The following is a 56,459-nucleotide window of genomic DNA, read 5'->3' as shown; positions in this document are numbered from 1 at the left end:
AGCCTTTGACAAAGCATCATACTCCAACCTGGGGCCGGACAAGCTGGACAAGACGATGTCGTTCATGTTCGAAACCCGCTTCCCGCAGCATCTGACGCCATTTGCCGCCACCGAAGCGCCGTTGCAGGATGATTATATCGACTGCTGGACATCGCTGGAGAAGAAGTTCGACGGAACGCCGGGTAAGAAATGAGCTTGGATATCTGGTTCACCTATGTGGCAACAGTCCTGCTGCTGATGAGCACACCGGGACCCAGCCAGTTGCTGATGTTGTCAAACTCGGCCACCAACGGGCTTCGGCGCGGGTTGTTCACCGCTGCCGGAGATCTGACGGCGAACTTCCTGCAGATGTTGGCAGCAGGGCTGGGTCTGGCCGCCCTGATTGCCACATCCGCAACCGCGCTGACCGTCATCAAATGGCTTGGTGTGGCCTATTTGGTTTACCTTGGTGTCAAACAGATCCTCAAGGCGCGCGTATCTGAAGCGCAAACCGCGCCCAAGGCAAGTCGCAAATCGCTTTGGATGCAGGGGTTTATTACCTCTGCCGCGAATCCCAAAGCCGTGGTCTTTTTTGCAGCGCTGTTCCCACTGTTCATTGACGGAGCACTGCCTTTCTGGCCGCAATTCACCATTCTTTCGGCCACCTATCTGGTCATGGACGGGATGTTCCTGACCGCATATGGCGGCAGCGCAAGTTGGCTGGCCCGCCGTTTGCAAGGTCCTGCAAAGCTGTGGCTTGACCGCATTGGCGGCAGCTTCATGATCCTGGCTGCTATCTTGTTGGGGCTGAAATCCCTTCGCCCCTCAACTTAACCAACAAAACAGGGACATCGTATGCCTCTAATGACATCCTGGGTGACGTCGGCCAATGACGCGACACACCCGTTCCCACTGAACAACCTGCCTTATGGAGTCTTCTCGACCGAGGGCGACGATCCGCGCTGCGGCGTGGCCATTGGGGACATGATCCTCGACGTCACAGCTGCCGAAGCCGAAGGGTTGATCACCCTGAGCGATGAGCCTCTGTTCGACATGCCGTTCTGGAACCCGTTGATGGAGGAAGGCCCCGCCGTCTGGGCCGCCCTGCGGGAACGTCTGATCAGCCTTCTGGCCGAGGGCTCGGACGAGCAGAGCAAGGTTGAACCACTGCTTGTCAAACAAGACGACGCCGAGATGCACCTGCCCTTCGCGGTCAGCGAATACACCGATTTCTATGCAGGCCGGAACCATGCCTTCAACGTAGGCACCATGTTCCGGGGGCCGGAAAACGCGTTGCCGCCAAACTGGCTGCATATTCCCATTGGGTACAACGGGCGCGCGTCTTCGGTCGTGGTATCGGGCACGGATATCCGCCGCCCATGGGGGCAGCTAAAAGCGCCCGACCAAGAGCTGCCCGCCTTTCTGCCCAGCCGCCGTTTTGACATCGAGCTTGAGATGGGCGCGATTGTCGGCACCCCTTCGGATGGCCCAATCTCGGTGCAAGAGGCGGACGACAATATCTTTGGCTACGTCCTGCTGAACGATTGGTCTGCGCGTGACATCCAGGCCTGGGAATACCAGCCGCTGGGCCCGTTTCAGGCCAAGGCCACCGCAACCTCGATCAGCCCTTGGATTGTCACCAAGGCAACGCTGGAGCCATTCCGCTGTGACACGCCTGCACGTGAGTTCGAGCTACTAGATCACCTGAAAGACTGTGGCCCGATGCTCTATGATATTGATCTGTCGATCACCATGGCACCCGCAGGGCAGCCTGCTACGACAATTGCACAGACCAACTACAACCAGATGTACTATTCCGCCGCGCAGCAACTGGCCCATCACACGACATCCGGCTGTCCGATGAATGCAGGTGATTTGCTGGGCTCGGGCACCATTTCCGGACCAACCAAACCTGAACGCGGTTCGTTGCTGGAACTCAGCTGGGGCGGAAAGGAACCTCTGACGCTGGACGGCGGTGAAACCCGCAGCTTCATCGAAGATGGCGACACGCTGACCTTGACCGGCGCGGCCAAGGGCGATGGTTACACAATCGGCTTCGGTGATTGTGTTGGCACCGTCTTGTCCGCTCTTGAAAACCCATACACACTATAAGGAACCCATCATGGCCAGAGCATTCGCGTCCCAGGGGGACATGTCGGAGAAAAAGATCAGCTTCACCGAGGTGGGCGAAGGGCTCTATGCCTTTACGGCCGAAGGCGACCCGAACTCGGGCGTCATCATCGGCGATGGCAGCGTGATGATTGTCGAGGCGCAGGCGACACCGCGTCTGGCCAACAAGGTGATCGAGTGCGTTCGATCAGTTACAGACAAGCCGATCACGCATGTGGCCCTGACCCACTACCACGCTGTACGCGTTCTGGGCGCAAGCGCGTTTGGCGCTCAGCAAATCCTGATGTCAGACATGGCGCGCGCCATGGTCGTGGAACGCGGGCAAGAGGATTGGGACAGCGAGTTCCAACGCTTCCCACGTTTGTTCGAAGGGCATGAAAGCATCCCCGGTCTGACCTGGCCCACCACCACGTTCAGCGACACAATGACCGTCTATCTGGGAAACCGTCGCGTTGACCTGATGCATCTGGGCCGAGCCCACACTGCCGGGGACATCGTAATTCATGTGCCAGATCAGAACGTGATGTTCACAGGCGACATAGTTGAATATCACTCGGCCTGCTATTGTGGTGACGGGCATTTCAGCGACTGGGGTGACACGCTGGATGCGATCAAATGGTTCGACGTGGATGCAATTGCACCAGGTCGCGGCGACGCGCTGGTTGGTAAGGACATGGTCAATGCGGCCATTGAAAACACCCGCGATTTCGTCAGCAGCACCTACCGCCCGGCCGCCAAGGTGGCTGCACGCGGCGGCAGCCTGAAGGAAGCCTGGGACGCCGTACGCGCCGAGTGTGATCCGAAATTCGCTGACTACGCAATCTACGAACACTGCCTGCCCTTCAACGTCGCCCGCGCCTATGACGAGGCACGCGGCATCGACACACCCCGCATCTGGACCGCCCAGCGCGACCTTGAGATGTGGGAAGCCTTGCAGGGCTAAGGAAAAACGGCTCGGTTTGATCCAGATCGTTTTACGCGTCTGGATAAAATGAAACCATAAGCCAAGGCCTCCGGCGCCTGTCGCCGGGGGCAGGACATGCCGCACATTGGTGCATCTGCTTGGGGGAGCCCATGAACAAGATCTTTGAAACGCCGCTTTACGGCTATGAACGCAGCCCGGACCAAGACAGCCCCACGCCCGTCAGGCACAAGGTCATCGTGATTGGTGCCGGTCCGGTTGGATTGGCCGCCGCGATTGATCTGACCCAACAAGGTGTCGAGGTTGTGGTTCTGGACGAGAATGACAAGGTCAGCTTCGGCAGTCGCGCCATCTGTTTTTCTCAACGTACTTTGGAAATTGCCGACCGCCTGGGATGTGGACGCCACTTGGTCGACAAAGGCGTCATGTGGGATCGTGGCAAGGTCTACTTTGATGATCGTCAGGTCTATGACTTCAACCTGCAACCGGATGAAGGCTATGCCAACCCCGCCTTCATCAACCTGCAGCAATACCACTTTGAAAACTACTTTGTAGAACGTGTACGCGAGCTGCAGGCAGAAGGCGCACCAATTGAAATTCGTGGCCGCAACAGGGTCGAGGCCATTGGCACGCACGAAGATCACGTTCGACTTGAGGTCGAAACCCCCGAAGGTCCCTATACGATTGAGGCCGAGTGGCTGATCGCCTGTGACGGAGCAACCTCTCCCACCCGCCGGATGCTGGGTATCGATTTCGAAGGGCGCGTGTTCGAAGACAACTTCCTGATCGCTGATGTAATCATGGACGCCGATTTCCCATCGGAACGCTGGTTCTGGTTCGACCCACCGTTCAATCGGGGACAATCTGCGCTGCTCCATAAACAGCCTGACAACGTCTGGCGCATCGATCTGCAACTGGGGTGGGATATCGACAAAGAACGCGAAAAGCGCCCCGAGAATGTGATCCCCCGCCTAACGGCGATGCTGGGCGACGACGTGGATTTTCAGCTGGAATGGGTCTCGATTTATACCTTCCAGTGTCGCCGCATGGAAAGCTTCCGCAAGGGGCGTGTTCTGTTTGCGGGCGACAGTGCGCATCAGGTCAGCCCCTTTGGCGCACGCGGGGCAAATTCGGGCCTGCAAGATACCGACAATCTGTGCTGGAAACTGAAGCTTGTGCTCGACGGCAAAGCGCCTGAAAGCCTGCTGGACAGCTACAACGCGGAACGTGTGTACGGGGCAGACGAAAATATCCAGAAATCCAGCCGGTCCACCGATTTCATCACGCCAAAATCCGAGATGTCGCGGGTTCTGCGCGATGCGGTTCTGGATCTAAGCGAAAAGTATGAATTTGCCCGACCACTGGTGAATTCCGGGCGCTTGAGCCAACCCTGCACCTATGACGGGTCTTCGTTGAACTCGGCCGATGCGCTGAACGGCCCAGCCTGCACACGCCCGGGGTCGGCCTGCCCGGATGCCCTGCTGGGCGATGAATTCCTGCTGCCCAAGCTGGCGGGCAAATTTACCTTGCTGACCATTGATGCCGATGCCCCAGACACTCTGGAAGAGGATGGGATTGAGGTCACTCGGCTGGCGTTGTCGGTCAAAGACGATCTGACGCTGGCTCTCAAACGTCGTTACTTGGGTGATGCAACCAGCGCTGTGTATCTGATCCGCCCGGATCAGCACGTGGCCGCTCGGCGGGACAGCTTTGAAGAAAACAGTTTCCGTCATGCGATCCGCAGAGCTTGCGGTAAGGAGTAAGCGCAATGTCAGACTTGATCCTAACCCCCAATTTCGACAACGCCGACGACTTTTACGCCACCCTTTTGGCGGCGCATGAAGGGCTTGAGAAAGCCGACAGCGACGCGCTGAACGCCCGACTGGTGTTGGTACTTGCCAATCACATCGGAGACGGCACCGTTCTGTCTGATGCCATCCGCGCCGCTGCTTTGTCCAACGATTGACAGGATCCCGTGTGAGCGAAGTTGTCCTCTTTGACTATTGGCGGTCTTCGGCCAGTTATCGGGTGCGGATCGCCCTGAACTTGGCCGGGATCGACTATGACTCGGTTGTTGTCGATCTGGTAGGCGGCGAACACAAGAGCACTGAGCATTTGTTACGCAATCCGCAAGGGTTTGTGCCAGTTCTGGAAATTGACGGGCTGCGATTGACGCAATCGTTGGCCATCCTTGAATATCTGGATCAAACCCGAGGTCTTGGCCTTTTGCCATCCGACCCGGTGCAGAAGGCAAAAGCTCAGGCGTTGGCATATGCGATTGCAGTCGATATTCATCCGGTCTGCAACCTCTCGGTTGCGCGACATGCGACCTCGCTCAGCACTGACGCCGACGACATGCCCGGAGATTGGATGCGGCACTTCATCCGGCCCGGCTTGCAAGCCTTTGAGACCATGTTGGGCACGTTTGAACAGGCCCCTTATTGCGTCGGTTCGCAGCCTGGCCTCGCTGACCTCTGCCTGATCCCTCAACTCTACAACGCACGCCGCTGGCAGGTGGACCTGTCGGACATGCCACGTGTTCTGGAGGTTGAAACAGCCTGCGCTAGTCATCCGGCCTTTGTTGCAGCGCACCCTGACGCGCACGCCCCCCAATAACACTGCACAAGCACTGTGTGCTTGTGCGCCTAGTCGTTTTTCCTGTTTGACCTTAGCTTGGATACACCAAAGCTATGAGGTCACCATGCCTGAGATCACCGGCTACCACGCCCATGTCTATTTCGATGCCGACACACAAGCGACGGCACAACAGGTCTGTGAAGAGGCCGCACGCCTATTCCCGGTTCAGATGGGGCGTATGCATGCCCGCAACGTCGGCCCCCACCCACGCTGGAGTTGCCAGTTGGGCTTTGACGCCGATGCATTTGATCAAGTCATGCCATGGCTGATGTTGAACCGGCAGGGCCTGACCGTGTTCACCCACCCCGAAACCGGTAATCATCTGGAAGATCACCGTGATCGCGCGCTCTGGATGGGTGAGATGCTGGATCTGGACCTGTCGATCTTCGACAGGCTTTAACCTAACGCCCGCGCCTGATCCCGCAGGACGAATTTCTGCACCTTGCCGGTTGATGTCTTCGGCAGGGTGCCGAAAACCACGGTCTTTGGTGCTTTGAAATGGGCCATGTTGTCTCGGCAGAAGGCAATTAGGTCTGCCTCTGTAGCGGTGGCATCCGGTTTCAGCTCGACAAACGCACAAGGCGTTTCGCCCCATTTCTCATCCGGTCGCGCGACCACAGCCGCCTCCATTACCGCCGGATGTTTGTAGAGGATACCCTCGACCTCGACGGACGAGATATTCTCGCCACCCGAAATGATGATGTCCTTGGATCGATCCTTGAGTGCGACATAGCCGTCAGGGTGCATGACGCCCAAGTCACCGGACGCAAACCATCCGCCTTTAAAGGCCCCGTCCGTGGCGTCTTGGTTCTTTAGATACCCTTTCATCACCACGTTACCCTGCATGAAAATCTCACCCATGGTTTCACCATCCGCCGGAACAGGTTCCATGGTATCGGGATCAGCCACCATCAGGCCAGACAGCGCCGTGTACCGCACACCCTGGCGTACTTTCAGCGCGGCGCGGTCTTCGGGGCCTTTTTCATTCCATTCGTCTTTCCAGGCACACACGACCGAAGGCCCATACGTTTCGGTCAGGCCATAGACATGCGTGACCTCGACGCCCATCGCCTCCATCGCTTCGATCACAGCTGCAGGCGGCGGTGCACCCGCCGTCATCACCTTGATCTGATGATCAAAGTCTTTCAGCTCATCCGGCGCATGGGCGAGCATGTTCAAAACGATGGGCGCCCCGCAGAAATGCGTGACTTTCTCATCGCGGAAAGCCGCATAGATCGGCTCGGCCCGTACGGCACGCAGACAGACCGACACGCCTGCATTGGCGGCCATGGCCCAAGGGAAACACCAGCCATTGCAATGAAACATCGGAAGGGTCCACAGATAAACTGAATGCTTGGGCATATCCCAATCCAGCAGATCCGACTGCGCATTCAGCGTGGCACCTCGGTGATGATAAACGACACCTTTCGGATTGCCTGTAGTACCCGAAGTGTAGTTCAGCGTGATTGCGTCCCATTCATCCTCGGGCAGAGACCAGCTGAATTCCGGGTCGCCTTCGTTCAGAAGGGCATCGTAGGTCAGGTTGCCCAGCTTTTCACCACCTTCAAAGCCGGGGTCTTCGATGTCTATGATCAGAATGTCATGGTCGACCTGCTTTAACGCTTCTTTCACGACGCCCGAAAACTCTGGATCGACCAGCAGCGCCTTAGCCTCGGCGTGGTTCAAAATGAAGGCAACAATCGGCGCATCCAGGCGCGTGTTGATGGCGTTCAGAACAGCTCCGGCCATTGGAACGCCGAAATGCGCTTCATACATCTCGGGGATGTTCGCTGCGATTATGGAAACGGTATCGCCTTTTCCTATCCCGCGCGCGCTCAACGCGCCCGCCAAACGTCGACACCGGGCATAGGTTTCAGCCCAAGTATACCTGCGTTCACCATACACCACCGAAGGATAATCTGGGTAAACCTGCGCCGTCCGGTCCAAGAAGGTCAGCGGTGACAAGGGTGTGTAGTTTGCCCGGCATTTATCCAAATGACGCTCGTAGATGTTTGTGGCTGTCATCTGCTCATCCTCCCAAATCGCAGTACGCGCGACTTGAACATAAACTTGGTGGCCTGACAAATCCGTAGTAATACGGTGTGCACCCATTCTGGTAATACGGGATGGTGTTATCTGGCCCTACTTACAAAGGGCCTTTCGCGGTGATTTGGAGCATCTTAAACACATGCAGGGGTCTCGCTTGACCATCGACCCCAGAAGCGCATCTCAGTGAAAGGACTTGTCATGGACGGCACGTTCAACGAAAACGATCTTTCCCGCGTGGTCGAAGCCGACCGCGCCCATATCTGGCACCACCTGCTGCAGCATAAACCCTTTGAAACCAATGACCCGCGTATCATTGTCGAAGGCAAAGGTATGCGCGTCTGGGATCAGAAGGGCAAGGAACACCTGGATGCTGTTTCGGGTGGCGTCTGGACTGTGAACGTCGGCTATGGCCGCGAATCAATCTGTAAGGCAGTCTATGACCAGTTGATGAAACTGTGCTATTTCGCCAATACCGCAGGTTCGATCCCCGGCTCCATCTTTGCGGAAAAGCTGATCGAAAAGATGCCCGGCATGAGCCGCGTCTACTACACCAACTCGGGATCCGAAGCGAACGAGAAGGCGTTCAAGATGGTGCGCCAGATCGCGCACAAGAAATACGGCGGCAAGAAAACCAAGATCCTGTATCGCGACCGCGACTATCACGGCTCGACGCTGGCGACCATGTCGGCGGGTGGTCAGGACGAGCGTACCGCGCAATACGGTCCCTTCGCACCTGATTTTGTACGCGTGCCGCACTGCATGGAATATCGCAAGCATGAACTCGACGGTGCACCCGTCGAAAACTTCGGCGAATGGGCAGCAGACCAGATCGAAGAAGTCATCCTGCGCGAAGGCCCTGACACCGTTGGCGCCCTGTGCCTTGAGCCCGTTACCGCCGGTGGTGGTGTGATCGAAGCGCCTGAAGGGTATTGGCAGCGCGTGCAGGAGATCTGCAAAAAGTACGACGTGCTGCTGCATATCGACGAAGTTGTTTGCGGCGTAGGCCGGACTGGGACATGGTTCGGGTACCAGCAGTATGGCATCAAGCCTGACTTCGTAACCATGGCCAAGGGCGTTGCATCGGGCTATGCCGCTATTGCTGTGATGGTCACGACCGAGGAAGTCTTTGACATGTTCAAAGACGACGCGTCGGACCCGATGGGCTATTTCCGCGATATCTCGACCTTTGGCGGTTGCACCGCCGGTCCGGCAGCGGCGATTGAGAATATGCGCATCATCGAAGACGAGAACCTGTTGGGCAACTGCACCGACATGGGCAACCGCATGTTCGACAACCTGCAAGCGCTGATGGAAAAGCACAAGGTTATCGGCGACGTGCGCGGCAAGGGCCTGTTCCTGGGGGCCGAACTGGTCACCGACCGTACGACCAAAGACCCGATGGATGAAAAGCGGGTTCAGGCCGTTGTCGCCGATTGTATGGCGCAAGGCGTGATCATCGGTGCCACCAACCGCTCGATCCCCAGCCGTAACAACACGCTGTGCTTCTCGCCCGCACTGATCGCAACGGCGGATGACATCGACCAGATCACTGACGCCGTTGACGGCGCGTTGGGGCGTGTTTTCGGGTAAGCTGACCAAATATTAAAAAAAGAAAAACCGGCACATCGAGTGTCGGTTTTTTTGTGAATGGTCGAAGTGCGGACGAAGCTGCCGATTATGATCACTTAATTGATGTCCGCTTTTGGGATCAGTGATCTTGATCACACAGGTCGTGGTCTGCAAGCGAAGCCAAGACATAACAGTCTTCTACTACGCCACGACCGTCGCATCCTTGAGCAATACGCTTCAGTTCATTCTCCAGCGCCTTTAGCCTTTTGATCTTCGCTCGCACTTCGGACAACTGACCTTCGGCAATCTTGGTGGCGGCTTCGCATGACCGGTCCGGATGATTTTGCAACTCGATCAGCGAAGAAATCGCTTCTATGGAGAAGCCAAGATCACGCGCATGACGGATGAAGCTCAGGCGTTCCAGACCCTCATTTGTGTAACGCCTCTGGTTGCCAGCTGTACGTTCCGGCTCTGCCAGCAGCCCCATTTCTTCGTAGTAGCGGATGGTCGGAACTTTGACTTTCGTGCGCTTTGAAAGCTCTCCGATGGAAAACATGAAAATACCTCTTGAACCTCTAGTCACTAGAGGCACTACACTATGATCAAGACAGATTCAAAAAGGCTTTCCAATGTCAGGATGTTGTGGGCATGACGCCAAGTTCGATGGCGTGTCAGATGATTACAAAAGGCGGCTATGGATCGTCATTGCGTTGAACGCGACGATGTTCGTAGTCGAGATGACCGCTGGTCACTACGCAAAGTCACAGGCGCTTCAGGCTGATGCTCTCGACTTCCTCGGCGACGCACTGACCTATGGTATCTCGCTCGCTGTGATCGGTGCCTCAGTTCGCGCCCGCACCAATGCAGCTTTGGCCAAAGGGGTGAGCTTGCTTTTGATGGGCCTTTGGGTATTCGGATCGACCGTATACCGCGTCTTCTATGTCGGCGTCCCTGAAGCTGAGATCATGGGCATAATCGGAGCTCTTGCACTGGCTACAAACCTTGCCAGTGTGTTGTTGCTTGTCAGCTACAAAGACGGCGATGCCAATGTCCGCTCTGTCTGGCTCTGTTCGCGGAACGATGCCATCGGCAATGTGGCCGTTATGTTTGCGGCCTTGGGCGTCTGGGGAACGGCAAGCGGTTGGCCAGATCTGATTGTCGCAGCGATCATGGCAACGCTGTTTCTTTCTTCTGCTTTCCAGATCGTGCGCCAAGCGCTCGCCGAGCGCCGGGAAGTTGGAGAACATCAGCATGCTTACCGGGGATGAAGACAACCTATCACGAATGATGCGAAATTTGCTCAATTGAGTCGCAAGTAAAGAGGACTCTCACTATGCACCTGAAACGCCGCCAAATACTGACTTACGCCGCAGGCTTCGCCAGCACAGCACCATTTGCCACGTTTGCGCAAAACACACCTTCCATCCATGTTCTCAAGGATCCGAATTGCGGCTGTTGCAGTGCTTGGATCGATATCCTTCGGCAGGAAGGCTTTCGCGTTACCGAGGAGCGCAGCTTTGGAACACTGCTCGTCCGCCACAAATTGGACAACGGCATTCCCGAAAAAATGATCTCCTGCCATACAGGCGAGATCGATGGCTACATGATCGAGGGGCACGTACCGGTTGCCGACATTCGTCGTCTGTTGGAGGAGCGACCTAGCGCCATTGGACTTGCTGTTCCTGGGATGCCTTTCGGTTCGCCTGGGATGGGGCCGGAAGATCGTCGTGAGGCTTACGATGTGTTTTTGTTCCGTCGGGACGGCGCTACCGAGGTATTCACGAGTTACGAAGCGGCCTGAGGCGACAGTCATCGAGCGGAAACAGTACGAAGGAGGAGAAGATGACACGGAGTCGATTACGCATTCTTGCCTTAGGCGTTTTGTCTATCACTATCGCCGGAGTGGCCATTGCCCAACAGCATCGAGGAGACTGGTGGGGTCATGGGCCAATGGGACCGGGCCACATGTGGTCTGAACGCATGGATGGCTGGGGACATGGCAACATGGGACCGGGCCAGCAGCAACGCATGCAGCGACACTGGACATACATGAACGAGGGTGTGCCCGCAGCCTATCGCGGGGCTCGGAGCACCATTCGTGCAACGCCCAGCAATGTTTCGGAGGGCAGGACGCTATACACGGAAAACTGCGCAAGCTGTCATGGAGCAGAGGGCTTGGGCGACGGTGAAGCCGGACGTTCGCTCGTGCCCTCTCCCGCCCTCCTTCGATGGTTCGTTCAGATGCCTATGTCGGGGGACGAGTATCTTCTTTGGACAATTTCCGAGGGCGGCGAACGCTTCGGAACAGACATGCCAGCCTTCAAGGAAGTGCTGAGTGAAGAAGACATCTGGAAGATCATCGCCTACATGCGCGCGGGGTTCCCTTGAACTGTCATCAATCTGCTGGTCGTCAAAGAGATTTTTTGCTGTCGATACGCCACGACAATTCTCAGCGGACATAAATCTATCAACGCGCCATTCTGATAAGTTTCACGGAAGCAGACCTTTAAGTAAGTCGCAGCACTAGCAGGTTAGGGCTCAAAGCCGACATTCTCTACGTTCAAAAAAGGCCCCTCCAATCGGGACGGCCTTGAACTCGCAATCTCTCGAAAGAGGATCAGGCAGTCAGAGCGGCCAGCGTTTGGGCCACTCTCTGCTTTGCATTTTGCCCAAAGCGGTTCGTCAATGCCTCAGGCTGTTCCTGCTATTTCAACATGACGCTGTTCCAGCTCGATTTGCCTCTGCACCGCCACAGGATCAAGATCGCTTTCAGCGGGAGTGTCGATGCCAAAATGGCCGAAATTGTCTTCGCCGCGTACCAGCATTGCCGTATCGAGATCATGTTTGGTCTGACGTACATGCGCCGCAAGATACTGGATATTCAGCCCAATTCGGCGATCCTTGCTTTTGTTCGGCATCGAGGCATGTAGCGTCCAACCATGGTGAAAACTCGCCTCGCCCGGACGCAGCGGACAAAGCTTGGCTTGGCTCTCATCAACTCCAAGAACAGTCTGCCCCTGCAAAAGAACGTTATCGTCGTCTTCCGTTGTTTCATGGCTCATCACACCGTTCGCATGACTTCCCGGGAGCATTCGCATGCAACCGCTTTCCTCGTCCGCTGGCGACAAGGCGAGCCAAGCGGATACCTGGTCGTCATGACTCAGGCCCCAATAAGTCAGATCCTGATGCCAACTGACATGCGAGGTCGAGCCAGGTTCTTTGATGATATAGGTAACATTGTACAAAAGAATGTCGGGCCCGATCAGCGCTTCGATGAGATCAAGCATCAGAGGGTGCGTAGCAAGCTTGTAGGGCGAAGTTAAGATTGTGTGTGCTTTGGACTTGTAATGCATGGACGCACCCAGTTGGCTCTCGGCCCATTCCAGTCCGGCCCGGTGTTCTTGCGCTTCGACTTCAGTCAGGATCGGAACACCACCTACATAACCGTCCCGATTGTAAGCGTTCGCCCAAGTTCTTACCCTTTGGTCTACTCCCATAGTCGCCTCCCACGAAATGACTAAGCAATCGTTAGTGGAAAAACATGACCTGCCAAGCCTGTTTCGGCTCTGGTTTGCGTCGGCGCCAATGAAAATTGAAACATACCGTACCGAATGCGCGCTTGGAGCTTTTCGACCCATGATGCAAAAAAGCCGCCCCAACCGGGACGGCTTTTCTTTCACTGTCTCTTTTCAGAGGATCAGGCGGTCAGAGCGGCCTGAGCTTTGGCGACGATCGCGCCGAACGCTTCCGGTTCGTGCACGGCCAGGTCGGCCAGAACTTTGCGGTCCACTTCGATACCGGCCAGGTTCAGGCCGTTGATGAAGCGGGAATATGTCAGTGCTTCGTCATGCGAACGGACAGCAGCGTTGATACGCTGGATCCACAGCGCGCGGAAGTTGCGCTTGCGGTTCTTACGGTCGCGGGTTGCGTACTGGTTGGCCTTGTCGACGGCCTGACGGGCAACCTTGAAGGTGCTCTTGCGGCGGCCATAGTAACCTTTGGCAGCCTTGATGACCTTCTTGTGACGGGCGTGAGTTACGGTTCCACCTTTAACGCGGGACATCTCTTAATCTCCTCTTAGCGGTCGTAGGGCATGTAGCCCTTGACGATCTTGGCGTCGGGGGCGGACAGTGTGGTGGTGCCACGGGCGTCGCGGATGAATTTCTTGGTCCGCTTGATCATGCCGTGCCGCTTACCGGCCTGGCCTGCCATGACCTTACCGGTCGCAGTCACCTTGAAGCGCTTTTTAGCGCTCGATTTGGTCTTCATCTTAGGCATTTCCGTCTCCTTTTTCGGGTTCGGTTTCAAACGCGACTCGGCATGCCATCTCGGCCGGTCACGCGATCAGACGCGCCATTTACGCAAGTTCCGTCATACTGGCAAGGGGGATTCGACCAGAATCTGCGCTTTGTGCGCGGCTGGTCTGGCACCGGGGCGACATTGGCCGCCCCGGTGGATTGGATCAATGCTCGAACTTGCGGATTTCTCCGCTTTTCAACCGCTCAGCATAAGACGCCAGTTCCTGACGCACGACTTTCATCAGGAAGTAAAGCGCAAAGACGTTCACCACAGCCATCGCAAAGATCGCCGCATCCGAGAAGTCGATGACCGGGCCCAGATTGGCCGCCGCACCGATGACAACGAAGATGCAGAAGATGATCTTGAACACCAGCTCTTTGGTGTGACCTTCGCCGAACAGGTAAGTCCAGGCTTTGAGGCCGTAGTAGGACCAGCTGATCATGGTCGAGAAGGCAAACAGAACCACGGCAATCGCCAGGATGAAGGGGAACCAGCTGAACGCGCTACCGAAGGCGGCGGAGGTCAGGCTGACGCCGGAGTTGCCATCAACGGTGGCAATGGCGTTACCCGCCTCGTTCAGCATGTAGTTGCCCGTCGCCGGGTCAACGATGAGCTGCTGCGTGATGATGATCACCAGCGCCGTCATGGTACAGATCACAACGGTGTCGATGAATGGCTCCAGCAGTGAAACGAACCCTTCGGTGATCGGTTCCTTGGTCCGAACAGCCGAGTGGGCGATGGCAGCCGAGCCCACACCCGCTTCGTTCGAAAACGCAGCACGGCGGAAGCCCTGGATCAGCGCACCGACCATACCGCCCGCAACGCCAAGGCCGGTGAAAGCGCCCGCAAAGATCTGGCCAAAGGCCCATCCGATCTGATCAGCGTGCATGATGATGATGACCAGCGCTGCCAGCACATACATCACGCCCATGAACGGTACGACCTTCTCAGTCACACGCGCGATCGACTTCAGACCACCTACGATTACTGCAAAGACGATGGCCGCAAAGACCAGACCAGTGATCCAACCGGGGTAATCCCCCACGATTCCTGCAATCTGTTGATGTGCCTGATTGGCCTGGAACATATTGCCCCCGCCCAGCGCGCCAAGAATACAGAAGATCGAGAACAGAACCGCGAGGATTTTACCACCGGGCAACCCAAGTTCAGCAAAGCCCTTGGACATATAGTACATCGGACCGCCCGAGACGGTGCCGTCCTCGTATTCGTTGCGGTATTTCACGCCCAGCGTACATTCGGTGAATTTCGACGCCATGCCCAACAGGCCCGCGACAATCATCCAGAACGTCGCTCCCGGCCCGCCGATTCCGATGGCAACCGCCACACCGGCAATATTACCAAGGCCAACCGTTCCGGACAGCGCCGTGGCCAGAGCTTGAAAGTGGCTAACCTCACCGGCGTCATTTGGATCGGAATAGTCGCCTTTGACAAGGCTGATCGAGTGTCCAAAGAAGCGGAACTGCACAAACGCAAAATAAAGCGTAAAGACAGTGGCCGCGATCACCAGCCAGCCGACGATCCACGGAAAACCGGTTCCCGGGAAGGGTGCAAAAATAAAGCTGACAAAGGGCCCGGTTGCATCTGCAAAGGCTTGATTGATCTTATCATCCAGGCCCGGCGCCTCTTGCGCCGAAGCTGCAGTGGCCATGAAGGCGGCAAGCGCCGCAAGGTACAGGTGTTGTAGCGTTTTCATTCTTCTGCCCACCTCAATTTACAACTGTAACCGGAACATCGGCATGCATCACAAGGTTCTGTGTTGAACTGCCGAAGATACGTTTCTTGATGCCGTCCGCTGAAGCCCGGCCCACAACAATCTGAGAGGCTTCGTTTTCAACGGTGATGGCGTTCAACGTTTCCGCCACATCGCCATGGCGCACAACGCCCTGCGCCGCGAAACCAGCTGCCTTGAGGGCGTCAACGGCGGGCGTCACAATACGTGACGTCGCCAACTCGACCTCTTCCTCACGCCGCTTGTGGCGCTGTGCGTTTTCTTCCGGTGTCTGGAATGTATAAGGGGACCATTCAATCACATATGCGACCAGCAATTCACATGATCCGATCAGCTTTGCCAGGTCCGTGGCAAAGGCAATCGCGCGCTCACCGGTCTCTGTCCCGTCGAGTCCTATGACAATCTTTGTTGTCATCTTGTTCCTCCTTTTTTGTTGTTTGGTCCGGGGCCCGTGCCCCCGGCAGGGCAGCCGGAACTTGGAACTTTGGCTGAGACTGCCCCTAGGTCATTTATCAGGAAATTCTACCCACGAATGAAGACCATTGTGCCAAATTCGCCCATACCGGTCAAATTTCGCTTATAAATCAAGTTTTTCACCCGTCGCACAACAGGAAAACGGCAGCTTAAACAGCAGCCGTTTCCTTAGTTCTGATGTCGACTTGGGCCCGAACTACTCGGGATCGGTGCTGTAAATCAGGCGTTCGTCACAGGGGGCGACTCGTAGAATGTTGGTGGTGCCGGGAACATTAAACGGCACACCCGCCGTGACCACAATCTGATCCGCCTCGGATGCAAATCCACCGGCCCGCGCAGCGCGGGCTGCGTTCACCACAGCGCCCTTAAACCGTTGCAGTTCAGGTGTCATCACACAGTTGCAGCCCCAGCTCAGACACAACCGCCGGGCGGTTCCCCGTTGCGAGGTCATGGCGATGATCGGCACGCCCGGACGTTCACGCGCCGTCAGCGAGGCTGTTGTGCCGCTTTGGGTGAAACAGCAGATGGCCTTGATGTCGGTCTTTTCCGCAATCTCGCGCGCGGCAGCGACGATACCATCGGCCACGGTGCTGCCCTTGGCCGTCCGGGATGCCGCGATAATCTGGGTGTAAGTCGGGTCTGCCTCGACCTCGATAGCGACCTTGTTCATGGTTTGCACGGCTTCGACCGGATAGGCCCCCGCCGCCGATTCCGCGCTAAGCATGATGGCGTCCGTGCCTTCATAGATCGCCGTCGCCACATCCGATACCTCGGCGCGGGTTGGCATCGGGCTTTCGATCATGCTTTCCAACATCTGGGTCGCCACGATCACCGGTTTGGCCGCGCCACGGCACCTGCGGACCAGCCGTTTCTGGATCGGCGGCACAGCAGAGACCGGCAGCTCCACGCCGAGATCACCCCGCGCCACCATGATCCCATCTGACGCATCGAGAATATCGTCAAACGCCTCAACCGCAGCGGGCTTTTCAATCTTTGACAGGATCGCAGCACGACCGTCAGCCAGAGACCGGGCCTCGAACACATCCTTGGCACGCTGTACGAAGCTCAGCGCCAGCCAGTCGACACCCAGCTGACAGACAAACTCCAGATCGTCCCGGTCCTTGGCCGACAACGCTGCCAGCGGCAGCACAACATCCGGGACATTCACGCCCTTTCGGTTTGAGATGGTGCCGCCAACTTCGACCGTGCAGTTGGCGAAATCCTGACCGCAGTCCTGAACCGTCAGGCGGATCTTGCCATCATTCACCAACAGGCGCGCACCCGGCTCAAGCGCCGCAAAAATCTCGGGGTGCGGCAGGCATACTCTGTTTATGTCTCCGGCGGCGGGATCAAGATCAAGGCGGAAGGCCGCGCCTTCCTCCAACTCTTCCGCCTCGTTTGCAAAGACGCCAACGCGCAGCTTTGGCCCCTGAAGGTCAGCCAGAATGGCAATCGGGCTGTCCAGATCCTTTTCGACCTGCCGAATAATCTTGTGCCGCTCGCGGATCTCATCATGGCTGCCGTGACTCATGTTCAGTCGAAACACATCGGCCCCGGCCTCATGCAAGGCGCGAATAGTATCGTAGTCACTAGACGCCGGTCCCAGCGTCGCCACGATTTTTACATTTCTCAGGCGTCGCATTGGTCTTGATCTCCTTACGTCGTCTTACTTGCAGATTAGGGTGCAGCAAAATGTTACCGCAAACATTGGCTGAGTGCTTATTGCCCAATTCCCTTTTCAAAGCAACTGCCCTACACCTGCGACAAACTAGATGACAGGCTCATGACGTACACCCCATTTTTTGTTCACGGCGCGGATCGCCCGTCGCGCTGGTTGATTACATGTGATCACGCAACCAATACCGTCCCCCCCGAAATAAACGGCGGCGACCTTGGTTTGCCACGTGAAGATATGGAACGTCACATTGCTTATGATGTTGGAGCATACGAAGTGTCCAAACATCTGGGTGAGATTTTGGATGCACCAGTGGTTGCCGCCAATTTCTCGCGCCTTGTCATTGACCCCAACCGTGGCGAGGACGACCCGACCCTGTTGATGAAGCTCTATGACGGTTCGATCATCCCCGGCAACCGCCACGCGGATGCATCCGAGCGCGAAAGACGCCTGAACATGTGCTATCGCCCTTATCATGATGCGCTGGCGCAGATGGCCGCCCTGCCCCACGCGGTGATTGTCTCGATGCACTCCTTCACCCGCCAACTGCGCGGGCGTGAGCCACGTCCCTGGCACATCGGCGTCTTGCACACCCCAGACGAACGTTTTTCACGCCCCCTGATCGAGCGGCTTCAGGCCGAAGATGATCTGTGTGTCGGCGTCAATGAACCCTATACCGGTGTGCTGCCCGGAGATGCGATTGACAAGCACTGCACCGCTTTTGGCCGCCCCAACGCTTTGATCGAGCTGCGAAATGACCTGATCGGCGACCACGAGGGGCAGCGAGAATGGGCCGAACGGTTGGCGGTTGTCTTGCAGGACGCGCTGGAGTCCAGCGACCTTTGAAGACGCAGGTCGTGCACCTGCGATCCGCACTTCACGCTATTGTGAGCGCACAGTCTGATCCCCATATAATGAACGAAAGGGGATCGTCGTGACACATGAGTTTCTGACAACGTTCTTCGGCTGGATGGCCGCCCTCAATATCGCGGTTCTTCTGTTCACCACTGTCATGGTCCTGATGCTGCAGGATTGGATTGCGGGCATTCACGGCAAGCTGTTTCAGATGGAGCACCCAGACGTGAAACGTGCGTATTTCAGGTATCTTGCCAACTATAAGATCCTGACCCTTATCTTTTGCATTGTGCCATGGTTGGCTTTGAAACTGATGTAGGTGGGGCAGCCCGCTTATTGTAACAAGTCTGCTGGATTGTTAGGTCAAGCACAGCACACCAAACCACCCGGAGCAGCCTTATGGACAAGCAAACCGAAATCGAACTTCAGGCCGCCGCGTTTCGTCGGTTGCAAAAACACCTGATGGAAGACCGCACCGACGTTCAGAATATCGACATGATGAATCTGGCCGGATTCTGCCGCAATTGCCTGTCGCGCTGGTATCAGGAAGCCGCCAATGAAAAAGGCATCGAGATGGGCAAGGATGAAGCCCGCGAAGTGTTTTACGGCATGACCATGGATGAATGGAAAGCCAACTATCAGACCGATGCCAGCCCCGAAAAACAGGCAGCCTTCAAGGTCGCGTTTGAAGAGAATGTAACCAAAAAAGGCTAAGTCCAAAATGAACAAGGCCCGCCAAATCGGCGGGCCTTTTCTTTAGATCGCCGCCTTGCGACTTTCATCCAGATAAATTTCGCGCAGACGTTTGGCAATCGGCCCCGGTGTGCCGTCGCCTAGCACGACTCCGTCAATCTCGACCACCGGCATGACAAAGGCGCTGGCCGAGGTTGTGAACGCCTCATCCGCTTCTTTGGCCTCATCAATGGTGAACAGACGCTCTTCGATTTCCATTTGCGCTTCGGCCGCCATGCGCAGCACAGCCTTACGTGTTATCCCATGCAGGATGTCGTTCGACAGCGGGCGGGTGACAATCTTGCCGCTCTTGACGAAATAGGCGTTGTTGCTGGTGCCTTCCGTCACGTATCCGTCTTCGATCAACCAGGCATCATCACAACCCGCTTTCTTGGCCATCATCTTGCCCATCGACGGATAGAGCAGCTGAACGGTTTTGATATCGCGACGGCCCCAGCGAATGTCGTCGATCGAGATGATTTTGGCGCCTTTCTTCGACGCCGGGCTGTCAGCCAAACCCGGCTTGTTCTGTGTAAACAGAACAAGGCTGGGATTGGTATCTGCCGATGGGAACACAAAATCACGGTCGCCATCGCTGCCGCGCGACACCTGCAGATACACCAGGCCTTCTTCGATGCCATTTAATTCCACCAGCTTGCGGTGTATCTCAAGCAATTCGTCTTTGGTGCAAGGCTCGGCCATCTCCAACTCGTCCAGCGAGCGCTTCAGGCGAACCGCGTGGCCTTCGAAATCGATCAGCTTGCCGTCCAAAATGCTGGTGACTTCGTAAACCGCGTCTGCAAACAGAAAGCCACGGTCAAAGATCGACACCTTGGCTTCGGTCTCGGGCAGGTATTCGCCATTTACGTAAACGGTTCGGGTCATGTTTGTCTCCTCAGCCCCAGAGCGCGGACACCGAAGGGTGCACTCCGGCGTCGTCAAAAATCAGCGGGGTGTCGCGGTCTTCGGCCAACAGAAGCGGGCCGTCAAGGTCTGTCACCATCGCACCCTGCGCCAGCAGTGTCGCAGGAGCCATGGCAAGCGAGCTTCCGACCATGCAACCCACCATGATGTCATAGCCTTGGGCAATCGCGGCTTTGCGCAATTCCAGCGCCTCGGTCAGACCGCCGGTTTTGTCGAGCTTGATGTTGATGACATCATATTTGCCCTTCAGCTTAGGCAGGCTGTTGCGGTCATGGCAGGATTCGTCTGCACAGACCGGTACCGGACGATCCATTCCGATCAGCGCATCGTCGTCTCCGGCCGGCAGGGGCTGTTCAACCAGTGCCACTCCCAGACGCACCAGATGCGGGGCGAGGTCGGCATAAACCTCAGCCGACCAGCCTTCGTTCGCATCTACGATGATCTTGGATTTAGGCGTCCCTGCACGCACGGCTTCAAGCCGGGGCATGTCGTCAGGTGTACCCAGTTTGATCTTCAGCAACGGGCGATGCGCGTTATCGGCAGCCTGTGCCCGCATCGCTTCGGGCGTATCCAGCGACAACGTGTAGGCGGTAATCTCAGGCCCCGGAACCGGCAGACCTGCCAGTTCCCAAACCCGTTTACCGGCGCGTTTGCACTCCAAATCCCACAAGGCGCAATCCACGGCATTTCGCGCAGCGCCAGCGGGCAGCAAGTCCATCAGCGACTGTCGGGTAAATTCCGCAGGCAACCCTGCAATCTCGGCCTCAACAGACTCGAGCGTTTCGTCGTAGCGCGCATAGGGGACACATTCGCCCCAACCCTGATAGGTTCCATCTGATATGCGAACCGTCAGAACTTTTGCTTCGGTCCGCGACCCGCGCGAAATGGTAAACACCTGCGCCAGTCGAAACACATCGCGAGAGACCTCTATCTGCACGCAACCGCTCCTTCATTTCTTTTCTAATGCTCTTACCGGAGGCGGATGACCCCACCTCCGGCATGTTGTTCAGCTCACATCGCTGCCAGCGCGTCCACCAGCTTGCCGGACCCGAAGCGGAACGGGTCGGTTGCAGGCAAGCCCATGTCGGCTTCGATCTTGGCCAGATAGGCAACCGCGTCTTCTTCGGACATATGCTGGGTGTTAACCGAAACGCCGACAACCTGACAATCAGGGTTCGCCACTTTGGCCAGTGCCAGCGCGGTGTCGCGCAGGGTTTCCAGTGACGGTTGCTGATAGGTGGGCAGACCGCGCATGTGTTCGCGGGTCGGTTCGTGACTCAGGATCAGGGCGTCTGGCTGGCCACCATGGATCAACGCCATTGTCACACCGGAATAGGACACGTGGAACAAAGAGCCCTGCCCTTCGATCAGGTCCCAGTGGTCCTCATCATTGTCGGGCGTCAGCCACTCGATTGAGCCCGCCATGAAGTCCGCAATGACCGCGTCAAGCGGCACACCATCGCCGGTGATCAGGATGCCAGTCTGACCGGTCGCCCGGAATGTCGACTTCATACCGCGCTTGCGCATTTCAGCATCGATCGCCATGGCTGTGTACATCTTGCCGACAGAACAGTCGGTACCCACAGCCAGGCAACGCTTACCCTTACGCTTGATCCCGTTGGCAATCGGGTATTCGATTTCGGGCACACGCACGTCGTGCAGCTTTTGACCAGTTGCTTCGGCTACGGCCACCAGATCGGGTTCGTCGCGCAACAGATTGTGCAGGCCAGAGGCAAGGTCAAATCCTTCCTCAAGCGCCATAACCAGAACCTTCTTCCATTCTTGGCTGATAACGCCGCCACGGTTGGCCACGCCAATAACCAGCGTCTTGGCGCCGGCTTCTTTCGCCTCGGTCAAGGTCATATCTGTCAGGCCCAGATCAGCCTTGCAGCCGTCCATGCGATACTGGCCGACGGCGTTTTCTGGACGCCAGTCCTTGATGCCCACAGCCACTTTGGCCGCCAATTGGTCGGGCGCATCGCCCAAAAACAGCAGGTACGGTGTCTCGATCATTGCGGTCACTCCTTTGATTCCGGCTTAAGCTAGAGAAACGGCAAAACGAGCGTTTCGCGTTTTGATCCGCTTGATACGACTAAGGCGCGATATTCTTGCACAAGTTTACTTTGATGCGCAAAAATATTCGAAGTTTTCAAAATGATTAAACTTTAATCACCTTTTCGCAGTTATCCAATACCTCCATTCTGCAGCCGCATTGCCGCAGATGCATAATCGCCCTTGCGCCACGCCGCGCAATTTAATACCTCATTGAGCAGGAAAATCGCAATTTCATTACTCGCACGAGGTCTCGATGAGCTTTCGCATCCAACCTGCCGCACCGGCACGCCCCAACCGTTGTCAGCTGTTTGGCCCCGGGTCGAACACCAAACTGTTCCCTAAGATGGCAGCGTCGGCTGCGGATGTGATCAACCTGGATCTAGAGGACTCGGTTGCGCCTTCGGACAAGGATGCGGCACGCGCCAACGTCATTGAGGCGCTGAACACAGTCGACTGGGGTACCAAATACATGTCCGTCCGGATCAACGGGCTGGACACGCCCTACTGGTACCGTGACGTTGTCGACGTGTTGGAGCAGGCAGGCGACCGTCTGGATCAGATCATGATCCCCAAAGTCGGATGTGCGGCGGATGTCTATGCGGTCGATGCGCTGGTCACAGCGATCGAGCGTGCCAAGGGCCGTACCAAACAAATCAGCTTCGAGGTTATCATCGAGTCTTCTGCTGGTATCGCGCATGTTGAAGAAATTGCAGCCTCATCCCCCCGCCTGCAGGCCATGAGCCTTGGGGCCGCCGATTTCGCAGCCTCGATGGGAATGCAGACCACCGGCATCGGCGGCACGCAAGAAAACTACTACATGCTGCGTGAAGGCGAGAAACACTGGTCTGATCCATGGCACTGGGCGCAAGCTGCCATCGTGGCCGCCTGCCGCACCCATGGCGTGTTGCCGGTGGATGGGCCTTTCGGCGATTTCAGCGATGACGAAGGCTATATCGCGCAGGCTAAACGTTCAGCGACTTTGGGTATGGTTGGGAAATGGGCGATCCATCCCAAGCAGATCGCATTGGCCAATCAGGTCTTCACCCCATCTGACGAAGCCGTTTCCGAGGCCCGCGAAATTCTTGCCGCGATGGAACAGGCCAAGGCAAATGGCGAAGGCGCGACTGTCTATAAGGGGCGCTTGGTCGACATCGCCTCAATCAAGCAGGCGGAAGTCATTGTGGCGCAGGCCGAACTGATTGCGGCAGGCAGTTAAGTCAAAAAAGGGCGCTCAATCGAGCGCCCTTTTTGTGTTATTTCAACGACCAAAAACCTCGTTCGGTGTCCATGTGAAGCGTTCACCCTTCTTTCCTGACTTCATCATCAGGCACGATGTTCCCAGTTTTTGGAAATAGACGATCTTTAATGGATACCAGCCCGCTTTGGGTACTTCTACTTCGGTGCGTTGATTGGCTTCACAGCCCTGAATGCTTGTAACACGGCCAATCTGTTGGCCGCCAACCCAAGCCTCGATCCCGTCATTTGACCAAGTTTCCAACTCGTAAACCCCAGGCGAGTCGAACCGCATATACCCCGTCACCTCGGCGGCAACATTGTAGGCTTGGTCGAAGGTCATGACGTCCTCGCCCTTGCTGGTGTCCCGGTAATCCAACCCACGCAACGGTTTTCCCGGCTTCGCCTGAGACAGCAAGCTTTTGGCCTGGCTCAGATCGCGGATCTTTTTGTGTTGGTTGCCAGTACCATAGTATTTCACATTCAGCCCCGCTTTCGGAGCAGGTTGCGGGCTGGCAGGTTGCAGTTTCAGCGGGGCAGTCAAAGCAGCCCCGGCAACAAGCGACATGGCTACTGCGGTCGCCACTGTTCGAACGAGTTTCATCGTAATCTCCCTGTTTGCGCGCCGTTTTGGCTGGGCCTATCCCCTGGCAACGTCATTACCATGACACTAGGCTGTGAATTTTTACCCTGCAAGAGAGTGAAACTTCACAATTTCAAGGGTTATGCCCTCAAATCCTTGGGTGATCCCATAACCACATACGACGTGATCGACGTAACATGGGGCAGCGTTCCCAACACCTCGGTATGAAAAGTCTTGTAGGACGGCAGGTCGGCGCATTCGACCCGAAGTAGGTATTCGATAGTGCCAGTGATGTTGTGGCATTCGACAACCTCGGGGGCTTGTTGCAAGGCGCGTTCAAACCCCTCCTGCGCGGCTTTTGTGTGTTCACCCAAGCCAACACCGATGTAAGCAACAAAGCCCACACCCATGGCGGCAGGGTCCAGAACGGCGCGATAGCCGGTGATCACCCCAGCCTTTTCAAGCTCTTGAACACGACGCAAGCAAGCCGAGGGAGACAGGCCGATCCGTTCCGCCAGTTCCAGGTTGCTGATGCGCCCGTCGCGCGTTAGTTCACGCAATATCTGGCGGTTAATTTGATCATTCTTCATCATAAGTTGTGTAATTACCGGAAACACGCACAAATAAGCAATTTCATTTTCATGAGCACGATCAATACTACGCGCTATGACCTATGACATCCTTATGGCCCTGATCGTCTTTGCCTTTGTGACCTCGATCACGCCGGGACCCAACAATCTGATGCTGATGGCATCTGGCGCGAACTTCGGTTTTCGACGCTCGATCCCGCATATGCTGGGCATTGGCCTGGGGTTCACGGTCATGGTGCTGCTGGTTGGTGCAGGGTTGGTGCAGGTGTTCGACAGATACCCTATCAGCCACACCGCGTTGAAGATCGTTTCAGTCGTCTATCTTCTGTATCTGGCGTGGAAGATTGCCCATGCCGCGCCAGCCAAGGGATCAGAGGCGTCGGGCATCCCGATGACATTTCTGCAAGCTGCCGCCTTTCAATGGGTGAACCCCAAGGCCTGGGCCATGGCCCTGACGGCCACGACTGCATACGCCCCCAATCAGACGTTGCACGCGATCCTGCTGGTGGCCCTTGTCTTTGGCGCGGTCAATCTGCCCTCGGTCAGCACCTGGACGGTCCTTGGTCAGCAGATGGCACGCCTGCTGACAAATCCGCGCAGGCTGGTTGCTTTCAACTGGACGATGGCCGCGCTGCTTATTGCCTCGCTCTACCCTGTGCTTTGGCCACACTGAGTGATGATGACAAGCATTGGCACTTAGGCTATTCCGCATGGCATCTGACACGCGACGCGGCATGCAAGAAAGGTACCCCTGATGGCCAACCCACTTTACGATGGTTTGTTCGGCGTTCACGCAGGAAAAGACACAACTTTTTTGTATTTGCCTGATGGTAAAACCCTCAGCTATCAAGCGTTTTTGCACACCGCGGCTCAGATCGCCCATGTGACCGTTAAGCTGGGCCTGAAACCCGGTGATCGTGTCGCCGCACAGATTGAAAAATCACCCGAGGCGCTGGCGCTTTTTGCGGCCTGCGCGCAAGCGGGCCTTGTGTTTCTGCCGCTCAACACCGCCTATACTGCGGACGAGCTGACCTATTTCATCGAAAACAGCGGTGCGTCGCTAGTTGTTTGTGACAGCGGCGCCCTAGACAACCTTTCGCCTATTGCAGCCCGACTTGACGCACAGATCGAAACCCTGAACGCCGATGGCTCGGGTTCTCTTTTAGATCAGACAGCAGGGCTGCCCGCGCATTTCGAAACCGTTGACCGGGACGAAGAGGATTTGGCCGCCTTCCTCTATACCTCTGGCACCACCGGTCGATCCAAAGGCGCGATGCTGTCCCAGAACAACTTGCTATCCAACGCACAGACATTGGTTGACGAGTGGCGCTTTACTTCTGACGACGTGCTGCTGCACGCCTTACCGATCTTTCACACACATGGGCTGTTTGTGGCGACCAACGTCATGTTGGCGGTAGGTGGCAGCATGATCTGGCTGCCCAAATTCGATCTGGACCAGATCATCGACTGGATGCCGCGCGCCACGTCGATGATGGGCGTTCCAACTTTCTACACCCGCCTGCTGGGAGACACGCGTTTCACCAAGGACCTGTCGGCCCATATGCGGTTGTTCGTGTCCGGCTCGGCGCCTTTGCTGGCAGACACCCATGTGCAGTTCGAGGATCGTACCGGCCACCGTATCCTGGAACGCTATGGCATGACCGAAACCAATATGAACACGTCAAACCCCTATGACGGCGAACGGCGCGCAGGAACCGTTGGCTTCCCGTTGCCCGGGGTCGAGCTCAAGGTCTGCGACACCGATGGCAACACCCTTCCGCAAGGAGAAATCGGTGTCCTAGAGGTACGCGGCCCCAACGTCTTCAAGGGCTATTGGCAGATGCCCGAGAAGACCGCTGCGGAACTGCGCTCAGATGGATTCTTTATCACCGGTGATCTGGGCCGTGTTGATGAGGACGGATACGTTCACATCGTTGGCCGCAACAAAGACCTGATCATCTCGGGCGGGTACAACATTTACCCCAAAGAGATCGAACTGGTTTTGGACGACCAACCCGGTGTGCTGGAAAGCGCGGTGATCGGTGTGCCGCACCCGGACTTCGGCGAAACCGTCCTGGGCGTGATCGTGGCCGAGCCCGGTGCGAGCCCCGATTTGGATCAGATACAGACCTCAGTGTGCAAAAGCCTGGCCCGGTTTAAGCATCCCCGCGAACTGATCCTGATGGACGAACTGCCCCGCAACACCATGGGCAAAGTTCAGAAAAACATCCTGCGTGATCAGTACAAGGACATGTTCACAAACGCCTAAGGCCGAGCGTCTTTACACCCTGCCTTGGGATTTCCATCCAAGGATGCTGAGGCAGGCAAACAAAACTGCCGCCACACAGACAATCGATGGCCCCGCCGGGGTGTCGAAAACGTAAGCTGCTCTCAGCCCAGCAACGGCTGAAAACGCGCCGATCCCGGCGGCAATCAGGGCCATGGACTCGGGTGAACGCGCCAAGTTGCGGGACGCTGCGGCCGGAATGATCAGCATGGCCGCAATCAGCAGAACGCCCACAACCTTGATCGCCACCGCCACGGTGACAGCTAGGGACAGTGTCAGGATCAACTGCTCTCGCTTAGGATCAAAGCCACTGGCATAAGCCAGTTCTTCGTTCAGAGTGGCCGTCAACAGCTGCGACCAGCGCCAGGTGATTAGCGCGACAACCAACGCCGCACCGCCCCAGATCACGATGAGGTCCGAGCGCGATACGGCCAGAATATCCCCGAACAGGTAAGCCATAAGATCAATGCGTACACCGGACAGGAATGAAACGGCGACCAAGCCAAACGCCAGGGCAGAATGCGCCAGGACTCCCAAAAGCGTATCCATCGCATAGCCACGACCAGCCAAAAGGGTCACGGTCAGCGCCATCATCAGTGCCACGGCCAGCGCACCAGTGAAGATTGACATTTGAAAGGTCAGAGACAGCGCCACACCCAGAATTGCGGCATGTGCGGTTGCATCTCCGAAATACGCCATGCGCCGCCACACGACGAAACACCCAAGAGGGGCCGCTGCAAATGCCACACCAACACCGGCGAGCGTCGCGCGGGTCATAAAATCATCAAGCATTATTCCGCCGCTTCTTTAGGGGGGTGGTCATGATCATGTTCATGATCGTGATGGTGGTCATGCTCATGGCGATACAGCGCCAACGCCCCACCGGTGCCTGTACCAAACAACGCACGGTATTCCGGCGCCGACGCAACAACCGCCGGAGAGCCTTCGCAACAGACATGCCCGTTGAGGCATATCACCCTGTCCGAGGCGCTCATGACCACGTGCAATTCATGGCTGATCATCAGGATGGCACATCCGGTTTCACGGCGCACCGCCTCAATCTGCTGATAGAAGCTGGCTGACCCGCGTTGGTCCAGACCCTGGGTCGCCTCGTCCAGCAACAGAATGTCCGGACGGTTGATCAACGCCCGCGCCAGCAGCACCCTTTGGAACTGTCCACCGGACAACTGCGACATCTGGCGGTGCAAAAGATCCGGCACGCCCGCAGTTTCGAGCGCCAAACCGCATTGCGTGCGAGACACGCGGTCGGTCAGGCGCATGAACCGTTCAACGGAAATGGGCAATGTCGGGTCGACATGCAATTTCTGCGGCACATATCCGATTTTCAACCCTGGCTTCAGGGACACTTGCCCAGAAGACGGACGCGTCGCACCGATAATGGCACGCAGCAAGCTGGTTTTTCCCGATCCGTTGGGACCAACGATGGTGACGATTTCACCCGGTTCGACGGCCATGTCCACACGACTCAGCACGGTATGCGCGCCATAGCGCACGCTGAGGTTCTCAACAGTGATAAGGGCCATCTTTACGCCTTTTCGGTGCAGTCAGGGCAGAGACCTTCGGCTTCTACAACCGTTCGTTCGATCTCGAAACCCGCTGCGCGCGCTGCAGCACCCAGAACACCCTTGGCGGGGGCTGATTGCGCTTCGGCCACTGCATCACACTTTCTACAGATCATGAACGCCGGAGAATGCGACTGCCCCGGATGCGAGCACGCCACAAACGCATTCAACCGCTCGATCTTGTGGACAAATCCGTTCTGCACCAGAAAATCCAACGCGCGATAGGCAACGGGCGGCTGCGAACCAAATCCTTCGGCGCGCAACCGATCCAGAATTGCGTAAGCCCCAAGCGCACGGTGTTCTTGCAGCAGCATCTCAAGCACCTTGCGGCGCACTGGTGTAAGACGCAGCCCTTCGGTGCTGCATCGAGCTTCGACCGAGGCCAAGGCTGTTTCGACGCAGGTTTGATGGTCATGTTCCAGAAACCCTACCGGAGCCGAGTCCTTGACCGGCGCAGGGCGCGCATCACTTGTCATGTTATTTCATATCATGTATTGCCACTCGCAACGTTATAAAATCACACAGAGGGTCTGATGTCCAGAAAGCTTCTTCCATTGTCGATCACGGCTGCATTGATGGGTGGAACAGCCCTTGCGGACGCGCCATACGTTGCGGTTGATATTGCACCAATCCATTCGCTGGTCGCCCGCGTCATGGACGGTGTCGGAACCCCGGACCTGATCGTTGCACCAGGTGCTTCGCCGCATGAATACAACCTCCGCCCTTCCGAGGCCGCAGCGCTGCAAGAGGCCGATCTGGTGTTCTGGATGGGCGAAGATCTGACGCCATGGATGGAGAATGCGATCGATACGCTGGCTGAAGGCGCAACCGTTACATCCATGCTGGAGGCCGACGGTACCGTTCTTCTTGAATTCCGCGAAAACGCTTTGTTCGAAGCGCATGATCACGGCGACGAAGATGACCACGACGACCACGCCGAAGACAAGGATCACGACGATCACGACCATGACGATCACGCCAAAGAAGATGGGCACGATCATGAGGATCATGACGGACATGACGAGCACGATCATGACGATCATGCCAAAGATGACGACCATGATCACGAAGAACATGCGGACCACGATGGGCATGACGAGCACGACCACGAAGATCACGCCAAGGATGACCATGATGATCACGACGACCATGGCCACGAAGGGCACGACCATGGTGACCATGATCCACATGCCTGGCTTTCACCGGCAAACGCAGAAACCTGGCTGAATGTGATCGCGGCGCAGCTGTCTGCGGCGGACCCTGAAAATGCTGGCACCTATTTTGCCAACGCCGCCGCCGCGCGCGAGGAAATGGCTGCACTGTCTGCTGAAGTGGCCGAAACGCTGGACCCTGTACGGGGCGGCAGCTTCATCGTGTTCCACGACGCCTATCAGTATTTTGAAGACGCCTTCGACTTCCCCGCCTCTGGCGCAATCTCACTCAGCGATGCGTCCGACCCCAGCCCAGCACGCATTGCGGAAGTTCAAGGACGTATCCGCGATGAAAGTATCGACTGCGTTTTGGCAGAACCCCAGTTCGATCCGGGGATCGTTGAAAGCGTTATGGGTGGCGTCGAGGCCAAAACCAGCGTGATGGACCCCCTTGGATCCGATCTTCAGCCAGGCGCGGATCTTTATCCTAACGTCATTCGCAACCTTGCGAAATCCTTGGCCGAGTGCCTTTGACTCTATTGCTACAGCCCGACCATGGTCGGGCTCCTTGCAGCCCGGGGTAATGCGTTCAACGAGTGGTCCTGTTACGTGACTGCTTCGCCCCGGGCGCTCAGCCTTGCGGGTCCACCTCTGGTACGAAATCGACCCATTATTTCATCTGTGGCAGTCTGAAACCTGTTCAAACGCGCATCACAGAAAACCCGCGATCTTGTCGAGCGTCGCGCGACTGACCGCGACCCCCGACTGCCGAGATGACAGGCGCTTGGTACGGCGGCCGTCTCCGGGCAGATGCGCAGCCTCCTGCGCACGGATCGCCCCGACCAGTTCGGCAACACCGGTCTCAAACACACCCGACGCCGTTATCGTGGGATCAATCGCGATGAAGAATTGACCTGTCTTCGGAGGGCCGCCCACAGTTCCGGAAAACGGGGACGCGTTGATGCCCAAACTGGCCCCCGTCAGCGCTGCGGCCATGAGCTCTACCATGAGCGCGACGCCGACGCCTTTATATCCACCTGACGGTGCCATAGAGCCCTTCAGACCAACTTCAGGATCGGTTGTTGGGTTGCCATCCGCATCCAACGCCCACCCAACCGGGATTGGTTTGCCTTCGCGCGCATGTTTCATCACTTCGCTTTTGGCTATGGTACTGGCGCTCTGATCGATCAGCAGGGCGGGTTCGCCATCGGGGCCGGGCGCGGCAATGGAAAACGGATTGGTTCCAACCACAGGCTTCGACCCACCGGAAGGCGCGATCGAAGCGGGGGCGTTGGTGAACCCCAGTCCCACCAGCCCGGCCTGGGCCAAACGATAAGTGTGGTAGCCCAAAACGCCACAGTTATAGCTGTTTTTTATGGCCAGCACCGCGACGCCCTGTTCTCGGGCCGCCGGGATCAGGGTCTCGAACCCTGTGTCAATGGCCGAATGCGCAAAGCCGGTTGCGGCGTCAACCGCCACAACACCGGGTTTGGGGCGTGATAGAACGGGAACCGCTAAACCATCGACCTTGCCGCATTGCACATGCTCGCAATAGATCGGGATATAGGCGAGCCCGTGACTTGCAACGCCATCGGCTTCGGTTGCCGCTGTGGCCTGCGCCAGCGGGCGGGCATTTTCTTCGGATGTGCCAGCCGCAACGAGCGCACGGAAAGACAGGTCTTCGATCTCAGCAAGGGTCAGGGTTTGTGTATCGGTCACTTTGGCGTCTCTTCAATCATTGTCAGAAAGCCCGGACCCTGCACCCAGCAGGCGGGATTCCTCGGTTGCGGGGGCATAGGTGCGGTGGGCATAGCGGTTCAGCATGTCCCAATCCTGCGGGTCAGGATAGGCGCGTGTCTCTTGTTCACGTGTTGCGGTCGGTGCACCGCCTCGGGAAACCACGACCGTGTGGGCCGTTTTTGGCAAACTGTCCGGGGCCATGAGCCAATCCTCGCCCACGACATTCTGAACCGTGTCGATCTCAATCGTCAGCGCTTCGTTCAATTTACGCGCGGCGTGGCGCGCAAACGGCAGCATCAAGGCGGGCACTGCGACGTTCCGCATCTCGATTGGACTCGTTTTCAGCAAGTGGGCCGCATCAGACAACAAAGGCCCCGCAGACAAGGGGCACAACGCCTCTTCGCCCTGCCAGAGACGATCAATCTGCCCAGGGCGATGCGTCGCCGGGTCCGAAGCCAGCCCCTGCTCCAACAACGAGGACAAAATCCCGGCCCCATCCAGCCCCTGCGCGCACAGCCAGCGGGCCGCCTTCGACGCCTCCTCGGCCTGGCCCCAGGAATAGCCCGCGCCACGGGTGGCCCGTTTTGCGGTTGCTTCCATCTCGTTGAGCGAAAAATTCATGTTGGTTCCTGCGGGTAGACCCAAAGATCCGCGTTTTCAGAAGTCAGCTCCTCCGGGTACGGCGCACCGGAATACATGCAGATTCGCACCCATCGATCCGAACGGGGGTCAAAATGGGTTGCTCCAAAGAAAGACAGCTTTGCCCGCAGCATGTCGATAGGCAGCACCTTTGACCCAATCGTGTTATCCCGGATTTCACCATAGGGTGCGGATGGGGTCATTTGTACGCGCCGGATGGTGTGGCGATGTTCCGGGTGACGCAACAGAAATTCGGCCACGGGCTTGGTGTCTTCCCACCCGCCCAGCGCGTCATAGACAGCCGCTGCATCCCGCGCCGGAGCCAGAGGTTGTTCATAGTCAGAAATCGGTTCATCAAACCGTTCCCCCATGCGGGGTTCCAGCTTTTCTTCAGAAACATACCACGCCCGCGCGCAATTCTCGCGGACGTCCCAATCCAGATCCAAAGCCCAGGCATATGTTTCCCGGATCAGATCACGAACTGTCCCGATGGACATGGTTCCATCAATTACAAACGCCTGCGAACGGGTGTCTGCCATGCACGAGGCCAGCCCGTCCACCAAATCGCTATAAGGCTCCAGGATCAGCGACGCCAGCAACTCCTGACCTTCCTCGCTCAACGCGGTTTCTGACCAGTCCACCAGTCGATTCCACGGTCGATCTGCGGTCAAATTATCTTGGCGCAGATACTCGGAGATCAACAACAGGTCAGCCTTCAATGCCTCGAGCTTTTTGACCTGTATCGGATGTTCAGACCGCCACCACGAAACCGACAGTCGGCTGCGTTCGAAAACATCGCGGAACCGTGCGATCTCGGCTTCGCTGGCCACGTCCACAGACCGAACCCGCGCAATCGCTTCTTCCCGTACCATGATCCAGTTGTTGAACAGAACAGGGTGGTTGACGATAAACGGCGCCATGCCAAGCCCGGTAGAGTTACCAATCCCCAGCCAGCGGGAAATTTCTGGGTCCAAAGTTGCAGCCTGATCGCCGCCTTGGACGTTCGCCATGTGTTGCACCAGATCCCGCACAAACGCCCGGGTCAGAAAGACCGATAGCATCTCGACCTGAAACGGGGCCTGCGTCTCGGGCCGGTCGGCAACTTTTTCCCGATCCGCCGCGCCAAATTTGCCCGAGCCATATACAGCAGTTGTCCGCATCAGGTACCCAACCTGATAGATCTGCTCTACATCCGGCTGCTGGCCTGCGGCCAAGGATTTCACAACATGGTCCCAAAGGCGGACCGAGCGATTGGCACGAGACAAGGACAGCTCGCTCTCGCTCACCCGCCCGGCCTCTTGCAGGGGTACGTTTTGGGAAAGGCGGTCGATGTCGGCCTCGGTCGGGATGCCGTCGAACAAAGCAAAGGTGGCATCCCACGCTTCGGCAATCACACGATCCGAGCGTTGCTCCGGCGGCAAGTCATGAGCAAAGGCCACCAGCGAATATGTCCGATCCGGCCCTTGAGCGGTATAGACCGCCCGACCAACACCATTGGCGTCAATGTCGAAGAGAGGCCGTGTGAACGACCAGTTTTCCCGTGCCATCCGGCGGGTCAATTGCCGCATGAAACTCAGTCGACACTGATGCAAAGAACCCAACCGCGACAGCCGCATAACTGTGGCCGGGTCTCGTCTTTCGATCTGTGTCTGCGTCTGAGCGTCCATTCAACTACCCCTGAGCACCGAAATTCTCGGCAAAGAACCTGTACCAGTTTTCACCCATGATACCGGCCACTTCTTCATCGTTCAGACCGGTCGCACGCAACCCGGATTCGATGTTTCCAAAATCCCGATTGTCCTGAAACCAAGACGGCATCGGGGGGAATCCGGGGTTACTTGCCGACCCCTCACCATAATCGATCTGCTTCGACCAACGACCGACCCGCATCCATTCGACAACGCTGTCGGGCTGATCCTGGCACAGATCCGTTCCGATCCCGAGATGTTCCGCTCCGTATTTCTCAGCCTTCCGCGCAATCATCTCGCAGAAGCTTTCAAGGGTGCAGTCCGACTTGTCCTTCAGATGATGAGGATAGACCGAAAACCCCAACATCCCACCGTTTTCAGTCACCGCACGGATCACTTCGTCTCGCTTGTTGCGCAGGGCCGGGGCCCAATCAAACGGGTTAGCGTGAGTGATCGCAATCGGACGCTCGGACAGCTCGGCCGCCTCGATCGTGGACCGGTCGGCTGAATGGCTCATGTCAACGACAAGCCCGACCCGGTTCATCTCTTTGATCACCTGACGCCCCATGCGGGTGATCCCGGTGTCTTCGGCTTCGTAGCAGCCTGTCGCCAACAGCGATTGGTTGTTGTAGGTCAGCTGCATAAATCGCGCGCCCAATGTATGCACGATTTCGACCAAGCCGATGTCGTCTTCGATGGGCGATGGGTTCTGAAACCCAAAGAAAACTGCTGTGCGCCCGGTTTCCCGCGCCGTGTCAATGTCGCTGGCCCATTGACCCTTCATGATCAGGTCCGGGTATTGTTCGAACCAGCGGTTCCACTTTTCAAAGTTCAGAACGGTTTCACGGAAATTTTCATGATAGGCGATGGTGACGTGGATCGCGTCCACGCCCCCTTCGCGCAATTGCCGAAAGATCTTTTCGGACCAGTTGGCGTATTGCAGCCCATCGATCCGCATCAGATCGGCTTTCCGGCGCTGATATATGCAGTTTTGACCGTCGTGTAGAATTCGGCCGCCGCCTTGCCCTGTTCACGTGGGCCATAAGAGCTGTCACCACGCCCGCCAAAGGGTACATGATAATCCGTGCCCGCTGTGGGCAGGTTCACCGTCACAACCCCGGTGCGCGCATTGCGCCGGAAATGTGTGGCGCGGGCCAGATTTTGCGTGACGATGCCCGAGGTCAGACCGAAATTGGTATCGTTGACCGTGGCCAAGGCCTCATCATAGCTGTCGACCTTGATGACCGAGGTCAGCGGCGCGAACATCTCTTCCCGGTTGATGCGCATGTCGTTGGTGGTGTTCAGGAACACGCCGGGGCTCATGTAATACCCATCATGCGGCATGTCCAAACGCTGCCCGCCGCAGGCCAGTTCAGCGCCTTCGGATCTACCCAGATCAACATAGGCCAGGTTCTCGGCCAGTTGCTGCGCGCTGACGACAGGGCCCATCTGAGTCCCCTCTTCCAGCGCGTGACCGACTTTCATCGCCTGAGCACCCGATACCAGTTTCTCGACAAACGCGTCATGCACAGCGGCATGAACCACGAGCCGCGATGAGGCGGTACATTTCTGACCGGTTCCTCCAAACGCGCCGCCCAATGCCAGCGAAACGGCAAGGTCGAGATCGGCGTCGTCCATCACGGCCAGCGCATTTTTCGATCCCATCTCCGTCTGAACCTTGGTCAGGTTCTGGATGGCCGCTGCTGCAATGCCCTTGCCCACCGGCACCGATCCGGTGAACGAGATGGCGTTGACCTTCGGGCTTTCCACCAGCCGTTGCCCAATGGACCGACCCGAGCCCATGACAAGACTGAACAGGCCCTTGGGAATATCCTGACGGTTGATGATCTCGGTCAGGGCCACGGCAGAGGCAGGCGTGATGTTGGCGGGTTTCCAGACTACCGCATTGCCATAGCAGAGCGCCGGGGCAATCTTCCACGAAGCCGTCGCGGTCGGGAAGTTCCACGGGCTGATAACGGCGACCACGCCAACCGCCTCGCGGCGCACGTCAATCTCGATATCAGGACGTACGGAATCTGCGTTCTCACCGATCTGACGCAGGCATTCAGCTGCGTAATAGGTAAAGAACTGACCGGCGCGATAGACCTCGCCCTTCCCTTCTGCAAAGGGTTTACCTTCTTCGCGGCTGAGCAAGGTGCCCAGCTCTTCGGCACGGGCCATCAGCTCGTTGCCGATGTTCATCAGCACCGCCTGCTTGCGTTCGAGCCCGTAGGCCGCCCATTCGGCTTGCGCGACACGCGCCTGGTCCAGAGTCACGTCCAGCTGATCCGCACTGGCTTGTGCGAAATGGCCAACAAGGTCGCTCAGGTCTGAAGGATTGCGGTTTTCGATCTCGCTTTCGCCGGCAAGCCATTCGCCAGCAATCAGGTTCAGGTTGGTCACGGTTCGCCCCAAAAAAAATAGAAGTTGGGGCATAATGGACTTCTCACACAATATCAGTCAAATTCAATATAATTGACCAAACTTCAGGAATTTTGAAATTTGACACTAAAAATCGAAATGCTGCGTTGTTTTTGCACGGTCGCGCAAACGGGCAACTTGTCGGAAGCAGCCGACCGGTTGGGGCGCACACAATCTGCTGTCTCGATGACATTGAAACAACTTGAGGACCACTTGGGAAAAAAGCTGTTTGTTGGCGAGCGTAAGAACCACCTATCTGCATTGGGCGAGCAAGTGTTTGAGTTGTCTCTTAAACAAGTCCGCCAGTTTGACCAAACGGTGCAGTCGATCGAAGCTGCTGCTCATGCCGCCAATGGATTGATCCGAATTGCGTCCGTCCCTTCGGTCGCCGCGTTGGTGTTCCCGTCCGTGCTCGAACACATGACACACCGTTTCCCAGGCGTGAAAGTCGAACTAATGGACGCTGATACGCGACAGGTTTTGGATGCGCTTGCCGAGGGCAAAGCTGATATTGGCATAGCGTCAGGCTTTCACCCCGTTAAAGGGGTTAAAGCGCACCTCTTTTTCGAAGATCAGTTCGGTCTTGTCTGCGCCGCTGATCATCCGTTCAACAAAAAGGCGGTTCCGCCCAGTGTAAATGATGTGGTCACACCTTCATTTGTGCGAAACGCCTTGTGCGACCTCATCGAGACGCCTGAGTTCGTTAAGGCGGTTGAAGAGGCGAATGTCACCATTCACAATACGCAGTCCCTGATAACAATGGTTGGAACGGGCAAGTGGGTTACCATCCTTCCGCAAACCGTTGCTCGTATTATCCCTGAAAGCATGGCCTTTCGCACATTGTCCGATCTACCCGACAGGCGACAGGTCTATTTGTATGTGAAGGAAAGGCCTCGGTTCAAAGCCTTGGCAGATGAATGCAGCGCATTCATTCTTGCCAGCAAGCTGACCTGAGGCCCCCCTTTCAATCGCAGCATCTGTTAGCGGTTGTCCCGACCTGCTTCTTGCAAAATCCAATCCCGAAATGCCCTGAGTTGCGGCTGTTTTATCGCGTCAGATGGGTAAACAAGATGGTAGGATCTGGAAGGTGCAAAGTCTTTGGCAAACGGCCGTATCAACTGGCCGGATTGTAATTCAGCCTCGATCAACGGCAGTAACCCAAGGGAAACACCCTGTCCCGACAACACCGCTCGGAGCAGAACACTCGAATCGTCTATAATCACACCGGGAAGGTGGTCGCCGGTTTCCACCCCGTGTGCATCGAACCACTCCAGCCAGTCGACTTGATCCTTCCAGTGCAACAGAGGTAGGCGCAACAAGTTTGCAGGTTCGGTAGGATGGCCCCCCTCTGCGATCAGAGATGGGCTGATGACGGGCGACGTTGGGAAACGCAGCAGCGCCTCTGACGTCAATCCCGGCCAATCTCCGTCCCCCCAGGCCAGCATCATATCGGTCTGACCATCCGAAAACTCCACACCACCCGGGGAATACTGAAGATGCAGGCCTGTTTCCGGGAAACGTTGCCAAAAGCTGAACAGGCGGCGGGACAACCATTGCGACCCAATCAGCGCGCCGACGCCAACCGTTATTGACGATCTATTAGCGGTCTGGCGCGCGTCCTGCACGGCCCGGTCAAGCCGCGCGAACACCGCCTCGCACGCTTCGGAAAACTGCTGCCCTGCTTCGTTCAAAGCAACCGACTGCGCATGGCGTTCAAACAGGGGGCAGCCCAGATGAGCCTCGAGCGATTTGATCTGTGAACTCACGGCTGTGGGCGTCACACCAAGTTCAGTTGCGGCGCGTTTAAAGTTTCCATACCGCGCGGCAATCCAAAAGACACGAACTGCCCCGAGCGGTGGAACGTCACTGCCGCTTTGCCTCATGAGACCAACTTTAAGTTATCCTAGATATAAAGATTCTATATCTGTGCAAAGCTGCCAGTGCAATGCAGGCTAATGCTGAACAACATCCCCGCGATGCAGCACCACTTTGGCAAACCCACCAGAAGAGACCCCAGATGCCACGAGATTTGCCTTTGCAGGCCAAATATTACACTCAGCCGGACTGGTTCGAGGTCGATAAAGAGAAAATCTTCTTCCGAAGCTGGCAATGCGTTTGTCATGTGTCCGAAGTTGCGGAGCCGGGCGATTTCAAGACATTCACCATCGTTGATGAGGATGTCTTTGTCATTCGCGCACAGGATGGTGGCATCAATGCGTATTACAATATCTGCCGCCACCGCGGTCATCCGCTGGTCGAAGGGTCAGGCAAGGGCAAAAGGGTGTTGGTCTGCCCTTATCATGCGTGGACTTATGAAATTAACGGCCGACTGCGCCGCGCGCCGGGTTCTGCGGAAAGCGATGGGTTGACCTGTGACCAGATCAACCTGCGCACTATTCAGGTCGAGGAGTTCTGTGGCTTTGTCTTTGTGAACCTAGACGAAAACGCTGAGCCTATGGGGCCCGGGCTTGAGGAATACCGCGACAACATCCTCAGCTTTCATTCCGACCCAACAAAGCTGAAATTTGTCTGCGAAACTGAAATCGAACATGACAGCAACTGGAAGCTTTCGGTCGAAAACTACAACGAGTGCTACCATTGCCCGACAGTGCATGCGAGCTCGCTGACCCATGGCGTTCTTGAGATGGACGGATACACAACGGTCCCGCACGGGAAGACAATCTGGCATGATGGCAAGGCGCAGACAAAGAACGAAAAGCAGTATGATTATGATCTGAACGCCGGCCCACGCGCAGGTGATTACGGTGCCTACTGGATCTTTCCCAATGTGTCGATGTGCTGTTACCCCGGAGGGTACTTTACGATCCGTCAGTTTTTGCCTGTGGCATGGAACAAGACGATCTATCGGTATCGGTGGTTCTCAAGCGGAGGCATTTCGGATGAAGATGTGATTGAACTGATGCACAAGCACAAGGAAACAACCGGGGCCGAAGACGAAGTTGTTGTCTCCAAGATCCAGAAAGGCATGCAAAGCCGCGCGTTCGAACCGGGGCCTTATGTCATCGGTGACGGCTCTGGTGCGATGAGTGAGGTCGGGCTGCGCCATTTCCACAATTTGTACCGCGAAGCGTTGGGAGAGGCTTGATGAGTGACGTAATCCGTCAGGACTTGGCCGCGCTTTACCGCCTTGCTCATTACTATGGCTGGACCGACCTGACATCGACCCACATTTCAGCGCGTCTTCCAGAGGACCCTGATCATTACCTGTTGAACTCACACGATTTGATGTTCGACGAAATCACGGCTTCGAACCTGACCCGTATGTCTTTCGACGGGCAGGCCGTGGATGACGGGCCGGGCAGCGGTAAGATCGTCAATTTGGCCGGGCACATCATCCATTCGGGCATTCTGTCGGCTCGGCCTGACGTGAATTACGTGATCCACAGCCACACGCGCGCTGGCGTTGCCGTGTCGGCCATGCCCGAAGGGTTGTTGGCTTTGTCCCAACACGCGGGATTTGTACTGGGTACGTTGTCGAGCCATCCCTATCAGGACTCCACAGCGGTTGAGAACGAAGGTACCCTGTTGGCGCGCGACCTTGGTAGCAATTTTGCCATGCTGTTGCAGAACCACGGGCTGTTGGTGGTCGGACGCACGGCGGCAGAGGCCTTTATTTATCACTACTACCTTGAGATGGCCTGCAAAATTCAGGTCGATATTCTGAGTTCAACGGACAAGCCGATCACGATCACAGACGATGCAATGGATGCCTTGCACGACTGGGGGGCGCCGCAAAACGGACCACATGGGGGCGTCCAGTGGCCAGCGCTGATGCGTATGCTGGATCGAAGCGTGCCGGAGTTCCGGTCATGAGTGACAATGACCTGATCATGGCCCAACGCGAAGGTGCCTGTCTGACTGTCACGATCAACAGGCCAGCAAAGGCCAACTCGCTGACACCTCAGATGCTGGTCTCTCTGCGTGACGTTTTCCTTGAAGCCGGCAGTGACACAGCGCTGCGGGCTGTGATCATTACCGGCGCATGCGGGCGTGTTTTCTGCGCTGGCGCGGATCTAAACACACTTTCCATCGACGTGAACGGCCCAGACCCCTGGGACGAAATGGCCGAAGCGCTCAGAGCCATCCCGGTACTGACTCTGGCTGCCATTAATGGGCCTTGCATCGGCGGGGGGATGACACTGGCCCTTTCCTGCGACATCCGGGTTTGTGTGCCCGAAGCACGGTTTTCCTACCCGGTGCTCAAGAACAACGTTTTACCCGGTCAATACGATGTAAACAGGATGCACGCCTTGATTGGCCCGGGTCGGAGCGCAGCAATCCTGTTGGGGGGCGATGCCGTCAGCGCAGAGGATGCAGCCATGTGGGGTCTGGTCGACCGAATGGTGACGCAAGAAGTTTTAACAGACACCTGCCAAACGTTGTGTGCACCGGCCATAGCCTCTGCCGACGGGCATCTGAAAACCCTGAAATCCATGCTCGGAAGGAGTTCCAGATGAAAGGTATCCGAATTGTCGACATGACATCCGTTTTGTCCGGGCCGTTCTGCACCTGGCTAATGGCCAGTCTGGGCGCCGACGTTATCAAGGTGGAAAACCCGACTGGTGACCTTGCCCGCACAACTCCGCCGTTCGAGAATGACATCAGCCTCTATTTTGCGTCCCTGAACCGCAACAAGCGCTCGGTCGTTCTGGACCTGAAGACTGAACAGGGCAAAGAAGCCCTGCACAAGCTGCTGGCCACAGCAGATGTGTTTGTCGAGAACATGCGGCCCGGTGTGCGCGACCGGTTGGGATGCAGCGACGCCGATCTGAAACGGATCAACCCGCGCCTGATCTCGGCCTCGATCAGCGGCTTTGGGCAAACCGGAAGCCTTTCGCACCGCCCGGCCTATGACATCGTGGTCCAAGCAATGAGCGGCATGATGAGTATTAACGGAGAGTTGGACGGAGACCCCACCCGCGTCGGCTTTTCGATTGGGGACATCTCGGCTGCGCTGTTCACCACCATCGGCATTCTGCAACGTCTGTATGCGCGCGACGCACAAGGGAGCCAAAGTACCAGTCACTTGGACGTTTCCATGCTGGCCTGTCAGTGGGTTTGCTTGGAAAATGCCTTTGCGCGTTATCTCAATGCCGGGATCGTTCCAAAACCCATCGGCTCACGCCACCCGTCGATGACACCTTTTGAACCCTATCCGACAGCGGACCGGGATATCGTCATTGGCCTGGGAAGTGACAAGGACTGGCCCCGTTTTTGCGAGGCCATAGGATACCTTGACCTGCTGGACGACCCGCGCTTTCAGGGCGATGAGGTGCGGCTGGCCAATCGCGACGCTCTGGATCAGGTGTTGGGCGCGCATCTGAAACAGCATCCGGCATCTCATTGGATACAGATTTTGATCGACAACAGCATTCCGTGCTCGATGGTCGAGAACATCCAAACGATTGCAGACGATCCTATCGCAGAAGAATACGCCGCCTTTTCCACCGTAAGCTCTGAAGGGAAGGATATGCGTTTTGCGCGCAACCCCATTGCAGATCGCGGCCTTCAGGAAAGCCCGGCACCCCGCCTTGGACAACATACGAACGAAGTTCTGTCAGAACTGGGATATGACGATGCAGCCATCGCAGTTTTGACACGCTGAACTCAAAACTCTCCGACCAAGACAGGACCATTCGAATGCCCGAGTTTCAAACACCTGATGGGATAGCGCTGTACTACGAGGCAACCGGAACAGGTGCACCGATTGTATTTGTGCACGAATTCGGCGGCGATTACCGCAGTTGGTATCGGCAGGTCTCGGACCTGTCGGAGTCCTTTTGCTGCATCACCTACTCGGCGCGTGGGTTTCATCCCTCTGCGATCCCCTCAGACCGCGCGCAATATGGGCAGGCGCAATCAACCGGTGATCTTTTGGCGTTGTTCGATCATCTGGGTCTGGACGCCGCGCATCTTGTCGGAACCTCGATGGGCAGTTTCACCAGCCTGGACTTTTCCCTGAACCACCCCCAACGCGTCCTGAGCGTGACGCTGGTTGGTAACAGCTCTGGACCCCGCGATCCGGGCGAACAGGAAAACTATCGAAGAACCTGGGTCGGGCACGAAATTCAGCTGCGTAAAGACCGGGGAGGAGACGGAGCCGTCGCGGTGCTGGAAAATGATGCCGCCTATCAAGGCTTTCAGAAAAACGACCCCGATGGTTGGGCGACATATTCTGCAAACCTGCGCGGTCAGTCTGCCGAAGGGGCTGTGCATGTGTTATCTACCCTGCATTGGAACCGGCGTTCCCTTTTTGACGACAGCGCTCGGCTGCAGGCTTTCAAAACGCCTGTCATGCTCGTGACCGGGGATGACGATTATTATCTGGTCGGTGAAACAAATGCATTCTTGAAGGACACCCTTACCAAGGTCAGATGGCATCGTTTTCCGGCGACAGGTCATTTGGTCAATATCGAACGGTCAGACGCGTTCAACCGCTTGCTGGCCGAGTTTATCGAGGAGCCGTCACACGAAAGCTGATCCTTACCGGTTGCTGGAATGCGGCCCGATCTGCAGCGGTCTCGTGAAAACCAGGAGGCATTTTGAGGAAGTGCAACGCCCCAAACCGGGCGACTAAATTTGGCGCCAATGCGGACCAAGCTTGACCCAACATACAATTGGAACGACCGTCCTGTGCGACACCTTGCATGAAAGGGCATCCCCATGAGCAGCCATATTCGGCAAGAAGAAAGAACGCAGCGCCGTGATCGTTCGAACATGCTGATCATCATCTCGGACGAGCATCGAAAGGACGCGATGGGATGTGCGGGACACCCTATCGTCAAAACGCCCAATCTTGACGCTTTGGCCGCGCGTGGCACGCATTTTACCAATGCTTACACGCCCTCGCCCATGTGTGTTCCAACCCGCGCGGCGATCGCAACCGGTGATCATGTTCACAAGACCCGGTATTGGGACAGTGCATCGCCCTATGATGGCCGCATCCGAAGCTGGATGCGTCATTTGCGGGATCAAGGGGTGAAGACCGTTTCCATCGGCAAGCTGCACTTTCGTTCGGCCGAAGATGACAACGGTTTCTCGGAAGAACTCCTTCCCATGCATGTTGTGGGCGGCGTCGGATGGACGATTGGCCTCCTCCGCGAAACCCCGCAACCCTACGATGCGGCGGCAGAGTTGGCCGCAGATGTCGGCATTGGGAACAGCACTTATACCGACTATGACCGCGAGATAACCAAAGCTGCCGAAGCGTGGTTGCAGAACACGGCGGACCCGGATCAACCTTGGGCCGCATTTATCTCGCTGGTCAGCCCGCACTATCCGCTGACATGCCCGGAAGAGTTTTACACCATTTATGATCCTGCGCGGATTGACCTACCCGTCGGATACGAGAACCGTTTTCGCCCAGAACACAGAGAGTTACGGAATTTGGCGGGCTTTTTCGACTACGAAAAGTACTTTGACGAACAAAGGATGCGCGAAGCCAAGGCTGCTTATTATGGCCTGACCAGTTTCATGGACGATTGCGTCGGTCGCATTTTGAAGGCGTTAGAGGCAAGCGGTCAGGCCGAAGACACAGTTGTCATCTATGTCTCGGACCACGGGGACATGATGGGTGATCAGGGTTTCTGGACCAAACAAGTGATGTACGAACAATCCGCAGGGGTCCCAATGATCCTTGCATGGCCTGGCGTGCCAAAGGGGCGCAAGGTGGCCACCGGAACCTCGTTGATCGATCTGGCGGCCACTGCGCTCGACGCCACAGCAGTATCCCAAGACGAAATCAGCCGCGCTTTGCCCGGTGTTTCCCTGCGCCAACTGGCCCGTGAGCCTGACGATCCAGACCGCACCATTTTAAGCGAGTACCATGATGGCGGGTCAACCACCGGAACGTTCATGGTGCGGTGGCAGCAATGGAAGTATGTCCATTATGTCGGCCATGATCCGCAGCTTTTCGATCTTGCAACCGACCCGAACGAACTCCGGGATCTTGTCGCCCTGCAATCAGATGGCGCCTTTGCACTGGCTGCTCTTGCCGAAGGTGAACGCCGGTTACGAGAAATTTGCGATCCCGATGCTGTCAACGCACTATGTTTTGCCGATCAAAAAGCGAGGATTGAAGAACTGGGCGGAGAGGAAGCTTGTCGGACGGCTTATTGCTTCAATCACACGCCGACCCCGAGCGAGCAGGAGAAGATGCGTCAAGCAAGCGCCCTGAGAACCTGATTTGGCTTTTTCCGAGGATATTCCGTTTTTGCGGATATTCTTTGCCGAACCAGGGGTTCAACCGGCGTTTGACAGAGCCTGATGGAACTTAATTTGACCGCGTTACGTTTGTGTTATGGGTTTGACGCGTTTAGAATGGTCTGTTGTTAGATATTCTGACGCTGTTTACGTGATTAGGGTTTGCACCTCTGAGCTTCGGGTTACGAGGCTGACGGTGTTTGATCGTTAAGCAATTGATCCGGTGGATTTTTTGTAGATCGACCGGGCTGTTTGGATTTTGGTTGCGGGGAGAGGATTTGACCTTTGCCGAACGTCAACGAAACTCCTTTTCTAGAGAAGCCCATCGGAGCGGTCTTTTGCTACACTATAAACAGACTGTTTTCCGCAAATGACCGCTGTGACCGTTATAACTAGCGGTTATGAAACCGGATCAAATTTTGCAACAAGTCCATAGAGGTAACTGGTCTCAGGGCGGAAGGTCTTACTCACCGGCAGCCGCAATTGGTTGGGCATTTCGGAAAAGTTCGAGCATATATAGGGCCTTACGATCGCATTCACCACGCGGTGTAGAGCTCCACGGCTTTGGCAGTGAGACTATAATGCGCCTCGATGTTCGAAGCACCGTCGTAAAACACAACGTTGCTTTTGCTATCTTCAGCTACCAGCTCTCCCTCAATCCAGAAAGCGTCGAAAATCGAGCTAAAAGCGAGGCCCTGCGGGTAGTTCACGTGTACAATCTGGTTTGCAGGTGGGGTTGGTGTGTGAACGCAGGCCCCTGCGACAGGCACGAACAGAAATTCGGTCACTTTTGTCTCATCAAAAGCAAGCGGGACGACATAACCCGGGAGGCGGATAAACTGTCCGAGAATTTCCGGATTAGGGCCGCGTCCCGCACGGCCATTCTGCCTAATAATCTTACGGCGCATTTTCATCAGGCCTTCAACATCGACATTATGCATAGAGAGGAGTTTCAGGGCAGCTTCGTGGCGTTTTATGAATGCCGAGTTTTCGCGCTCGCGCGGCGATGAAGTACGCCATTCGACGTGGGTACGCATTGCATCGAGCAAAAAAGGAGGCAGGTCAGCAAAGGGGGTTTCGCTCAAAACATGCGGCGGTTGCAGATCTCGCCAACCGATAACACGACCCCCCGCCGACATGCTATGCGGCGGAGCACCGATCGGTGCTCTCGTTAAAATAGGCGGCGCAGCAAGCGGATCTAACGGAACTCCAAAGTTTTGTTGGCCTGCAATCGCGCGCTGCCGTGCCTTCTCGACGCTTTGCGCCGATACTGGAGAAGTTATAAGGCCGAACAGCGCGACCATCGCCAGCGCATACGCGACTTTCATCATCCCTCAGACACCCTTACGCTGGTGACCGCCACGCCACGGCGTAGTTTTTCGTCGTCACCTTCTTCCCAGACCGGCTCTGTCAGCTCTTTGTCCGGTTCGCCGTCACGATCAATGTCGTAGACCAACTCACCGCCCATATAGGTCTGCAGCACTTCGATCTTATGAAAATCGAAGATATTCTCTAGGGCCTGCTTCCGGATGTCGCGGTCAAGCACAATGATATCCGCAAGCTTGCCTTCCTCAAGACTACCTAACACATCGCCGCGATCCTGAAGGCGCGCACTGCCCAGTGTTGAGCCATGGATAACCTCATCAAAGGTCAATGGCTCTCCGGGCATTACAAGACCGCCGGGTGTTCCCATCGCCTGCCTTGTCATGCCGATCTCCATACCTTCCCACGGTGAAAACACCGGCGAGGTTGGTGCGTCAGGCCCAAATCCGTACTCCATGAACTCGGTCACGAGCTTGAACTGGTACATGCGCTCCAAAACCTCTTTCGGCAGGTTCTGGCTGGTGACATTGAGGAAGTATTCCTCGGTCGGATCAGCCCAGTGAAGTTGAAGCTGTCCGGAAACTCCAAGCCGGGACATGCGCCGCGCGTTGTCGATCGACAAATGGTCGACATGGGTGAAAATTTGGGGGATGTCGTCGCGCACGGGTTCGCCAGTTTCATGTGCAAATTCCAGCGCGTCGAGCGAGCGGCGGATCCCTGCATTCCCTTCAACATGGAGCATCAGGGTAAAATTGCGCTCTGTCAGAGCGTCAAAAATCTCTGCAAGATTGTCTGGATGGAAGTTCATATCTGGCCTTGTGCCGTCCAAATACGGGCCTTCCATGTAGGCGAAGCGCCCCGGCGTTCCATCGATGGCGAATTTGACAGTGTTCGCATGGAGAATGCTGGAGTCAACGCCTGCATCCTCGACGGCGGCCCGCCGCATCTCCAATTGTTCGATCATTGCGGTATCACCCTCAGGCGTGCCGGTGCCCCAGAACACCATTGCCAACTCGTGCCTGAGTGTTAATTCACCTTTTTGCGCCAGACGGACGTAGACGTCATCCGCACCCTCCTTGGACCCGGCAGCAGCCTCCGTCGCTCCTGTAACCCCAACCGCGTTGAGAACGCGGGCGGCGCCACGGATCGCTGCTTCCTGTTTCTCGAAGGAATAGAGTTTATGCTGCTCGACGAAACCAGTCGAAAGATGCGCTTTCTCCTGCAAAAGACCAGAGGGTTCATCACCTGCTTCGTTAAGCGGCATGTAGCCGCCTTTCGGTGGCTCCCAATCGGCAGTGATCCCAAGGTATTCCAGGGCTTTCGTCGAATACCAGCCGTTATGTTGAGTATTGTCCGAGATCAATGCAGGACGCCCCCCCACGATTTCGTCCAGTTCCTCCTTAGTTGGGTTCTGGAAATGCGCATCTGACCAACCGCCCCCGATAACCCATTCATCCGGCGCAAGTGTCGATGCATATTCCCGGATGACTTCGACCACCTCTTCGCGTGTTGCATCGTTGTATTTGAACAGGTTGAGCATGACGAAATGCGTTTGTCCGAAGATGCGCGTGTGCAAATGCGTGTCGATGATACCAGCCATGATGGTGTTTGTGCCCGCGTCCACGATTTGGGCATCTGGGCCTGCAAGCTCTCGGCAACTATCGTCTGTGCGCACGCAAATGATGGTATCACCTTCTACCGCGACCGATTTCGCAAGCGGCATTTCGACGTTGGACGTGACAATGTTCTCGCTCAGAAAAATCGTATCAGCGCTCTGCGCTTGGACCATGTTCGACACAGCCAAGAACATTGTGCTGGAAAGGATCAACGTCTTGGAAAAAAAAGTCATTTGCGTATAGCCTTGTGCTGCAGTTCTCTCAAAAGTCTAAGTCCACTGTTTGCACCCTGTCGATCCACTTTGTGCCACGAGCAATTTAAACTGCGAATGATTGACCTTTTTGGTGCAGGCATCAGATCAGGAGGAATGAAACTGAAGACACATATCTCCTATCAGATTGAGGAGTTGCAGTTCGGCGAAGACTGGAGCGTTGACATGCTTCAGCTTTCCGCAGGGCCGTTGTTGCACCGCTACAGCACAGTCGATCTCGGACAAGTCATAGTGGAATACATCCAATGCGCAGCCTCGGTTCAGGTGCGCGACATACACAATGTACCCTTTTTATCGTTCGGAATTGTCACAGAAGGCGAAGGCAGTCCCCGGTTTTTGGGCCACCCATTGGAGCGCGGGGATACAATTGTCTGGCGTCCTGGAGATCGCTTTGACTACGAATATGTAATGCCTGAGAATTTTTCCGGGTTCGTGGTTATGGTCTCAAAAGAAACCGCCGAACAGCGCGGCTGGTCTATGTCGCCTGCCCGTTTCATGAAAGCCTCTGCTGACGGCTTCAACGCATTGAAAGCCCTGAGCGACAAACTCGTCCAAAGCACAATGTTGAGACAGCCGCACATCGCCTTCGCGTTCCTGAACGCGTTAGAGCAAGCTTTTGGCGCGCAGCTTTTCAAGGATAGCAAACGCTCACCAGACGATGACGCTTCGGATGTTTTTAAGATCGTGGCCCATGCCCGTCGTCATATCTCCGGACTTGGGCCGGAGGAGTTCGATAACGTGGACGAGGTGGCGCGGGTCATCGGTTTGAACCGCCGCAGCTTGTATCGCGCATTTCGAATTTGGCCGGGTATTGGACCTGCGCGCTATTCGCGCGTGTTGCGATTGGCCGCCGCGCGTCGAGACTTGCTTGCGCGTTCTCAAGTCGAGAGTAGTGTGTTGCAGATCGCTCTCGACAATGGCTTTCGCCATACAGGCAGGTTCGCAGCTGAGTACCGGGACTTCTTTTGTGAGAACCCGGCTGAAACGCTGCGGCGAAGTTAGTTAGGAGGATACGCGTCGACTTTTTTCTTCGCAACAGTACGAATGCAGAGGGCAGATTACCCCGTGACGGAACCGGTCTTGCAAATGTAGACACTCTGACCTGCAACGTCGGCTATGGAAGAGGCGGGGTCGTGTCCATGTTCGATTATTGAGGTGCCTGGCGCATGAGAGCAACTAAATGGATGGTAGATCAGGAGTTTTCTTTTCTTCAGGAAACTGACGCAGCAATGGGTGGTTGGAACATTGAAGCCGTCCAACTCAAACCCGGTATAACAAACTCCAAGTTGCAGATCGTTCGCGCAGCGGACCTTCAAATCATGCTAAATGAAGAATCTCATCCTTGCCACGTAAACTGGACCCATGACGGCGAAACAACAAGCTTTGCGTTCTATCGCCCGAATAGCGAAAATGAGATTTGGTGTGGCCTACCTGTAGAAGCGGATGATGCTTTGATTACGTCCTCCGGTCGCGACCATTCAAGCCTGACACCAGCTTGCCTTAGTTCGATTTTTGTGACCTTCGAGACCAACCTGCTAGACCGCTACGGGGTCCAAGAACTTTGTCGAATTGACTCGGCGCAGAATACGACAAACGGAATTGCAAAGCTTGGGACGACTGGACGGCGTTTAAGGAAGTTGCTGTTCAGCCTTTTTGACCAACCGCGTCTTTGGGATCAATTTTCACCCGATGATCTCCAAGATCACATCATGTTTTCGCTAGGTGACATGCTTTGCAAAAACAGCGAGAAGTCAAAGGATTTCGCGAACCTGAAAAGTGCCGCCACTTGGAAGACTGTTGCACGAGCCTTGGAAGCGATAAGTAGTTCACAGCAGTTCTTGAGTTCTCGACAGCTTGCGGATGCGATTTGCGTTAGCCCTAGACTGTTATACCTGTCTTTCCAACAAGAGCTTGGAGTTTCTCCAACAAAATTTATGCGCTTTCGAAGGCTTCAGAACGCACGGTTCGAATTGGCGATGAGCAGCAGTCAGAGCACTTTGATCAAGCAAGTGGCAAGCAAACATGGGTTTCGCGACTTTGGGCGCTTCTCTGAGTATTATAAACGACAATATGGCGAGTTGCCGAGCGACACACTGAGAAAACGGTAAGATATTGGACGGCTATTCTGTTCTGGGTTTTCAACTGGTTCTCCACCTCCTCACGTGCCCCAAAACCACGGTCACAACTGGAAGAGCAAATTGAGCGAGATTTGCACAATTTGCGTATCCAATCCGTTCGATATCTTGAAGGCGACACGGCATAGTTAAACAAAAATGAATGTTAATTTTGATAGAGGACTTGTGCGCTGGCGGATCGCATTGCAGCCTTGAGACAGAAGACTTTTGGTAAATCAGTATTCTAGGGACGGAAAATTGAAGATGAAAAAGAAATTGTCACATCTCGTTATTGGTGCGCTGACATACAGCTTTCTGCCTGTGATGGTTCAAGCTCAAGACGCCGGCTGCGATGCAGCATGCGAAGCGGCCCGAAAAGCCGCCAACCCCCTCGCTGACATTCGCGCGATCATGACCGACAACACGGTGGCATTCAGAACGGGCACAGATGAGGAAGACAGTTATAACTTCCAGATTCAACCAGTCTACGCGGTTCCACTTGACGGCGCCAACCTGGTGCTAAGGGGCATTATCCCAATTCAAGGTGTTGCACCGGGTGCAGTTCTACCGCCCGGCATAGGTGAACCTACCCAAAACTCCGATCTCGAATGGGGTATAGGTGATTCAACGGTTCAAGCGTTTTACGCACCGACACCTTCGGGCAATATTTCTCTCGGCTATGGGCTACAAGTATCTCTACCAACCCACACCGACGACGCGCTTCAGGGCGCGGGTTGGGGGGCGGGTCCGGCCTTCGTGATATTTGGTCAGGCAGGAGATTTGTCCTGGGGTGGTGTTCTTGCTCATATGTGGGGGGAGAGCGACTTCAACACGACTATACTACAGCCGATCCTGATCTACGGCCTTGGTGGAGGTTGGTATTTCGGATATAATAATGTGATATCATATAATTGGAATGCTTCTAACAATGACGAGGCCTGGTTAGTGCCACTGGGCCTAACTGTCGGCAAAACTATCATAACCAACGACGAAAAGGGTACCGCATTGGACCTGAGCGCTGGTTACTACGACGTTACCCAGTCTCCCACAGGTGGGCCAAACAGACAGTTCAAGTTTGGCATCTCTTTTTTCTTCTGAACGAAACAAGCACGTTGAGGAGCAAAAAGTCTTGGCCGATACGATTTCGAACTATGACGTTACCACGATACTGAACCCCCGCATTTGGGTTAGCTACACGACCTCACTTTCGATGCGATGGTCGGAAACACACTCTTAATCAGCATCGAGCATCGTTCAAACTGATGGAATGTCCCAAGAGTGAAAAGTGAAGTTCGCTCTTGGCCCCTCCGGAATTTAAGCAGTGGGCGGAAATGGATGTCTGAGAACTCAAGTGATTTAACTGTGCAGTACTGGGGTTGAGTAGTGTTTGGACAGTAGGGTTTACAATTTCGTTGGTTGACGTGCTGTCGTTTTGCGCAATTTGCGTACTCAAAAAGCTACGACTTGTTTGGTCACGGGTTCATATTCGGTGCAGAACTTGATGAATACAATCAAATGATTAGTCACGCAGGAAACAAGGGAGAACTACATGGCCACCAACACGAAGCTACCAATCGCCAGAATTGGTAAGGTCGCAGCAGTGTTCTGCGTTGCCGTTTTGGCTTCGGCAGTTACGGCTGATGCGGAAGGTAATCCCTACGCTACTGCCGACGAACTTGGTCTGATGAAAGGCTTTCCACCGCCAGAAGACAAGCGCGTGAACCGAACAAACGGGCTGTTTGGCGTTCCTTACAACCGTTGGTCCTACCAGCATATGCGCGAGTTGTTTCCAACCGCCAATATTCCCGCGTCACTATCGCCCCTACCTGTAAAGGTGAACATTGACAGTGGAATTGAACGCCTGACCTACAAACGGGAAGATGGGTCCGAAGTAGATTTCGATACATACCTAAAAGAAACCTATACCGATGCTTTTGTCGTTATCCATGGCGACCGCATCGTATATGAGCGGTACTTGAACGGTATGAGCCCGAACCGGCCTCATCAAATGATGTCCGTCACGAAGTCGTTCGCTGGAATGTTTGGTCTCATGGCTGTTGCAAATGGTTCTCTAAGCGAAGAAGACCCAGTAACCAAATACGTCCCCGAGTTGCAAAGTTCCGGTGCATTTGGAGATGCGACGTTTGAGCAGGTCGAAGACATGACAGCGTCTTTGGATTTTTCAGAAGACTATGCTGACCCGAACTCAGGAATTACACAATATTCTAAGGTCCTTGGGTTAAGGGAAGCTCCTGCCGACGAAATACCCGCTGACAGTATTTACTCTTACCTTGCAACGCTGCCAAAGGACGAAGCTCACGAACAGGGTGATGTGTTTCACTATCAGACGCCAAAAACAGATGTCGTGAATTGGGTGACAAATCGTGCGACCGGTCGCTCATTTCAGGATGAACTTACGGATCTTTGGTCGAAAATTGGTGCAGAAGGCGAAACATATGTACTTCTGGACAAGAATGGGACGCTTTTTGCAGGTGGCGGCTTAAACGCGACGCCACGAAACCTCGCACGATTTGCAATAATGATGCTAAATGACGGAATGGTTGGAGCCGAACAGGTTGTTCCGAAGGAAGTTATCCAAAAGCTCTCGGACGGTGCCGACAGAGACAAGTTCTCAAATGGTCCAGATGCTAAGGGCGTCATGGGCGGAGGGGATTGGAGTTACCGCGCACAATGGTGGGTGCGTCATACGCCAGGCAAAGAGTCGTTCAATGCCATCGGGGTAAATGGGCAGTGGATTTACATCGACGTTGAGCGTGGCGTGGCAATTGTCAAACAAAGCTCGCAGCCGGAGGCTTCTACAAACTACTATGACGAATACAATATCAATGCCTATGACGCGATAATTGGTTATCTTGCACAATAGCGGCGACTACCTCGTTGTTGCGGCGCACGTGAAAGCGTGCGCCATAATCATTAGAGGACGATCAATCACTGAGTGGCATGACCCGCAGCAAAAAGAGGTTAAAGGTTCTTGCTAGTCGCGGACGCCTCTTTGGTTCGCGGTTCCGTCGCACAATCTCAGGTTTGTCAAACGTATATACGCGTGTAGAAACCGGTAAATGGCCACAGGGCAGTGGGGCATCTTTTACACTCGGCTCCTCTGAAGTCTAAGTTAAGGACATGAATGGATGTCTAAGAAACCTATTGATGTGAGTGAGTGGTGCCGGGAATGAGTAGTATTTGGGCGGTAGGAATACCTATTTTATTGGTTGATGTAGCAAACCCCGTCCTACTCGTCGCAATTGCATATGCTCTTACAAGGAGCCGTCCGATTGCAAAAAGCTACGCACTCATCTTAGGCCATACACTTGCCTACTTTCTGATGGGCATTTTAATCGTTTACGGATTTGTCTACTTTGTGATGGGCAGTTTAATCGCCACCGGACTTGCGGAACTTTTCGCTCCGGTGGTGGACTTCGTCGTCAAAGGTTTCGTGGACCCAACGCGCATCAACTTCGTCATCGGCTTTGTTCTGGGGCTGGTTTTGCTCGGCTTCGCTGTGAGGATGAGCACAAGTGCACAAATTGAAAAGCAATCTACAAGATCTGAAGTCAGCGAGCAGAAAGAAGGTTTGTTTCCATCTTTCATGATGGGAGTAACAATTTGCGTTTTGAGTATGCCGTTTTCTGTACCGTATTTCGGCTTAATCAATGAGTTGTTCAGCTTCAATGTTGAATCTAAGGCTCTAGGTTTGCTGATCTACAACCTTTTGTATGCGCTACCATATATGCTGATTCCATTTGCATATGCTGTCGTGGGGCAGTCCATTGTAGCCAAACTGGAAGCGTTCATCACGTTCATAGGCAGCACCGCATCATGGTTCATCCCACTGCTGTTCGGCGTCTTGGGCTTGGCTTTCATCGCTGACGCAATCAAGTATTTTCTCACTGGTTCCGGTTTGGTTTGATGCCAATCCTTCCGTTCACCAATGGGCTTTCACTATTCAGATGTTCCATTTTTTCGTTGACTGAACTTCTGAAAAGCTGCTCCCGCCGTTCGGCAGAATGTCTACCTTGCTCTCAATTCAGCTCAGTACGCTGTCATGATCAGCCTGATTTGTATGCGAGAAAATCCGGCTTAGATGATTATTAGCGAGTCACAGGACCTGCATTGAGCGTTCCCAACCGATAAGCTGGACAAGGCTGTCAGCTGCTTGCTACTCTTATTGTGGTGAAAGTAAAACGTCCAGATTAGCTTTCAAGACTGAGTATCTACTAAGTGCCAAACTTTTCACGAAACCTATTCAATGAGTAAACCTCGCACTTCTTTGGCCGGTTTTTGCGCAGTTGCGATGTTCTGCACTGCGTTTGGAGCGAGCGCGGAAGGCACTGATGACAATGCGAACCAGGACAACAGTGAACTGGGATTCAAAAATGGTTCTTTTGTTGGTGTTCCCATCCCGATTAACGACCCGACTTTCGGTGCTGGGCTAGTTTTGGGTGTTGGATACCTTTTTCAAAGCGACGAAGGATCAAAAACCTCGTCTTTAGGTGCAGCCCTCGCAGGGACGAACAAGGAAAGCTACGCAATCGGGCTAGGTGGTGGTTTGTCTCTCGACAACAATCGCCACAACGTTGAGTTCATACTCGCATATGGAGATCTAAAATACGATTTGTTCCTGATTAATGACTCGATAAACGTCTCGCAGCAGGGCCTCGCGTTCCAAGGCGCGTATCGCTACAGCTTTACGGATACTTTTTCAGCAGGTGCATCGTTGCAGTATCTGAACACCGTTGTTTCAGGTGTAGACGGCTTCGTGTTGCCCCCTGAAGTTGCCGAACTCTCAGACACTGCGCTAGCAACAGTAGGCCTTGTCGCGAAATGGGATACTCGTGACGATACGTTTTACCCGGTTAGCGGGAACAAAGTGGATCTGGCACTGACCTACTCAAACGATGTTCAAAACGGGGATCTGTCCTATTACGGACTGAAGCTAAGCTACGACAAGTTTTGGCCCGTTAGCAATGAATCAGCTATCGCCTTCAGAGCAACGGCTTGCGAAAAAAGCGACCGCACTCCTTTCTTCGACAGTTGCCTTCTAGGTTCTGAAATAAGGGGTTTTCCATTGTTTGATGTTTATGGAAACTCGATGCTGACCGCGCAAGCTGAATATCGAGGAAGACTTTCTAAGCGATTTGGATACGTCGCATTTGCTGGTGGTGGCGAAGTGCAAAAGAACAGTATTTCTGTCGATAGTGGCTTCCGCTACGCTGGCGGTGTTGGTTTGCGCTACCGAGTAACAAAAAAACACAAACTGGATTTTTCGATAGATGCGGCGGTCAACGACGACGGAGACCAGTTTCTATATTTCTATGTTGGCCAAAGATTTTAAGTCACCTTTTTTGAAACCGGCAACTATTCTTCTACAAATTACAGACGTTTCAATACCGACTGCGCGTTCTGTTTAGGTATTGACCAAGACGTTTTAGGGACTCCCATTCCAGTAGACCTACTGGGTTGAACATTTCATTCTCCAGCCGACAAGCACATAAACTTGCTGATGTTTCTACACTATTTTTCTGGTTTACGTCTGTTGTGTGCCGTGTACAGAACTCAGTTTCTCATACGTAGTAGTGGTCCAAGTCTAATTGGAGCATTCAAGTGCAACGGTCCAGCGCGCGCCATAAACGTTGAAACATTGACACGATAGGTTCCAGACCCACAGATCCTGTGTTTCGGGCAACTGGCACCAGACGAGTTTTGTTAGATGTCCAATCCGAGCCCAAATTGTTTTTCTTCGCAACAAGTCCGCCGCAAACATCGCCAGAAGGATCTAAATTCGAAGTGTTCCTCTTGTGGCGAGGCTGGGAAAACTGCGGATCATTTCACGAGAAGTCTTTAAGAGCTCTGTGCCAAAGGCTGCCAGGCTCTGGACCCTCGATATGTTCATTGGACTTTTTATGGATATGCAAACCGATGTGGCAAGGATCATCGTAAAAGAATTGCCAGGGAACGTCGCGAAAAACGTCAAAATTCTTCGCGTCAGACCAATGATAGAAAGTCGCTGGTGGTTGTGCACGACCATAAAGGTCGTATCTTTTTGCAAGCTGCCGGAAGGCCTCGTTGCCGTAGATCGTAATCCCAAGGTCCGAAGCGGAATAGGACGTTCCGGTCAGGCGATACCACATTGGACGCAAAATGCGGCGTTTAAATTCAAGCCAGTCTGGCACCAGATTATCCTGCTCAAGTAGACGCTCATATTCTCCAATAATCGGGTTTCCGGGGGGAAGGTAGAAAACAGATGCGCCGATTCCGCCGGATACCTCTCGCACGAAATAGACGTCATCTGAAGGATATTCAAAGGGGCGAAACATCAACACATCACTATCAAGCCACAAACCTCCGCCAGCCCGTTGCAGAAAGACCCTGAAAAAATCACTGAATTGAACAGTTGGCAGCCAGGTAGCTTGATCTTTTTTCGCCACAGGCACCAGCCGCTGGACTAAAGCCCTATCAAGTACTTCGTTGCCGTCCCTGATTTCGACGCCAGGCGGTGCATTCGGAATGTCCCCATAGGTGTATAAGGTGACAGGCATATCTGTGGCGAGCATTGACGATATACATACCCGGTCAACTAACCTCAAAGGGCCGTCGAACCACATTGTGGCCAGCTTGTTCGCCATTTTTTGTTTTCCTTAAGCCTGATAAAAGTAGCTTTCCAAAGGATAATCTACAACCGGACCTGGTGTCTTGTACTAACCGATTTTATTGTTGGATGTTGTGGTCAAGGCTTGGTCCAAATAACAGCCGCTCGTCAGATCGGAACGAAGAGCCGCTCCGAGCCATTTCTTGTTCCCCCTTCTCGGCAAAAGTAGTGGCCCAACTCTAGGGGGCAAAGACACCGTGGCATCCAAATGAGTTAACCCATACTAGGCTCAGGACCCATTGATTTCCGTTTGGTTGCGTGATTCACGGGCCGAAAAAC

Annotated in this window: 57 protein-coding genes (1 of these 57 running past the window's edge); 32 read left to right on the top strand and 25 right to left on the bottom strand. The window is 55.4% G+C overall.

All coding sequences use genetic code 11. The features are described from left to right. The 8 genes from hmgA to GOV89_RS18370 form a co-directional block, all read left to right on the top strand. Positions 1–193, top strand: the 3' end of a protein-coding gene (gene hmgA / locus GOV89_RS18405; protein ID WP_171180895.1) for a homogentisate 1,2-dioxygenase. It extends 1,163 nt beyond the left edge of the window; 193 of the gene's 1,356 nt are visible here — the last part of the coding sequence; its start codon lies beyond the left edge, outside the window; it ends in the stop codon at positions 191–193. Then, positions 190–813, top strand: a complete 624-nt coding sequence (locus GOV89_RS18400) for a LysE family translocator (protein ID WP_171180898.1) — start codon at positions 190–192, stop codon at positions 811–813. Before hmgA ends, GOV89_RS18400 begins: the two co-directional genes overlap by 4 nt. Before the next feature lie 21 nt (positions 814–834). Then, a complete protein-coding gene (gene fahA, locus GOV89_RS18395) occupies positions 835–2,091 on the top strand; it encodes a fumarylacetoacetase (RefSeq protein ID WP_171180900.1) in 1,257 nt (418 codons plus the stop codon). Positions 2,092–2,101: 10 nt separating this feature from the next. Continuing rightward, entirely contained in the window at positions 2,102–3,052 is a 951-nt protein-coding gene (locus GOV89_RS18390) for an MBL fold metallo-hydrolase (RefSeq protein WP_171238789.1), read from the top strand. A gap of 131 nt (positions 3,053–3,183) precedes the next feature. Beyond that, positions 3,184–4,794: an FAD-dependent oxidoreductase gene (locus GOV89_RS18385; RefSeq protein WP_171238788.1), complete on the top strand. Its 1,611-nt coding sequence runs from the start codon at positions 3,184–3,186 to the stop codon at positions 4,792–4,794. A gap of 5 nt (positions 4,795–4,799) precedes the next feature. Further along, on the top strand, positions 4,800–4,997 hold the full coding sequence (locus tag GOV89_RS18380) for a DUF2783 domain-containing protein (protein ID WP_171180906.1): 198 nt from the start codon (positions 4,800–4,802) through the stop codon (positions 4,995–4,997). 11 nt (positions 4,998–5,008) lie between these two features. Next, positions 5,009–5,647 carry a maleylacetoacetate isomerase gene (gene maiA / locus GOV89_RS18375; protein WP_171238787.1) on the top strand — a complete coding sequence of 213 codons (639 nt, stop codon included), beginning with the start codon at positions 5,009–5,011 and terminating at the stop codon, positions 5,645–5,647. Positions 5,648–5,732: 85 nt separating this feature from the next. Beyond that, positions 5,733–6,068, top strand: a complete 336-nt coding sequence (locus GOV89_RS18370; RefSeq protein WP_171180910.1) for a DOPA 4,5-dioxygenase family protein — start codon at positions 5,733–5,735, stop codon at positions 6,066–6,068. Here the strand turns inward: GOV89_RS18370 and GOV89_RS18365 are convergent. Further along, positions 6,065–7,693 (bottom strand): acyl-CoA synthetase, encoded by a 1,629-nt coding sequence (locus GOV89_RS18365; RefSeq protein ID WP_171180912.1) that lies wholly within the window; start codon positions 7,691–7,693, stop codon positions 6,065–6,067. The two genes, GOV89_RS18370 and GOV89_RS18365, sit on opposite strands and share 4 nt — an antisense overlap. 222 nt (positions 7,694–7,915) lie before the next feature. On the opposite strand from GOV89_RS18365, the gene GOV89_RS18360 reads away from it, so the two are divergent. Next, positions 7,916–9,307: an aspartate aminotransferase family protein gene (locus GOV89_RS18360; RefSeq protein WP_171180983.1), complete on the top strand. Its 1,392-nt coding sequence runs from the start codon at positions 7,916–7,918 to the stop codon at positions 9,305–9,307. A 118-nt stretch (positions 9,308–9,425) separates the two neighbouring features. Here GOV89_RS18360 and GOV89_RS18355 read toward each other — a convergent pair whose 3' ends face one another. After that, positions 9,426–9,842: a helix-turn-helix domain-containing protein gene (locus tag GOV89_RS18355; protein ID WP_170343053.1), complete on the bottom strand. Its 417-nt coding sequence runs from the start codon at positions 9,840–9,842 to the stop codon at positions 9,426–9,428. A gap of 73 nt (positions 9,843–9,915) precedes the next feature. Here GOV89_RS18355 and GOV89_RS18350 point away from each other — a divergent pair, with 73 nt between their 5' ends. The 3 genes from GOV89_RS18350 (at position 9,916) to GOV89_RS18340 (ending at position 11,674) form a co-directional block, all read left to right on the top strand. Then, a complete protein-coding gene (locus GOV89_RS18350; protein WP_170343051.1) occupies positions 9,916–10,554 on the top strand; it encodes a cation transporter in 639 nt (212 codons plus the stop codon). A gap of 65 nt (positions 10,555–10,619) precedes the next feature. Then, positions 10,620–11,087, top strand: a complete 468-nt coding sequence (locus tag GOV89_RS18345; RefSeq protein ID WP_170343049.1) for a DUF411 domain-containing protein — start codon at positions 10,620–10,622, stop codon at positions 11,085–11,087. 41 nt (positions 11,088–11,128) lie between these two features. Then, the gene (locus tag GOV89_RS18340; protein WP_170650554.1) at positions 11,129–11,674 is read left to right on the top strand and encodes a cytochrome c; all 546 of its coding nucleotides are present in this window, start codon (positions 11,129–11,131) and stop codon (positions 11,672–11,674) included. 302 nt (positions 11,675–11,976) lie between these two features. Here the strand turns inward: GOV89_RS18340 and GOV89_RS18335 are convergent, their stop codons facing one another. From GOV89_RS18335 to pyk, 6 genes are all read right to left on the bottom strand, one after another. Further along, on the bottom strand, positions 11,977–12,783 hold the full coding sequence (locus tag GOV89_RS18335; protein ID WP_171238786.1) for a phytanoyl-CoA dioxygenase family protein: 807 nt from the start codon (positions 12,781–12,783) through the stop codon (positions 11,977–11,979). Between the two features lie 200 nt (positions 12,784–12,983). Then, positions 12,984–13,349 carry a 50S ribosomal protein L20 gene (gene rplT, locus GOV89_RS18330; protein WP_152457001.1) on the bottom strand — a complete coding sequence of 122 codons (366 nt, stop codon included), beginning with the start codon at positions 13,347–13,349 and terminating at the stop codon, positions 12,984–12,986. 14 nt (positions 13,350–13,363) lie between these two features. Then, the gene (rpmI, locus tag GOV89_RS18325) at positions 13,364–13,564 is read right to left on the bottom strand and encodes a 50S ribosomal protein L35 (protein WP_005981143.1); all 201 of its coding nucleotides are present in this window, start codon (positions 13,562–13,564) and stop codon (positions 13,364–13,366) included. Positions 13,565–13,748: 184 nt separating this feature from the next. Continuing rightward, entirely contained in the window at positions 13,749–15,299 is a 1,551-nt protein-coding gene (locus tag GOV89_RS18320; protein WP_171180919.1) for a sodium:alanine symporter family protein, read from the bottom strand. 13 nt (positions 15,300–15,312) lie between these two features. After that, entirely contained in the window at positions 15,313–15,750 is a 438-nt protein-coding gene (locus tag GOV89_RS18315) for a universal stress protein (RefSeq protein ID WP_171180921.1), read from the bottom strand. Positions 15,751–16,005: 255 nt separating this feature from the next. Then, positions 16,006–17,451, bottom strand: a complete 1,446-nt coding sequence (gene pyk, locus GOV89_RS18310; protein WP_171180923.1) for a pyruvate kinase — start codon at positions 17,449–17,451, stop codon at positions 16,006–16,008. 141 nt (positions 17,452–17,592) lie between these two features. Here pyk and GOV89_RS18305 point away from each other — a divergent pair, with 141 nt between their 5' ends. The 3 genes from GOV89_RS18305 (at position 17,593) to GOV89_RS18295 (ending at position 19,053) form a co-directional block, all read left to right on the top strand. Next, on the top strand, positions 17,593–18,330 hold the full coding sequence (locus GOV89_RS18305) for an N-formylglutamate amidohydrolase (RefSeq protein WP_171180925.1): 738 nt from the start codon (positions 17,593–17,595) through the stop codon (positions 18,328–18,330). Positions 18,331–18,418: 88 nt separating this feature from the next. Then, a complete protein-coding gene (locus GOV89_RS18300; RefSeq protein ID WP_171180927.1) occupies positions 18,419–18,658 on the top strand; it encodes a DUF6868 family protein in 240 nt (79 codons plus the stop codon). An 80-nt stretch (positions 18,659–18,738) separates the two neighbouring features. Then, positions 18,739–19,053, top strand: coding sequence for a DUF1244 domain-containing protein (locus GOV89_RS18295; protein ID WP_170469595.1), 315 nt, complete (start codon positions 18,739–18,741; stop codon positions 19,051–19,053). Between the two features lie 42 nt (positions 19,054–19,095). Here GOV89_RS18295 and GOV89_RS18290 read toward each other — a convergent pair whose 3' ends face one another. From GOV89_RS18290 to dgcN, 3 genes are all read right to left on the bottom strand, one after another. Then, complete coding sequence (locus GOV89_RS18290) at positions 19,096–19,956, bottom strand: D-amino-acid transaminase (protein ID WP_171180929.1); 861 nt, start codon at positions 19,954–19,956, stop codon at positions 19,096–19,098. A gap of 10 nt (positions 19,957–19,966) precedes the next feature. Continuing rightward, the gene (dgcA, locus tag GOV89_RS18285; protein ID WP_171238785.1) at positions 19,967–20,932 is read right to left on the bottom strand and encodes an N-acetyl-D-Glu racemase DgcA; all 966 of its coding nucleotides are present in this window, start codon (positions 20,930–20,932) and stop codon (positions 19,967–19,969) included. A 74-nt stretch (positions 20,933–21,006) separates the two neighbouring features. Continuing rightward, the gene (gene dgcN / locus GOV89_RS18280; protein ID WP_171180932.1) at positions 21,007–22,008 is read right to left on the bottom strand and encodes an N-acetyltransferase DgcN; all 1,002 of its coding nucleotides are present in this window, start codon (positions 22,006–22,008) and stop codon (positions 21,007–21,009) included. A gap of 295 nt (positions 22,009–22,303) precedes the next feature. On the opposite strand from dgcN, the gene GOV89_RS18275 reads away from it, so the two are divergent. Beyond that, positions 22,304–23,266 (top strand): L-malyl-CoA/beta-methylmalyl-CoA lyase, encoded by a 963-nt coding sequence (locus GOV89_RS18275; protein ID WP_171180934.1) that lies wholly within the window; start codon positions 22,304–22,306, stop codon positions 23,264–23,266. Between the two features lie 42 nt (positions 23,267–23,308). On the opposite strand, the gene GOV89_RS18270 is transcribed toward GOV89_RS18275, so the two are convergent. Further along, entirely contained in the window at positions 23,309–23,887 is a 579-nt protein-coding gene (locus tag GOV89_RS18270) for a PA14 domain-containing protein (RefSeq protein WP_171180936.1), read from the bottom strand. A gap of 119 nt (positions 23,888–24,006) precedes the next feature. Continuing rightward, positions 24,007–24,459 (bottom strand): Lrp/AsnC family transcriptional regulator, encoded by a 453-nt coding sequence (locus GOV89_RS18265; RefSeq protein WP_171180938.1) that lies wholly within the window; start codon positions 24,457–24,459, stop codon positions 24,007–24,009. 73 nt (positions 24,460–24,532) lie between these two features. Here GOV89_RS18265 and GOV89_RS18260 point away from each other — a divergent pair, with 73 nt between their 5' ends. Beyond that, positions 24,533–25,129, top strand: a complete 597-nt coding sequence (locus tag GOV89_RS18260) for a LysE family translocator (protein WP_171180940.1) — start codon at positions 24,533–24,535, stop codon at positions 25,127–25,129. Positions 25,130–25,210: 81 nt separating this feature from the next. Further along, entirely contained in the window at positions 25,211–26,725 is a 1,515-nt protein-coding gene (locus tag GOV89_RS18255; RefSeq protein ID WP_171180942.1) for a malonyl-CoA synthase, read from the top strand. A 12-nt stretch (positions 26,726–26,737) separates the two neighbouring features. Here GOV89_RS18255 and GOV89_RS18250 read toward each other — a convergent pair whose 3' ends face one another. From GOV89_RS18250 to GOV89_RS18240, 3 genes are read right to left on the bottom strand one after another with little or no spacing between them, the layout of a single operon-like run. Then, positions 26,738–27,535 carry an iron chelate uptake ABC transporter family permease subunit gene (locus GOV89_RS18250; RefSeq protein WP_171180944.1) on the bottom strand — a complete coding sequence of 266 codons (798 nt, stop codon included), beginning with the start codon at positions 27,533–27,535 and terminating at the stop codon, positions 26,738–26,740. After that, positions 27,535–28,287, bottom strand: coding sequence for a metal ABC transporter ATP-binding protein (locus GOV89_RS18245; RefSeq protein ID WP_171180946.1), 753 nt, complete (start codon positions 28,285–28,287; stop codon positions 27,535–27,537). The genes GOV89_RS18250 and GOV89_RS18245 overlap by 1 nt, the downstream gene beginning before the upstream one ends. 2 nt (positions 28,288–28,289) lie before the next feature. Then, positions 28,290–28,802, bottom strand: coding sequence for a Fur family transcriptional regulator (locus GOV89_RS18240; RefSeq protein WP_171180948.1), 513 nt, complete (start codon positions 28,800–28,802; stop codon positions 28,290–28,292). Between the two features lie 57 nt (positions 28,803–28,859). Here GOV89_RS18240 and GOV89_RS18235 point away from each other — a divergent pair, with 57 nt between their 5' ends. Further along, positions 28,860–30,011: a zinc ABC transporter substrate-binding protein gene (locus GOV89_RS18235; protein WP_171238784.1), complete on the top strand. Its 1,152-nt coding sequence runs from the start codon at positions 28,860–28,862 to the stop codon at positions 30,009–30,011. Positions 30,012–30,188: 177 nt separating this feature from the next. Here GOV89_RS18235 and GOV89_RS18230 read toward each other — a convergent pair whose 3' ends face one another. Genes GOV89_RS18230 through GOV89_RS18210 form a run of 5 tightly spaced genes read right to left on the bottom strand, consistent with a single transcriptional unit; the run spans position 30,189 to position 35,980 of the window. Beyond that, entirely contained in the window at positions 30,189–31,196 is a 1,008-nt protein-coding gene (locus tag GOV89_RS18230; protein WP_171180958.1) for an Ldh family oxidoreductase, read from the bottom strand. Positions 31,197–31,208: 12 nt separating this feature from the next. After that, entirely contained in the window at positions 31,209–31,838 is a 630-nt protein-coding gene (locus GOV89_RS18225; RefSeq protein ID WP_171180960.1) for a DUF3726 domain-containing protein, read from the bottom strand. Further along, positions 31,835–33,523, bottom strand: coding sequence for a hypothetical protein (locus tag GOV89_RS18220; RefSeq protein ID WP_171180962.1), 1,689 nt, complete (start codon positions 33,521–33,523; stop codon positions 31,835–31,837). The genes GOV89_RS18225 and GOV89_RS18220 overlap by 4 nt, the downstream gene beginning before the upstream one ends. Before the next feature lie 4 nt (positions 33,524–33,527). Beyond that, a complete protein-coding gene (locus tag GOV89_RS18215; protein ID WP_254451549.1) occupies positions 33,528–34,502 on the bottom strand; it encodes a membrane dipeptidase in 975 nt (324 codons plus the stop codon). After that, complete coding sequence (locus tag GOV89_RS18210; RefSeq protein ID WP_171238783.1) at positions 34,502–35,980, bottom strand: aldehyde dehydrogenase family protein; 1,479 nt, start codon at positions 35,978–35,980, stop codon at positions 34,502–34,504. Before GOV89_RS18210 ends, GOV89_RS18215 begins: the two co-directional genes overlap by 1 nt. Before the next feature lie 66 nt (positions 35,981–36,046). Here GOV89_RS18210 and GOV89_RS18205 point away from each other — a divergent pair, with 66 nt between their 5' ends. Then, positions 36,047–36,919, top strand: a complete 873-nt coding sequence (locus GOV89_RS18205) for a LysR family transcriptional regulator (protein WP_171180966.1) — start codon at positions 36,047–36,049, stop codon at positions 36,917–36,919. A 26-nt stretch (positions 36,920–36,945) separates the two neighbouring features. Here GOV89_RS18205 and GOV89_RS18200 read toward each other — a convergent pair whose 3' ends face one another. Then, positions 36,946–37,848, bottom strand: a complete 903-nt coding sequence (locus tag GOV89_RS18200; protein WP_171236222.1) for a LysR substrate-binding domain-containing protein — start codon at positions 37,846–37,848, stop codon at positions 36,946–36,948. 134 nt (positions 37,849–37,982) lie between these two features. Here GOV89_RS18200 and GOV89_RS18195 point away from each other — a divergent pair, with 134 nt between their 5' ends. The 6 genes from GOV89_RS18195 to GOV89_RS18170 all read left to right on the top strand — a co-directional run bounded on the left by GOV89_RS18195 (position 37,983) and on the right by GOV89_RS18170 (position 44,170). Further along, on the top strand, positions 37,983–39,071 hold the full coding sequence (locus tag GOV89_RS18195; RefSeq protein WP_171180970.1) for an aromatic ring-hydroxylating dioxygenase subunit alpha: 1,089 nt from the start codon (positions 37,983–37,985) through the stop codon (positions 39,069–39,071). Further along, positions 39,071–39,799: a class II aldolase/adducin family protein gene (locus tag GOV89_RS18190; protein WP_171238782.1), complete on the top strand. Its 729-nt coding sequence runs from the start codon at positions 39,071–39,073 to the stop codon at positions 39,797–39,799. Before GOV89_RS18195 ends, GOV89_RS18190 begins: the two co-directional genes overlap by 1 nt. Further along, positions 39,796–40,443, top strand: a complete 648-nt coding sequence (locus GOV89_RS18185) for an enoyl-CoA hydratase/isomerase family protein (protein WP_171238781.1) — start codon at positions 39,796–39,798, stop codon at positions 40,441–40,443. Before GOV89_RS18190 ends, GOV89_RS18185 begins: the two co-directional genes overlap by 4 nt. Beyond that, the gene (locus GOV89_RS18180) at positions 40,440–41,591 is read left to right on the top strand and encodes a CaiB/BaiF CoA-transferase family protein (RefSeq protein WP_171238780.1); all 1,152 of its coding nucleotides are present in this window, start codon (positions 40,440–40,442) and stop codon (positions 41,589–41,591) included. Before GOV89_RS18185 ends, GOV89_RS18180 begins: the two co-directional genes overlap by 4 nt. A 35-nt stretch (positions 41,592–41,626) precedes the next feature. Then, entirely contained in the window at positions 41,627–42,466 is an 840-nt protein-coding gene (locus GOV89_RS18175; RefSeq protein WP_171180974.1) for an alpha/beta fold hydrolase, read from the top strand. Between the two features lie 183 nt (positions 42,467–42,649). Continuing rightward, entirely contained in the window at positions 42,650–44,170 is a 1,521-nt protein-coding gene (locus GOV89_RS18170) for a sulfatase-like hydrolase/transferase (RefSeq protein WP_171238779.1), read from the top strand. Positions 44,171–44,724: 554 nt separating this feature from the next. Here the strand turns inward: GOV89_RS18170 and GOV89_RS18165 are convergent. Both GOV89_RS18165 and GOV89_RS18160 read right to left on the bottom strand, forming a co-directional pair. Next, a complete protein-coding gene (locus GOV89_RS18165) occupies positions 44,725–45,519 on the bottom strand; it encodes a DUF3299 domain-containing protein (protein WP_171238778.1) in 795 nt (264 codons plus the stop codon). Continuing rightward, positions 45,516–47,360, bottom strand: a complete 1,845-nt coding sequence (locus tag GOV89_RS18160; RefSeq protein ID WP_171178912.1) for an amidohydrolase — start codon at positions 47,358–47,360, stop codon at positions 45,516–45,518. The genes GOV89_RS18165 and GOV89_RS18160 overlap by 4 nt, the downstream gene beginning before the upstream one ends. A gap of 135 nt (positions 47,361–47,495) precedes the next feature. Here GOV89_RS18160 and GOV89_RS23010 point away from each other — a divergent pair, with 135 nt between their 5' ends. The 6 genes from GOV89_RS23010 to GOV89_RS18130 all read left to right on the top strand — a co-directional run bounded on the left by GOV89_RS23010 (position 47,496) and on the right by GOV89_RS18130 (position 54,866). Further along, positions 47,496–48,401 carry an AraC family transcriptional regulator gene (locus GOV89_RS23010; protein WP_171238777.1) on the top strand — a complete coding sequence of 302 codons (906 nt, stop codon included), beginning with the start codon at positions 47,496–47,498 and terminating at the stop codon, positions 48,399–48,401. Between the two features lie 164 nt (positions 48,402–48,565). Further along, the gene (locus GOV89_RS18150; RefSeq protein WP_171178908.1) at positions 48,566–49,507 is read left to right on the top strand and encodes a helix-turn-helix domain-containing protein; all 942 of its coding nucleotides are present in this window, start codon (positions 48,566–48,568) and stop codon (positions 49,505–49,507) included. 270 nt (positions 49,508–49,777) lie between these two features. Continuing rightward, positions 49,778–50,611 carry a hypothetical protein gene (locus GOV89_RS18145; protein ID WP_171238776.1) on the top strand — a complete coding sequence of 278 codons (834 nt, stop codon included), beginning with the start codon at positions 49,778–49,780 and terminating at the stop codon, positions 50,609–50,611. 451 nt (positions 50,612–51,062) lie between these two features. Then, entirely contained in the window at positions 51,063–52,397 is a 1,335-nt protein-coding gene (locus GOV89_RS18140) for a serine hydrolase (RefSeq protein ID WP_171238775.1), read from the top strand. Positions 52,398–52,703: 306 nt separating this feature from the next. Next, positions 52,704–53,441 carry a hypothetical protein gene (locus GOV89_RS18135; protein ID WP_171178901.1) on the top strand — a complete coding sequence of 246 codons (738 nt, stop codon included), beginning with the start codon at positions 52,704–52,706 and terminating at the stop codon, positions 53,439–53,441. A 339-nt stretch (positions 53,442–53,780) separates the two neighbouring features. Continuing rightward, positions 53,781–54,866: a BamA/TamA family outer membrane protein gene (locus GOV89_RS18130; protein ID WP_171178898.1), complete on the top strand. Its 1,086-nt coding sequence runs from the start codon at positions 53,781–53,783 to the stop codon at positions 54,864–54,866. Between the two features lie 493 nt (positions 54,867–55,359). On the opposite strand, the gene GOV89_RS18125 is transcribed toward GOV89_RS18130, so the two are convergent. Next, positions 55,360–56,157 (bottom strand): hypothetical protein, encoded by a 798-nt coding sequence (locus GOV89_RS18125; RefSeq protein WP_171238774.1) that lies wholly within the window; start codon positions 56,155–56,157, stop codon positions 55,360–55,362. Between the last annotated feature and the right edge of the window lie 302 nt (positions 56,158–56,459).

The organism is Ruegeria sp. HKCCA5763 (genome assembly GCF_013034545.1).
In the GTDB taxonomy this organism is placed as follows: domain Bacteria; phylum Pseudomonadota; class Alphaproteobacteria; order Rhodobacterales; family Rhodobacteraceae; genus Ruegeria.
Note: the sequence above shows the minus strand (reverse complement) of the source record. Positions and strands in the feature narration are given on the sequence as shown.

Excerpts from the sequence above, each read along its gene's own strand:
- GOV89_RS18315 (WP_171180921.1), bottom strand. The coding sequence starts at position 15,750 with ATGACAACAAAGATTGTCATAGGACTCGACGGGACAGAGACCGGTGAG.
- GOV89_RS18260 (WP_171180940.1), top strand. The coding sequence starts at position 24,533 with ATGACCTATGACATCCTTATGGCCCTGATCGTCTTTGCCTTTGTGACC.
- GOV89_RS18290 (WP_171180929.1), bottom strand. The coding sequence starts at position 19,956 with ATGACCCGAACCGTTTACGTAAATGGCGAATACCTGCCCGAGACCGAA.
- GOV89_RS18180 (WP_171238780.1), top strand. The coding sequence starts at position 40,440 with ATGAAAGGTATCCGAATTGTCGACATGACATCCGTTTTGTCCGGGCCG.
- GOV89_RS18145 (WP_171238776.1), top strand. The coding sequence starts at position 49,778 with ATGAAAAAGAAATTGTCACATCTCGTTATTGGTGCGCTGACATACAGC.
- GOV89_RS18235 (WP_171238784.1), top strand. The coding sequence starts at position 28,860 with ATGTCCAGAAAGCTTCTTCCATTGTCGATCACGGCTGCATTGATGGGT.
- GOV89_RS18305 (WP_171180925.1), top strand. The coding sequence starts at position 17,593 with ATGACGTACACCCCATTTTTTGTTCACGGCGCGGATCGCCCGTCGCGC.
- GOV89_RS18165 (WP_171238778.1), bottom strand. The coding sequence starts at position 45,519 with ATGATGAAAGTCGCGTATGCGCTGGCGATGGTCGCGCTGTTCGGCCTT.
- GOV89_RS18250 (WP_171180944.1), bottom strand. The coding sequence starts at position 27,535 with ATGCTTGATGATTTTATGACCCGCGCGACGCTCGCCGGTGTTGGTGTG.
- GOV89_RS18150 (WP_171178908.1), top strand. The coding sequence starts at position 48,566 with ATGAGAGCAACTAAATGGATGGTAGATCAGGAGTTTTCTTTTCTTCAG.
- pyk (WP_171180923.1), bottom strand. The coding sequence starts at position 17,451 with ATGCGACGCCTGAGAAATGTAAAAATCGTGGCGACGCTGGGACCGGCG.
- GOV89_RS18400 (WP_171180898.1), top strand. The coding sequence starts at position 190 with ATGAGCTTGGATATCTGGTTCACCTATGTGGCAACAGTCCTGCTGCTG.
- GOV89_RS18130 (WP_171178898.1), top strand. The coding sequence starts at position 53,781 with ATGAGTAAACCTCGCACTTCTTTGGCCGGTTTTTGCGCAGTTGCGATG.
- GOV89_RS18390 (WP_171238789.1), top strand. The coding sequence starts at position 2,102 with ATGGCCAGAGCATTCGCGTCCCAGGGGGACATGTCGGAGAAAAAGATC.
- GOV89_RS18220 (WP_171180962.1), bottom strand. The coding sequence starts at position 33,523 with ATGGACGCTCAGACGCAGACACAGATCGAAAGACGAGACCCGGCCACA.
- GOV89_RS18350 (WP_170343051.1), top strand. The coding sequence starts at position 9,916 with ATGTCAGGATGTTGTGGGCATGACGCCAAGTTCGATGGCGTGTCAGAT.
- GOV89_RS18240 (WP_171180948.1), bottom strand. The coding sequence starts at position 28,802 with ATGACAAGTGATGCGCGCCCTGCGCCGGTCAAGGACTCGGCTCCGGTA.
- GOV89_RS18355 (WP_170343053.1), bottom strand. The coding sequence starts at position 9,842 with ATGTTTTCCATCGGAGAGCTTTCAAAGCGCACGAAAGTCAAAGTTCCG.
- GOV89_RS18225 (WP_171180960.1), bottom strand. The coding sequence starts at position 31,838 with ATGAATTTTTCGCTCAACGAGATGGAAGCAACCGCAAAACGGGCCACC.
- GOV89_RS18365 (WP_171180912.1), bottom strand. The coding sequence starts at position 7,693 with ATGACAGCCACAAACATCTACGAGCGTCATTTGGATAAATGCCGGGCA.
- GOV89_RS18195 (WP_171180970.1), top strand. The coding sequence starts at position 37,983 with ATGCCACGAGATTTGCCTTTGCAGGCCAAATATTACACTCAGCCGGAC.
- GOV89_RS18370 (WP_171180910.1), top strand. The coding sequence starts at position 5,733 with ATGCCTGAGATCACCGGCTACCACGCCCATGTCTATTTCGATGCCGAC.
- GOV89_RS18190 (WP_171238782.1), top strand. The coding sequence starts at position 39,071 with ATGAGTGACGTAATCCGTCAGGACTTGGCCGCGCTTTACCGCCTTGCT.
- GOV89_RS18380 (WP_171180906.1), top strand. The coding sequence starts at position 4,800 with ATGTCAGACTTGATCCTAACCCCCAATTTCGACAACGCCGACGACTTT.
- GOV89_RS18320 (WP_171180919.1), bottom strand. The coding sequence starts at position 15,299 with ATGAAAACGCTACAACACCTGTACCTTGCGGCGCTTGCCGCCTTCATG.
- GOV89_RS18215 (WP_254451549.1), bottom strand. The coding sequence starts at position 34,502 with ATGCGGATCGATGGGCTGCAATACGCCAACTGGTCCGAAAAGATCTTT.
- GOV89_RS18270 (WP_171180936.1), bottom strand. The coding sequence starts at position 23,887 with ATGAAACTCGTTCGAACAGTGGCGACCGCAGTAGCCATGTCGCTTGTT.
- dgcN (WP_171180932.1), bottom strand. The coding sequence starts at position 22,008 with ATGATCGAGACACCGTACCTGCTGTTTTTGGGCGATGCGCCCGACCAA.
- rpmI (WP_005981143.1), bottom strand. The coding sequence starts at position 13,564 with ATGCCTAAGATGAAGACCAAATCGAGCGCTAAAAAGCGCTTCAAGGTG.
- GOV89_RS18210 (WP_171238783.1), bottom strand. The coding sequence starts at position 35,980 with ATGCCCCAACTTCTATTTTTTTTGGGGCGAACCGTGACCAACCTGAAC.
- GOV89_RS18160 (WP_171178912.1), bottom strand. The coding sequence starts at position 47,360 with ATGACTTTTTTTTCCAAGACGTTGATCCTTTCCAGCACAATGTTCTTG.
- GOV89_RS18255 (WP_171180942.1), top strand. The coding sequence starts at position 25,211 with ATGGCCAACCCACTTTACGATGGTTTGTTCGGCGTTCACGCAGGAAAA.
- GOV89_RS18245 (WP_171180946.1), bottom strand. The coding sequence starts at position 28,287 with ATGGCCCTTATCACTGTTGAGAACCTCAGCGTGCGCTATGGCGCGCAT.
- GOV89_RS18335 (WP_171238786.1), bottom strand. The coding sequence starts at position 12,783 with ATGGGAGTAGACCAAAGGGTAAGAACTTGGGCGAACGCTTACAATCGG.
- GOV89_RS18265 (WP_171180938.1), bottom strand. The coding sequence starts at position 24,459 with ATGATGAAGAATGATCAAATTAACCGCCAGATATTGCGTGAACTAACG.
- GOV89_RS18385 (WP_171238788.1), top strand. The coding sequence starts at position 3,184 with ATGAACAAGATCTTTGAAACGCCGCTTTACGGCTATGAACGCAGCCCG.
- GOV89_RS18345 (WP_170343049.1), top strand. The coding sequence starts at position 10,620 with ATGCACCTGAAACGCCGCCAAATACTGACTTACGCCGCAGGCTTCGCC.
- fahA (WP_171180900.1), top strand. The coding sequence starts at position 835 with ATGCCTCTAATGACATCCTGGGTGACGTCGGCCAATGACGCGACACAC.
- GOV89_RS18340 (WP_170650554.1), top strand. The coding sequence starts at position 11,129 with ATGACACGGAGTCGATTACGCATTCTTGCCTTAGGCGTTTTGTCTATC.
- GOV89_RS18125 (WP_171238774.1), bottom strand. The coding sequence starts at position 56,157 with ATGGCGAACAAGCTGGCCACAATGTGGTTCGACGGCCCTTTGAGGTTA.
- GOV89_RS18185 (WP_171238781.1), top strand. The coding sequence starts at position 39,796 with ATGAGTGACAATGACCTGATCATGGCCCAACGCGAAGGTGCCTGTCTG.
- GOV89_RS18275 (WP_171180934.1), top strand. The coding sequence starts at position 22,304 with ATGAGCTTTCGCATCCAACCTGCCGCACCGGCACGCCCCAACCGTTGT.
- GOV89_RS18175 (WP_171180974.1), top strand. The coding sequence starts at position 41,627 with ATGCCCGAGTTTCAAACACCTGATGGGATAGCGCTGTACTACGAGGCA.
- GOV89_RS18135 (WP_171178901.1), top strand. The coding sequence starts at position 52,704 with ATGAGTAGTATTTGGGCGGTAGGAATACCTATTTTATTGGTTGATGTA.
- GOV89_RS18140 (WP_171238775.1), top strand. The coding sequence starts at position 51,063 with ATGGCCACCAACACGAAGCTACCAATCGCCAGAATTGGTAAGGTCGCA.
- GOV89_RS18170 (WP_171238779.1), top strand. The coding sequence starts at position 42,650 with ATGAGCAGCCATATTCGGCAAGAAGAAAGAACGCAGCGCCGTGATCGT.
- GOV89_RS18360 (WP_171180983.1), top strand. The coding sequence starts at position 7,916 with ATGGACGGCACGTTCAACGAAAACGATCTTTCCCGCGTGGTCGAAGCC.
- rplT (WP_152457001.1), bottom strand. The coding sequence starts at position 13,349 with ATGTCCCGCGTTAAAGGTGGAACCGTAACTCACGCCCGTCACAAGAAG.
- GOV89_RS18200 (WP_171236222.1), bottom strand. The coding sequence starts at position 37,848 with ATGAGGCAAAGCGGCAGTGACGTTCCACCGCTCGGGGCAGTTCGTGTC.
- GOV89_RS18295 (WP_170469595.1), top strand. The coding sequence starts at position 18,739 with ATGGACAAGCAAACCGAAATCGAACTTCAGGCCGCCGCGTTTCGTCGG.
- GOV89_RS23010 (WP_171238777.1), top strand. The coding sequence starts at position 47,496 with ATGAAACTGAAGACACATATCTCCTATCAGATTGAGGAGTTGCAGTTC.